This window comes from Amycolatopsis sp. Poz14, assembly GCF_006704225.1.
Classification (GTDB): Bacteria; Actinomycetota; Actinomycetes; order Mycobacteriales; family Pseudonocardiaceae; genus Amycolatopsis; species Amycolatopsis nivea.
On the sequence record NZ_JACLHD010000001.1, the window covers coordinates 4,580,366 to 4,637,895 of the forward strand.

Below are 57,530 nucleotides of genomic sequence, written 5' to 3' on the forward strand. Positions count from 1 at the left end.
GTTCGTCGCCGGCACCGACGCGGGCATCGCGCCGGTCAAGCCGCACGGTGTCCTCGCGACCGCGCCGGTGATGCTGCGCGGCATCGGCCTCAGCCCGGCCGAAACGCTGCGCGTGATGACGTCCGTGGCGGCCGGGGTGTGCGGGCTCGGGCATCGCAAGGGCCGCGTCGCGCCGGGATTCGACGCGGACCTCCTTGCCGTCGACGGCGACCCGCTGGCCGATCCGGCGGCGCTGCGGCGGGTCGTCGCCGTGTACGCCCGGGGCGGGAAAGTGCTTTCCCACGCCTAGGCGGACAAGCAGGGCGAACCTTATGGTTCTGGGCATGACAGGCGAGTTCGTCGGGAGGGCCCGCGAGGCCGAACTGCTCGCCGCCCGGTTCGACGAGGCGCGGTCCGGGCGCGGTCAGCTCGTCCTGATCACCGGCGAGCCCGGGATCGGCAAGACCCGCCTGGCCCAGGAGACCGCCGCGCGGGCCGCGGCGCTGGGCGTCCCGGTCGCCTGGGGCCGGGCCAGCGACGACGAAGGCAGCCCGCCGTACTGGATCTTCCGGCAGCTCGTGCGCGATTTGGGCGGCACACTGCCCGCCGCGCTCGCCGAAGGCGACCCGTCGGCCGACTCGGCGACTGCTCGCTTCGAGGCGTTCGAGGCTGTCGCCGGCCAGTTGCGCGACGCCGCCGAGCCGGACGGGCTGCTTGTGGTGCTCGACGACCTGCAGTGGGCCGACGCGGCGTCGCTGGCATTGCTGGTGCACGCCGCGCGCGGGATGTCGCGGTCGAGGCTGCTGCTCGTGGCCACCTACCGCGACACCGAGACCGGCGGCCGCGAGGCGTTGATCTCGGCGCTGGCGGCGCTGGCCCACGAAGCCGGACAGTCCCGCGTCCGCCTGGTCGGCCTCCCGCCTGCGGATGTCCAGCGCCAGCTCGAACTCGCGACCGGCGAGGCAGTGCGCCCGGACGTGGCCGCCGTCGTCAGCCGCCGCACCGGAGGCAATCCGTTCTTCGTCAACGAACTGGCCCCGCTGCTCGAAAGCGACACGCTGCCCGACGGCGTGCTCGACACCGTCCGCGCGCGGCTGGCCCGGCTCACCGGCTGCTGCCGAGAGCTGATCGCCATCGCCGCCGCGCTGGGCAGCGAGCCGGCGGCGCCGGAACTGGCCGCGGTGACCGACCATCCGGTCGAGGCCGTGCTCGGCGCGCTCGACGAGGCAGGTGCCGCGGGTCTGCTCGTCCGCGGCGACGGCTGGCGTTTTCGCCACGACCTCATCCGGGAAGCCGCGCGAGCCGACCTGCCGACGGCGACCAGCGCCGGCGCGCACGCTCGGATGGCGACTTGGCTGGCCGCTCGTCCCGACGCCGCCGAACGGGCCGCGGAAATCGCGCACCACTGGCTGGCGTCGTTGCCGGTGGGGGAGCCGGGCGAGGCCGTCGCGTGGGCGGAGCGCGCGGGCGACCTGGCGCTGGACCTCCTCGCCTGGGAGCAGGCCGCCGATCTTTACCAGCAGGCGCTGGACGCCGGCGCGCCGCTGTCGCCCGGCGACCGGGGACGGTTGTTGCTGCGGCAGGCCACCGCGTTGACCCGCAACGGCGACATCCAGCCCGCCGGAGCGCTCCTCGCGCGGGCGGCCGACGCCGCGCGCGAAGCGAGCGACCCGTACGCGCTCGGGTCGGTTTCCCTTGCCATGGAAGGGCTTTCCGATCCGTGGGGCGGCTTCCGCGGCGACCGGCTGGCCGCCGAGGCACTGGCCCAGCTGCCCGACGAGGACAGCCCGATGCGCGCCCGGCTTCTCGCGTTGCTGGCGGGCGAGGCCGGATTCGTCGGCGGCGTCGACCCGGAGCGCGTGTCCGGCGAGGCGCTCGCGATGGCGGAACGGCTCGGCGACACCCAGGTGCTCCGCTCGGCGCTGCGGTCCCGGCAGATGGCGCGCTCGGGCCCGGACGGCGTGCACGAACGGCTCGAGCTGGCCGAGCGGATGCACGCGCTCGGCCAGTCCGAACAGGACGACGAGACCACGCTGTGGGGCTGGCTCTGGCGGTTCGACGGGTACATGATGCTCGGCCGGGTCGACGACGCGGAGGCGGCGCTGGGGCCGATGCGGCTGCTGGCCGACCGGTTGCGGAGGCCGCTCGCCCAATGGCAGTACCTGCGCGCGGTGGCCGCCGTCGAGGTCGCCCGGGGCCGGTTCGACGACGCCGTCGCGACGGTCCGGCGGTGCGTGCGGCTGATCGAAGGCCGCACGCACGACTCGGTGCGCGGCGTTTCGCTGTTCGTGCTGCTCATGATCGACGGTCTCGTCGGCCGCGGCGACCTGCTCACCGCCGAGGAGTTCGAGCTGTTCGACCGCTACACGCCCGCGTTCGCCTCGCCGGTCTACGCGCTTTATCTGGCGCAGCTGGGCGATTTCGAGCGTGCCCGGCGCATCGTGCGCCGCTCCGCCGGCCCCGACGCTTTTCCGCAGCCCGCACTGCTCCCGTCGCTCGCGACGAGGGCCGAACTGGCGGCGATGTTCGGCGAGCCGGAGGTCGCGGCAGACCTGGCCGCCCGCCTGCGGCCCGCCGCCGACCTGTTCGTCACCGGAGGCGCCGGGACCGTGACGAACGTCGGCTCCGTACGGACTTACTTGGGGATCGCGGAGGCGACCTGCGGGCGACTGGACGAGGCCGTCCGCGAGATCCGGCTCGGGATCACCGCCAACGACACGGCCGGCATAGCGCCGCACGCCGCCCTCGCCCGGTTCGAGCTGGCCCAGGTGCTGGCGCGCCGCCGTCGTCCGGGCGATGCCGAGGAAGCCGCCGCGCTGTGCGCTACCGCGACGTCGTCGGCCGCGCGGCTCGGGATGGCACCGCTGCGACGCCGTGCCGACGAACTGGCGGCGACCCTCCGCGGCGACGCACCCGCCGGCCTGACGCCGCGCGAAGCCGAGGTCGCGGCGCAGGTCGCGCAAGGGCTGACGAACAAGCAGATCGCCGCGCTGATGCACATTTCCGAGCGCACGGCGGAAAGCCACGTCCAGCACATCCTGGGCAAACTGGGCCTGGCCAACCGCACCCAGATCGCCGCCTGGTCCGCCCAGCGCTCCTGACCCGGTTTTCCGTACCGGCTTTCCGTATCAGCACGGATTCGCACGGCGCGCGCCGCTGACACCTTGGTCGCAGGCCGCCGCGGACCGCGACGCCGACATCGACGAAGGGGAGCCACCATGACCACGCCCGCCGGACGGAACGCCCAGCAGAACTACCAGCGGCAGGTGCAGCAGAACAGCAGCACCTTCGCCCGCAACGCCGCCTACCACGCCCAGCTCAACCGCCGGCGCGGTTCGGGCGGACTGGCCCGCGGGCTGCTGGGATTCCTGTTCTCGCTGGTGTTCATCGCGATCGCCGTCGGGGTACTGCTGGTGGTCCTGGCGACCGCGCAGCCCGAGTGGTTCGAGCACGTCAAGAACTGGTTCTGAGCAGGGGGTCGCGACCTGCCGCAGCCTCCGCCCTGCAATGCAATTAAGTCAGCTGATTGACTTAACAACTCGGGTTCGCCATGATCGTGCCGGTTGCCGGTTGCGAGCAGGAGGTTGCGATGCCCGAAAGCGACGTGGAGCAGTTGCCGCGGTTTCCCTTCGAGCAGCCGGGGGCGTTGGAGCCTCCGGCTGAGTGGGCGGAGCTGCGCGCGGGATGCCCGGTCGCGCGGGTCGCGTTGGCGAGCGGGGACGAGGCGGCGCTGATCACCCGGTACGCCGATGTGAAAACCGTGCTCTCGGACCGGCGGTTCACCCGTCCGACCCCGGCCGACGACGCGGCGCGGGTCGCGGACACCGAAAGCGGCGGGGTGTTCAACAGCGAGATGGCGACGGTGATCCCGCAGCACGGTCCGGCGCATCTGAACTGGCGGCGGATGATCGGCAAGTGGTTCACGGCGAAGCGGATGAACGCGTTGCGGCCGGGGATCGCGGCGATGGCGGAGCAGTTGGTCGGCGAGATGGTCGCGAAGGGCGGTCCGGCGGATCTGAAGGCGGGGCTGGCGTTTCCGCTGCCGGTGTGGGTCATCTGCGACATGCTCGGCGTCCCGGACGCCGACCGCGACCGGTTCGCGCACTGGTCGGACGTCATGCTCAGCATGACCCGCTACACCCAGGAAGAATTCGACGCCGCGCAAGCGGACTTCGGCCGGTACATGGGCGCGCACATCGCGGCGAAACGCGCGGAGCCGGGGGAGGATCTGCTCAGCGCGCTGATCACCGACACCGACGCGGACGGGCAGCATTGGTCGGACGCGCTGCTCACCGCGACCGGCATCGGGTTGCTGATCGCGGGACACGAGACGACGGCGAACATGATCGCGAAGATGGTCGCGATGCTGCTGTCCGACCGCACGCGGTGGGAGGAACTGCTCGCCGACCCGTCGCTGGTGCGCACCGCCGTCGAGGAAACGCTGCGGCTGGACGCGAACGCAGGTGTGGGCATGTCGCGGTATCTCACCGAGGATTTCGAGGTCGCCGGAACCGTGCTTCCCAGCGGCACCACCGCGATGTGCAGCATGGCCGCGGCCAACCGCGACGAGTCCGCCTTCGCCGATGCCGCCGTCATGGACCTGCACCGCAGCCCGAACGCGCACCTGGCGTTCGGCGCCGGCGCGCACGCGTGTCTGGGACAGCCGCTGGCGCGCACCGAACTCCAGGTGGCTCTCGAAGTGCTGCTGCGAATGCTGCCGTCGCTCGAACTTGACGTCCCGGCAGCAGAACTGCGCCGGATCGAGGGCCTGGCTGTGGGCGGGTTGCGGGAACTGCCCGTGCGATGGTGACAGTCATGAGGAACAACGCCGCCGACCGGGACGCGCCGGTGCGGGCGCACGCGACCCGGGAGCTGATCCTGACCGCTGCCGAGCGACTGTTCGCCGAGCACGGGATTCTCGCCGTGTCCAACCGCCAGGTCAGCGAAGCAGCCGGACAGGGCAACAACACCGCAGTCGGCTACCACTTCGGCACCAAGGCTGATCTGGTCCGCGCGATCGCGCGCAAACACTCCGCCGCGATCGAGGAACGGCGGCAGCGTCGGCTGGCCGAGATCGGCGACAGCGCCGACCTGCGGGACTGGCTGGACTGCCTGGTGCGTCCACTGGCCGAGCACCTGGCCGCACTGGGCAGCCCGACCTGGTACGCCCGGTTCGCCGAACAGGCCATGGCAGATCCGACGCTGCGCCCGATCGTCGTGGAGGAGTCCCTGTCCTCCCCGTCGCTGTCGCGCATCGTCGAGGGCCTGCAACAACGACTGCCCGACCTCCCGCCCGCAGCGGCCGCCGAACGCAGCGACATGACCCGGACTCTCTTGGTCCACCTGACCGCCGAACGCGAACGCGCCCTCGCCGAGAAGACCGCCACCCCGCGATCCGACTGGAACGACGCCGCCACCGGCCTGATCGACGCGCTGATCGGCCTGTGGCAGGCACCGGTCACCGCGTCGCCGAACGAAAGGAAGAAACGCCGATGAAGGTCACCGTGGACGAAGCGAAGTGCTGCGGCGCGGGCACCTGCGTGCTGCTCGCGCCGGAAGTGTTCGACCAGCGCGAGGACGACGGCATCGTGCTCCTGCTCGACCAACACCCCGGCGAAGAACTGCACGCGACCGTCCGCGAAGCCGCCACAGTCTGCCCCGGAGCCGCGATCTCCGTGGACGCGTAACCACTGTCCATAGTGGACACTGAGTTCGCGCTGCGCGGGATCTCTGCCGCGCCGCCTGATCGAGACGGACGTGTCTCATTCGCCGAGGAGGTCTGAGAACTTCTCCAGAAGTGCGCGCGCAGCCTTGGCGACTCGGGGATTGCCGGTTGCAGCGGCCCGGCGCAGCCATACGACCGCCTCAGTGCGTTCGCCGCGCTTCAGCTGATCGGCGGCCAGCCAGAGCATGCTGTCCGGCGCCGCGAAATCGCCGTGCTCGACCACCTGGAGATGCCAGCGCGTGGCTTCCCCCTGATCGCCACGTTCGTCGGCGATGAGGCCGAGTTCGTGCATCGCTCGGCTCACCGCGGACGGGGCCGCGGAGTCCGCGGCCTGCCGCAGCCAGTGCTCGGCCGTGTCAAGGTCGTGGTTCTTGTGGGCCAGCGACCCCAGCCAGAACAACGCTTCGGGGACCGTCCCCGGCTGGCCGGACTCGATGGCCCGTCGAAGCCACTCCGCAGCTTCCTCGTCTTCGCCGAGACCCTCCAGAACAAGACCGAGCCGCAGCGCGGCGCCGGGCCCCGCCTCGGGTTCTCCGCTCTCGGCAGCTAACCGGAACCAGTGCGCAGCCTCGTCCTGGCGACCTTGCCGCTCACGGATCCCGCCGAGCCGCAGCATCGCCATCGGGGCATGGACCGAATCCTCGGTGGCCAGCGCCCGCCGGTACCACTGTTCGGCATCGGCCAACTCGCCCCTGCCCTCACAGCGGTAACCGAGGACGGTCATGGCATGGGCCGCGTCACGGGGATCCGGACCGTCGACGGCTTCCCGCAACTCCCCCTCGTTCAGGTCGGCCCAGGGCCGCGGTCCGCGCTTACGTTTCGGCCCCCAGCGTTTCATCTTGGAAGGCTATTCCCGGCTTTCCGGACATACAAGGCTGACCGAACGCCAGGCACCTCCGACATGGCGCTACCGGAAGCCTCAGACTCGTCTCGACCCGTCAACGGCCACAATGGACAGTGCGGAACCGCCCACGAATCCTGACTCCTCGCCAGCTGGGCCGCCGTCACCTTGGATGGCAACCGCTTGTCGAGGTGCCTGTTCAGCCGCCGATGGTGAGCGTGATCGGTGCGTGTGCCCGGTCGGCTGGCAAAAATTGGTCTCCGCGGTGGGAGATGGGGAGTACGTAGGAGGGGAGTCCGTCGGGGACGTCGTTGTGGCGCTGCTGGTCGCGGTTCGACGATTGTCGGTGTGCGGGGCTTTTCCTGCGACCAAGCGGTCTGCGCGGCAGTTGCTGGTCGGGGCGAGTGTCGTCCCGTTGGTATTGAACGTGGCCGAGCCGTTGTCCCGCTCGGCGCGCGGAGCCGCGCGATGGCTCGGATGCCGGGTCGTCACCAACTGAACAGGTGCTCGCCGGGATCGCGGCTCAGCACCGGTGGGGTCCCCATTGCCGGCCGCGCGGTGCCTCGCGACGATGATTTTCTGGGTGGGCATCCAGTGTCCGACGTTCAGAGCGGAGCCTCGAGCAATCGGTCGGCCAAAATCTCCAGCGCCGCGGGCAGGGCGGGATTGTCGTGCAGGCGGGGCATCCGAGCGGCGTCGTTGGCGATGCTGAGCACGGCGTGCACCCGGATGCGCGCGACAGCCGGGTCGAGGCCGGGGTCGACGAGCCGGCTCAGGTGCACCCATTCGGTGAGGTAGTCGTGCTGGACCTGGCGGGCCTGGTGGCGTTCCGCGGGCGGCAGGTTGCCGGTTTCGGTGATCAGCAGGTCGATCAGGTGCGGGTGGGCGCAGACGAACCTGAGGTAGGAGCGGACGAGGCGGCGCAGGGCGTCCGGTGCGCCGGCAGCGGCGAGGTAGGCGGCCGAGAGTTCGGTTTGCAGCGTGGCCGCTCCGCGGGCGATCAGGGTCGTGAGCATGTCCAGTTTGCTGGGGAAGTGGTTGTAGACGCTGGGTCCCGTGATGCCGACGGCGGAGCCGATGTCTTCGATGCCGACTCCGGTGTAGCCGTGTTCGGCGAACATGCGTGCGGCTTGGGCGAGGAGGGCTTCGCGCCGGGAGGCCGGCATCAGCGTCCCGGTCGTGCCGGGCGAGGGCGTGGCGGTGGTGAAGGACGTGGGCAGGTCTGTGTCCAGCACGACGTCGACGAGGCCGGTCGCGCCGAGCGGGTGTCCCTTGGACAGCAGGCCGCCGGACGGGTTGGTCACCACGCGGCCGCCGTAGGTGTTGTCGCCGTCGGCGACGAACTTTTCCGCGGTGCCTTCTGGAGTCAGCCCGAGCGCTTCGTAGGTCAGCAGTTCGTTGGTGGTGAAGCAGTCGTGCAGCTCCACCACCGGAATGTCCTCCGGGCCCGCGCCCGCGGCCTCGTACACCTGCCGCGCGGCTTCCTTCGACATGTCGTAGCCGACGAGCTTGCGCATGTCTGCTTCGTCGAAAGTAGACGGCGTGTCGGTGGTCATCGCCTGCGCCGCGATCGAGACGTCGGTGCGCAGCCCGTGCTTGCGCGCGAACTCCTCGGTCGTGATCACCGCGGCCGCCGCGCCGCAGGTCGGCGGGCAGCACTGCAAACGCGTCAGCGGGCCGAAAATGTGCGGCGAGTTCAGGACGTCCTCGGTCGTCACCGGGTCGCGGAACACCGCGTACGGGTTGTTCGCCGCGTGCCGGCGGGCCTTCACCGCGATCGCGGCGAACGTCTCGGGGCCGGTACCGTACTGCTGCGCGTAGGCCGCGCCGGCGCCGCCGAAGTACTGAGCGGCGAACGGAGCGTCGGAGATGCCTTGCACCGCGTGCGCGACCTTGTCGAACCGCTCGAACGGGCTGGGCCGGTCCGGCCACTGTATGGTCAGCGCGCCGCGCTGCATTTGCTCGAAACCCAGTGCCAGCACGCATTCGGCGGCACCGGACTCGACGGCCTGCCGAGCCAGGTACAGCGCCGTGGACCCGGTCGAGCAGTTGTTGTTCACGTTCACGATCGGGATCCCGGACTGCCCGAGCCCGTACAGCGCCGCCTGGCCGCACGTCGAGTCGCCGTAAACGTAGCCGACGTAGGCCTGCCGCACCTGCCGGTAGTCGACCCCGGCGTCGGCGTGAACGACTGCTACGCGGCGGCCTTCGCGTCCCATCCGGCGCCGATGGGCGGCTGGAAGGCATCCGGACTGGGACGGCGGCACGGTGAGCAAGGACTGTTGCGCTACACCGAATCGCAGACCGTCGCCACGCAGCGCGGCATCACGATGGACGACCGCTTCGGGCTGCCGCGCCACTGGCACGGCCGACTGCTCGCGGGCGGGAAGGCCCAGCTGGGAAAGCTCGCGGGCCTGCGTTGAGGCTATTGCCGCACCACCGCGACAAGAGGCGCGGCGCGCACTCGCATTCGTTACTTTCGGACGCATGGAAGCGGGCGCGTGGTGGGACTTCCGCCGGAGTGCGATCGCCGTGCGGGCCATGACCGAGGCGGCCGCCGAACACGGCGTGGACCATCGCGACGTGTCGGCGGGAAGCGGGGCCGCGGCGAGCGATCCCGCCGATCCCGCCGTCGAGATCGATGCGCATCAGGAGCTTGCCGTCGTCCGCCATGTCCTCGGCGCGCTCGGCGACCGGCCCAGCATCGCCGCGGACGTCGGCAGCCGTTTCACGCTGGGCGACTACCGGCAGCTGCGCTTCGCGCTCCTGTCCAGCCCGACGCTGCGAGCCGCGCTCGACGGTGAGCCTGCCTCGCGCTGAGCTACGCGTTCAGCCGGATGTCGCTCGAAGAGTCCGACGAGCACGCGGGAATCATCCTCGCCGACGGGGAAATCCCGCCGGACGTCCGCCGGTTCCTGCTCGAGCACGACCTCGGCGCGGTCGTCCCGACCCTGTTCGGGCCATTGCTGGCCCGCGATCTCGGCGATGTCCCGGTTGAACTCTCGTTCGGCGCGGCTGCGGATCCGATGCCGACGGCCTCGGTCCCGACGGTGACCTCCGGACCTCAGCGATCGGCAGTTGTGTTCCCGCGCGCCCTGCTCGACGAACGCCTTCCCCAGACAGACGAACACACCGCGTGGATGTGCGAGAGACAGTGCGCCGACCTTCGTCTCCGCCGGACCCTCCACCGCGGACTCGCCGGGCAAATCCCCTGCACGATCCCGGCGGCATCCCGTCGATGACACAGGGGAGCAGCCGAACTCCACGTCGATCCACGGACCCTGCGTCGGCGGCTGAGCACCGAACGAACCTCAATCCGCGCCCGGGCCGACGAGGTACGAGCGACGACGGCGGAAGCGGTGCTGGCGAGGCCGTCTCACAACGGAGGAAGTCGCCCAGCGCCTGGGCTACAGCGAGACGGCGAGTTTTGTGACGGGGTATTCCTCTGAGCCTCGATCGTCCGAACCCAAGGGGGATTCGAACTCACACCGATTGACCTGCGGAAATGCGCTTCGCGCGGATGCCGCTCCCGGAGCCGCAGGCCGCTGACCTGTGAAAACGGAAGATTTCCGGGTGCCCCCGGTGAGATTCGAACTCACACTGGACGGGTTTTGAATCCGTTGCCTCTGCCAGTTGGGCTACGGGGGCGCAGTGCCGGAAACTTTACGGGACCCGTCCTCCCCTCCGGCGACCGGGTCCGGTGATCGGGTCCGGTGATCGACGGGGCTCGACGGTGATCGACTTGGGGCCGGGGCTGGGTGTCGCCCGCCACTTCGTGGTGAACGCCATCGTGGGATCTGGATCGGTCCCGGTACGCTGGGCTCTCGCGGGTGACCGCGTGTCGAAGACGTCCCGCCGAGCCTTCAGGAGGACACCGGTGACCGAACAGGCTGCCGAGTCGAACGGCGCCGCCGCCGGCGTGCCGCAGCGACGGGTGCTCGTCGCGGAAGACGAGGCGCTCATCCGGCTCGACCTGGTGGAGATGCTGCGCGAAGAGGGCTACGAGGTGGTCGGCGAGGCCGGCGACGGCGAGGAGGCCATCGCGCTGACCACCGATCTCAAGCCGGACCTCGTGATCCTCGACGTCAAGATGCCGAAGCTCGACGGCATCGAGGCGGCCGCGCGGATCACCGGCGACCGGATCGCGCCGGTCGTCATTCTCACCGCGTTCAGCCAGCGCGACCTCGTCGAACGGGCCCGCGACGCGGGCACCATGGCGTACCTGGTGAAACCGTTCGCCAAACGCGACCTCGTGCCCGCCATCGAGCTGGCCGTCAGCCGGTTCTCCGAGCTGCAGGCCCTCGAGGCCGAGGTCGCCGGGCTCACCGACCGGCTCGAGACCCGCAAGGTCATCGACCGGGCGAAGGGCCTGCTGATGAGCCGCCAGGGGCTCACCGAACCCGACGCGTTCCGCTGGATCCAGCGCACCGCGATGGACCGGCGCACCACGATGAAGGCCGTCGCCGAGGCGGTCGTGGAAAGCATCGGCTGAGCAACCGGCAAGCACCCGGGGAAGCGGGCGTGACCAGGGGGTCGCGCCCGCTTTTTCGTGGCCCGGCACTCCGGAAACGCCGGAAACCGTTCCGGAGAGTCACCGCCCGGCCTCGGAGCGCGCTCCCGCCCAGCGGGACTGCCTTCCGGTTCGCCGCATCCGTCGCGGCCCGCCGTGTCGCGCCGAAACCTGGGCGCCGACCAGCGAAAACCCTTCTGCGGCACCGGTTCGCGACCCACCCGTGCGGGTTGATCTGCCCTGCGCGAAAGGGCAAGGTTGCTACCTTGGAGGCCGGGGGATCGTGGTGTCGGTCACGATGACAGAGGGGATGTTCTTACACTGCCTCCATCAATCGGACGTCAGGTCTAGGTCCGTTCGAGGGGTGCTCGGACACGAAGAGTCATTCACTCGGTCGTTGCAATCAGACGATCGAGTGTAAATCGTCCGTTAATTCTCGTGACGACCGTCACGATGTGGATACAAGACTCGCTGTGACTCTGTGCAACACCTCACCCGGCGGCTACGTTCAGCGCCCAGTCGAAGTCCCACGCAGGGACCCGCCGTTCCGCAGGAGCGTGGCGGGTGGCATTTGGAGGAACGAGTGCAGAGAGCACGACTCACTAAGGTCATCGTGCTGGCCGCGGCGGGAGTCATCTCCCTTGGCGCCTGCTCGGCGCGGACCGGCGGTGACTCGGGTGGCGACAGCGGCGCGCCGCAGGCCGCGGCCCCGTCGGCGGCGGCGAACGCGGCGGACCCGGCGGGAGACGGCAAGGCGCAGTGCGCGCCGACCTCGATCGCCTACGCCGGCACGATCAACGGCGCGAACGCGGCCCTGGGCCAGAACATCCTCAAGGGCGCGAAGCTGGCGGTCGACCAGCACAACAAGGCGAACCCGGGCTGTCAGGTCAAGCTCGCGGAGTTCGACACCGAGGGCACCCCGGACAAGGCGCCGGGCATCGTGACCCAGATCGTCAACACCCCGGGCATCATCGGCGTCATCGGCCTCCCGTTCTCGGGCGAGTCGAAGGCCGCGGGCAACATCTTCAACTCCGCGGGCCTCGTCGCCGTGACCCCGTCCGCGACCAACCCGTCGCTCGCCCAGAACGGCTGGAAGACCTTCTTCCGCGCGCTGGGCAACGACAACGCGCAGGGCCCGGCCGCCGCGAAGTTCATCACCGGCGAGCTCAAGGCCAACAAGGTCTGCGTGATCGAGGACGACTCCGAGTACGGCACCGGTCTCGCCGCCTCGACCGTCAAGGCGCTCGGCGACAAGGCGAGCTGCCAGGACAAGGTCAAGACGAAGCAGACCGACTTCTCCGCCGTGGTCAACAAGATCAAGAACGAGAAGCCGGACGCGATCTTCTACTCGGGCTACTACCAGGAAGCCGCTCCGTTCGCGCAGCAGCTGAACGACGCGGGCGTCAAGGCCAAGTTCGTCGGCCCGGACGGCGTGAAGGACGACCTGTTCGTGAAGGGCGCCGGCGACGCCGCGGCCAACGCGTACTTCACCTGCCCCTGCGTGCCCGCCGACCAGTTCACCAAGTTCACCGACGCCTACAAGGCGGCGACCGGCGTCGACCCGGGCACCTACTCGCCCGAGGCCTACGACGTCGCGACGATCCTGCTGAAGGGCATCGACGCGGGCAAGAAGGACCGCGCCGGCCTGCTGGACTTCGTGAAGACCTACGACGGCCAGGGCATCACGAAGCACTTCAAGTGGGACGACCACGGCGAGCTCGCCGCGACCACCGTGTGGACCTACAAGGTGGAGAACGGGAAGATCGTCCGCAACACCGAGATCAAGTAGCTCACCGCTTTCGGTTCCAGTACCGGGGTGCGGGCCAGGCGGCGAGATCCCGCCAGGCCCGCACCCCGGACCCACATGGAGAACTAGTGTGTCGATGACCCCTGACCTCAGTTCGCTCGTCCTCGCGCAGGGCGGCGGAAGCTGGATCACCTTCGACGTGAATTCGTTCCTGAACCAGTTCTGGGACAACACGATCGACGGTCTTTCCTACGGCAGCATCTACGCGCTCGTAGCGCTGGGCTACACCCTCGTCTACGGCGTGCTCAAACTCATCAACTTCGCCCACTCCGAGGTGTTCATCTACGGCGCCTTCGCGACGTGGTTCACCTTCTACGGCTTGGGTTTCCGCCCCGGTGCGACCCCGGATCTGCCGATCTTCGAACTGATCGGCTTCCTGCTGCTCGCGCTCATCGCGTCGATGGCGGTGTCCGGCGGCACCGCGGTCGTGCTGGAACGCGTGGCCTACCGGCCGCTGCGCAAACGCAAGGCCCCCCGGCTGGTCTTCCTGATCACCGCGATCGGCGCTTCCTTCGTGCTGCAGCAGATCCTGTTCATCTGGCGCGGCGGCAACCCGGAGAACAGCATCCGGCTGCTGCGCAACGACGAGGTGTTCACGATCTTCGGCGGCAGCGTCACGATCGTCACCATCATCACCGTGGTGGCGTCGATCCTGCTGATGGTCGGCACGGACATGTTCGTCAACCGCACCAAGTTCGGCCGCGGCATCCGCGCGGTCGCGCAGGACCCGGACACCGCGACGCTGATGGGCGTCAACAAGGAACGCGTCATCACCCTGACGTTCCTCATCGGCGGCCTGCTGGCCGGCGCGGCGGCGCTGTTCTACATGATGAAGATCCCGCAGGGCGCCTCGTACCAGGGCGGATTCATCCTCGGCATCAAGGCGTTCACCGCCGCGGTGCTCGGCGGCATCGGCAACCTGCGCGGCGCGCTGCTGGGCGGCCTGCTGCTCGGCGTCGTGGAGAACTACGGGCAGTCGCTGTTCGGCGGCGCCTGGCGCGACGTCGTCGCGTTCGCCCTGCTGGTGCTGATCCTCATGTTCCGCCCGACCGGCATTCTCGGCGAATCGCTCGGAAAGGCACGGGTATGACGACGACTACGACGCCGCCCGCCGCTCCGGCGAAGGCGCGCCGCCGTCCGCTCTCGGACTGGTGGAACAGGCTGTCCCGGGTCCAGCAGTGGGGGGTGCTCATCCCGCTGGTGGCGCTGGTCTACCTGCTGCCGGTGCTGAACCCGCCGCTGATCACCACCCAGCCCGGGTACGACTTCCCGATCGCGATGTTCGAGGTGGCCCGCTACGCGCTGGTCGCCATCGGGCTCAATATCGTGGTCGGCCAAGCGGGTCTGCTCGACCTCGGCTACGTCGGGTTCTTCGCGATCGGCGCCTACGTGATGGCGCTCTTCACGAGCCCGGACTCGTCGCTGGCGAAGCTGCCGTTCCTCGTCGTGCTGCCGATCGCGATGGTGGTCACGATGATCTTCGGGGTGATCCTGGGGACGCCGACGCTGCGGTTGCGCGGCGACTACCTGGCGATCGTCACGCTGGGCTTCGGCGAGATCGTGCGGCTGCTGGCCGACAACATCGACCCGCTGCGCGGCAACCGCGGCTTCCAGGGCGTCGGGCACCCGCCGGGAGTGAAGGCGGACGGCAACCCGCTCTTCAACAACACCGACGGCATCCCGTGGTACTGGCTCTGCGTCACGATCATCATCGTGATCCTGTTCGTGGTCGGGAACCTGGAGCGCAGCCGCGTCGGCCGCGCGTGGGTCGCGATCCGCGACGACGAGGACGCGGCCGAGATCATGGGCGTGCCGACGTTCAAGTTCAAGATCTGGGCGTTCGTCGGCGGTGCCGCGGTCGGCGGCCTCTCCGGCGCGCTGTACGCGGGGCAATTGGGCTTCGTGAACAACCAGAAGTTCGACGTGGTCACGTCGATGCTGTTCCTGGCGGCGGTCATTCTCGGCGGCGCGGGCAACAAGGTCGGCGTGCTGCTGGGCGCGATCGTGGTGGCGTACGTGCCGCTGCGGTTCCAGCAGATCGCGGAGTACAAGTACCTGATCTTCGGGCTGGCGCTGATCGTCCTGATGATCTTTCGCCCGCAGGGCCTGCTCGGCGCGCGGCAGCGGCTGCTCGCCTACGGCAGGCAGGCGTACCAGCGGCTGCTCGGCAAGGGCGAACAGGTCAGCAGCGACGGTTCGCTGGTCACCGACAACCCGGGGGAGAAGGCATGACGGTCCCTGGCAACGGAACCGGGCCCGAGGTCCCGGCCGAGGGCGGCCTCGTGGCCGAGGTCGCGAACATGACCGCCGACGAGCTCGCCGAGCACGAGGCCGAGGTCGCCGAGGTCGTCGCGCCGGACCGGGAGATCCAGGCCGGCTACGGGCAGACGCTGCTCAAGGTCGACGACGTCACCGTCCGCTTCGGCGGGCTGGTGGCGCTGGACTCGGTGTCCTTCGAGATCCGGCGCGGCGAGATCCTGGGCCTGATCGGGCCGAACGGCGCGGGCAAGACCACCTGCTTCAACGCGATGACCGGCGTCTACCGGCCGTCCTCGGGGCAGGTGCTGCTCGAGGACCAGCCGCTCGGCAAGACGTCGCGGCACGGGATCACCCAGCTCGGCATCGCGCGGACGTTCCAGAACATCCGGCTGTTTTCCGAGATGACCGCGCTGGAGAACGTGGTCGTCGGCACCGACGCCCGGCACAAGACGAGCCTGCTCGGCGCCCTCCTGCGAGTCCCGCGGCACCACCGCGAGGAGAAGCAGGCGATCGAGAAGGCCATGGCGCTGCTGGAATTCGTCGGCATCGCCGACCGCGCCGCGGACCGGGCGAAGAACCTGCCGTACGGCTATCAGCGCCGGCTGGAGATCGCGCGGGCGCTCGCCACCGAGCCGAAGCTGCTGTGCCTCGACGAGCCTGCCGCCGGGTTCAACCCGGCGGAGAAGGAAGAGCTCATGGGGCTGATCCGGACGATCCGCGACGACGGCTACACCGTCCTGCTGATCGAACACGACATGAAGCTCGTCATGGGCGTCACCGACCGGATCGTGGTGCTGGAGTTCGGCAAGAAGATCGCCGACGGGCTGCCTTCCGAAATCCGGGAGAACCCCGCCGTGATCGCCGCTTACCTGGGAGTTCCCGACGATGACGTTGCTTGAGCTAACCGAGGTTTCCGTCCACTACGGACGGATCCAGGCCGTGTCCGGGCTGTCCATCACGGTCAACGAGGGCGAGATCGTCACCCTCATCGGGGCGAACGGCGCCGGCAAGTCGACCACGATGCGGGCGATTTCCGGTATCCGGCCCATTTCCGGCGGTGCCATCCGGTTCGACGGCGAGGACATTTCGCGGCTGCGCGGGGATTTGCGTGTGGTTCGCGGGATTTCTCAGGCTCCGGAGGGGCGGGGGATTTTCCCTGGCATGACGGTGCTGGAGAATCTGGACATGGGCGCTTATGCGCGCAAGGACCGGAAGAATCTGCAGCCTGATTTCGACCGGGTTTTTGAGTTGTTTCCGCGGTTGGCTGAGCGGAAGACTCAGGTCGGCGGGACTATGTCCGGGGGTGAGCAGCAGATGCTTGCTATTGGGCGGGCGTTGATGGCTAAGCCTCGGTTGTTGTTGCTGGACGAGCCTTCTATGGGGTTGGCACCGCAGTTCATTCAGCAGATTTTCCGGATTATTACGGAGATCAATCGGCAGGGGACTACCGTGCTGCTGGTTGAGCAGAATGCGCAGCAGGCGTTGTCTCGGGCGCATCGGGCTTATGTGCTGGAGACTGGGCAGATTACCAAGACTGGTACTGGGCAGGAGTTGTTGGCTGATACCAGCATCAAGGAGGCTTATCTCGGGGTGGGGTGAGGTCGGCTCGTCGCCTGGCGGCGACATTGCGGCCGGGTGGTGAGACGGGCACCCCGATTTTTCATTGTGACTACGGCGCGGGGGTGCTTGTCAAGGCGGGAAAGATGCCTTGACAAGCACCCCCGCGCCGTGTTTTTGGCGTCGTATCGGGGGTGGGGGAGGTGTGGGTGCCTGGTTCGGTGGGTGCGCTGGCTGCGGTTGGGTGGGGCTAGCGCCCCAATGTGGCATTGGGTGCATGTGACGCACCGAATGCCGCATTGGGTGCGTGGGATGCACCCAATGTGGCATTGGGGTTTCTCAGCAGCGGGCGCGGGTGTGTCGATCCTGGGCGCGGGCGGTCGTGAGGGGAACCCTGGGGGAATCAGAGTTCCTCAGGGTTCCCCTCACGACCACTCTCCGTGGGACTAGGCGCCTGGTGGGCGGTCCCGGACCACGCAGGTGAGCCTGGCGGTGCAGGTGCGGCGGCCTTCGTCGTCGGTGAGCACGATTTCCGACGTGATGGTGCCCCGTCCGACGTGCAGGGGGGTCGCGACTCCGGTGACGGTGCCGGAGCGGACCGCGCGGTGGTGGGTGCAGGACAGCTCAAGACCCATCGCGGCGCGTTCCGGGCCCGCGTTCAGTGCGGCCAGCACCGAGCCCAGGGCTTCGGCGACGGTGGCGTTCGCGCCGCCGTGCAGGAGGCCGTAGGGCTGGAGGTTGCCTTCGACGGGGATCGTGCCGACGACCCGCTCGGGGGTCAGCTCCACGAGCTTCAGCCCGATCTTGTCGTTCAGCTGCTGGTCCGCGGCCGCGGGGTCCATGCCCGCGAACTGGCCCGGCGTGATTTCCGCCGTCTGCTCGGTCACTCTCTGCTCCTCAACCTATGCGACACGCAAGAGTGTCAGACCCTCACCCTAGACTCGCCCCCGTGAGCCCGAGTGAGAACCGAACCGTTGCCAAGACCACAGGCGCCGCCGGTGCGCAGGAACGACCCCGGCTGCTGCTGATCGACGGCCATTCGATGGCCTACCGCGCCTTCTTCGCCCTGCCCGCGGAGAATTTCCGCACGAAGACCGGGCAGGTCACCAACGCGGTCTTCGGCTTCACCTCGATGCTCATCAACCTGCTGCGCGACGAGAAGCCGACGCACCTCGCGGTCGCCTTCGATCTCTCGCGCAAGACCTTCCGGTCGGAGACGTACGCCGACTACAAGGCCAACCGCAGCGCCACGCCGGACGAGTTCCGCGGCCAGGTCGACCTGGTCAAAGAGGTGCTCGAGGTGCTCGGCATCCCTTCGCTCACGAAGGAGAACTACGAGGCCGACGACGTCATCGCCACGCTCACCACGCAGGCGGGCGAGGACTACGACGTCCTGATCTGTACCGGCGATCGCGACGCGTTGCAGCTCGTCACCGATCGGGTGACCGTTTTGTACCCGAAGCGGGGCGTCTCCGACCTCGTGCGGTTCACGCCGGACGCGGTGGAAGAGAAATACGGCCTCACGCCGACCCAGTACCCGGACTTCGCGGCCCTGCGCGGCGACCCGTCCGACAACCTGCCCGGCATCCCCGGCGTGGGGGAGAAGACCGCGGCCAAGTGGATCCGGCAGTTCGGCAGCCTGGCCGACCTGATCGACCGGGTCGACGAGGTCAAGGGCAAGGTCGGCAACGCGCTGCGCGAGCACCTGTCCTCGGTCCAGCTCAACCGGCAGCTCACCGAACTGGTCCGCGACGTGCCGCTGGAGTCCGTGCCGGACCAGCTGGAGCTGCGCCCGTGGGACCGCGAGGCAGTGCACCGGCTCTTCGACGAGCTGGAGTTCCGCGTCCTGCGCGACCGCCTGTTCGAGACGCTGAGCAGCGCCGAACCGGAGGCCGAGGAAGGCTTCGAGGTGTCCGGCTCCGCGCTCGCGCCGGGTGCGCTCGGCGCGTGGCTCGAAGCGCACGCCGGAGCGGCCGAGCCGGTCGCGCTGTCGTTCCGCACCACGGGTTCGTCGGTTCGTTCCGACCTCAAGGCGGTCGCCTTCGCCACGGCTGACGGCGAGGGTGCGTACGTCGACGTCACGGCGATGGACGAGGCGGACGACCGGGCGCTGTCGGCGTGGCTGGCGGACCCGAAGATCCGCAAGATCGGCCACGACCTGAAGGTGCCGCTGCACGCGGTGCGCTCCCGCGGCTGGACGTTCGGCGGGCTCAGCATGGACACCGCGCTCGCCGCGTACCTCGCGCGGCCGGGGCAGCGCACGTTCGGGCTCGACGACCTGGCCCTGCGCTACCTGCACCGCGAGCTGCGCTCGGAAGCGGGGGACGGCGACGGCCAGCTGTCGCTGCTCGACGGCGGCGCGGACGAGCTGGAGCAGAAGGAAATCTCCGCCGAACTGGTGAAGGCCCGCGCGGTCTTCGAGCTGGCCGGCGCGCTCACCACCGAACTGGAGGAGCTCGGCGGCGCGAAGCTGCTGGCCGAGCTGGAACTCCCGCTGCTCGAAGTGATCACCGAACTGGAAGCGGCGGGCATCGCGGTCGACGTCGACCAGCTCACCGAGCTGGAGGCGCACTACCTCAGCCGGGTCACGCAGGCCGCGGAATCCGCGTACGAGGTGATCGGCAAGCAGATCAACCTCGGTTCGCCGAAGCAGCTGCAGGTGGTGCTGTTCGACGAGCTGGGCATGCCGAAGACCAAGCGCACCAAGACCGGCTACACCACCGACGCGGACGCGTTGCAGTCGCTGTTCGAGAAGACCGAGCACCCGTTCCTGCAGCACATGCTGGAACACCGCGACGCGACGCGGCTGCGCACCACGGTCGAGGGCCTGATCAAATCGGTCGCCGACGACGGGCGCATCCATACCACGCTGCAGCAGACGATCGCGGCCACCGGACGGCTGTCGTCGATCGAGCCGAACCTGCAGAACATCCCGGTGCGCACCGAGGAAGGCAGGCGCATCCGCGACGCGTTCGTGGTCGGCGACGGCTACGTCGAGCTGATGACCGCGGACTACAGCCAGATCGAAATGCGGATCATGGCGCACCTGTCGAAGGACGAGGGGCTCATCGAAGCCTTCAACAGCGGCGAGGACCTGCACACGTTCGTCGCGTCGCGCGCGTTTTCCGTGCCCGCCGCGGAAATCACGGCGGAACAGCGCTACCGCGTCAAGGCGATGTCGTACGGATTGGCGTACGGCTTGTCGGCGTACGGGCTGTCGCAGCAGCTGAAGATTTCGACGGAAGACGCGAAAGAGCAGATGGAGGCGTACTTCTCGCGGTTCGGCGGGGTGCGCGACTACCTGCAGTCGGTCGTCGGGGAGGCCGCGAAGCGCGGGTACACCGAGACGATCTTCGGCCGCCGCCGCTACCTGCCGGACCTGAACAGCGACAACCGGCAGCGTCGCGAAATGGCCGAGCGGATGGCGCTCAACGCCCCGATCCAGGGCAGCGCGGCCGACATCATCAAGGTGGCGATGCTGAACGTGCACCGCTCCCTCTCCGAAGCGGGCTCGCGCAGCCGCGTGCTGCTCCAGGTCCACGACGAACTGGTCCTGGAAATCGCCGACGGCGAGCGTGCGGACGTCGAGAAACTGGTCCGCGAGGGCATGGGCTCGGCCGCGGAACTCACCGTGCCGCTGGAGGTTTCGGTCGGATACGGGCGGTCGTGGAACGAGGCCGCGCACTGAGTTGAGGCACGCCCGGGGCCGGTCGGCGACTGGCCCCGGGTACTCAGGCACAGCGGGGCTGGAACGGACTCGGCGAGTCCGAGCGGGCGGGCACGAGTCGGCCGTGCGGGCGAGGGAGTCCGGCCAGCGATCGCGGTTCGTCGGCGTGGACGAAAGAAATCGGCGGCTCGCCCGTTCGGACGAGCACGAGCGGGGATTCACGGATCTTCGCCGCGGGCAAGGCAATCGGCGGCACATCCGGGCAAGCGCGCGAATCGGCGGCACCGGCGACAGCTCTGCGCCGAAGGCGAACACCGGCACGGGCAACGGGATCGGTAGCGAATCCAGCTGAGCAAACCCGCGCGGGCAACGGGATCGGTAGCGAACCCAGCCGGGCAAGCCCGCACGGGCAACGGAATAGGTAGCGAACCCAGCCGGGCAAACCCGAATCAGCAGCCTCCGCAGATTCGCCGGTCGCCTCGGCCAACCCGCGTCGAACCGGGCGCGGAAGGCCCAGAACCCTTGCCCGCCAACCCAAGCAAGATCGCCACCACCGTCGCGGCGATCTGACTGCCCGCCAGCACGATGCGACTCCCCGAAACCGGTGTCACCCACGAGAAGTGTCTGCACGCCGCTGAACGGGTGAGCTTGCTGCTCCAGCGTGGGCCACTTTCCGCGAACGCCGCCCGGGCCGCCGATCGCGCGGCGTAGGGTCCCCTCGTGGGGTACCAGGCCGAGCGTCGACGCTGGCGGGTTCGCCTGCGCGACCGCACCGGCGGGATCCGCGGGGCAGGCACCATGCTCGACGAGGACCATGTGCTCACCTGCGCGCACGTCGTCGAGCGGGCGGGCGGGCCGGACGCGGACGTCCTGGTCGATTTCGTCGGGCTGCCCGGCACCCCGGTCGGTTCCGGCCGCGTCGTGCCGGGGGCGTGGGTGCCGCCGGGGCCGGACGAGCGCGGCGACATCGCCGTGCTGCGGCTGGCCGAGCGGGTGCCGGGAGCCAAGGGCGCGCCGTTGTACCGGATGCCGTTGTCCGACGGGCAGGCCGTGCGCGCCTACGGGTTTCCGGAAGGCGCGGACGAGGGGCTGTGGACGTTCGGCGAGCTCGCCGGCGAGGGCGGGCCCGGATGCGAATGGGTGCAGCTGGGCCGGAAGAACGACGACCAGCCGATCACCGGCGGGTTCAGCGGCACCGCCGTGCTCGACGAGGAGACCGGCCGCGTGGTCGGCATGGTCGTGTCCCGCTACCAGGCCGAGGGCGAGCGGGTCGCGTGGATGATCCCGGTCGAGACGATTCTCGGCTACCTCGGCGCGGACCGGTGGGGCCGGGGGAGCCCGGCCGTCGACCATACCTTCGGCCGCGAACTCGACCGGGTCGCCTACGACCCGCAGTTCGCGCGCGAGGTCGTGGGCTGGTTCGGCGAGGGGCGCGGCGTGTGGATCGTCGTGACCGGCGAGGCCGGGTCCGCGAAGGCCGCCGCGCTGGATCTCGCGGTGGTGCTCGCCGACCGGGAGCGTTCGGCGGCGGCGAACGCACTGCGCGACACCCTGGCCAAGGAAACCTTGCCGCCGGCGGGAAGCGTCGACCTCGCGGTGGACGCGGCGGGCAAAACCTCGGCTCAGGTGCGGCAGCGGCTCGCCGAGCGGCTTGACCTCACGCTGGACAACGGGGTGACGCATTCGGGCGTCGGCCGCACCGTGGTGGTGAACGCGATCGACGACGCGGCCGAGCCGGAACAGCTGATCGGCGAGGTGCTCGCGCCGCTCGCGGACCGCGCCGCGGGGCTGGGGATCCGGCTCGCGCTCGGGTTCCGCCGCGAGTCGTCGCCGGGGCTGACGGAGTTGCGGTCGCGCCGGAACGGAGCGCGCCCGGACGGGTTGGCGCGCCGGATTTCCGCGCTGGACAAGCAGATCGACGAACTCGCCGCGATCGAGGAACACCTCTCCGAACTGGCTCCGCGGTTCGCGGTGAGCGACATTCCGCCGCCGCGGGTGCGTCGCCGCCGTGGTGCGGTGAGCCGCTTGCAGGAAGCCGCCGATCTCGGGGAGGTCGCGTGGGCGGAACGACACGTCGAGGAAGTCGCCGGGGTCGTGGCCGCCGATCTGGCCGCGGCGAAAAGCGCGCGCGATCGCCTGGACGCGGCACATGACCGCCGTACCGAGTTGAGGTTTCGTCTCGACGGTTACGGAGAGCGCGCCCGCGCAGCCGGCCGGGTGGAGGATCCGCTGCTGGATTCGTTGTACGCCAACGCTTGGCATCTGCTATACGAGGGCGCGTGCGATCCGGAGGAGGCCGCGGCGGCCGTCGAGGCGTTCGGTGCCGCGGTGCGCAAGGGGAATCGATGACCGCCTGCGCCCGCCCGAACTGCTCCGGCACGATCAGCCGCGCAGGGTTCTGCGCGAAATGCGGCTGGGCACCGGGATCCGAGCCGAAGAAGCCGCCGCCGAAAGCCGACGCGACGCTCGTCATCCCCGCTCCTGGCGCGAGCCGGATCGCCGACACCGTCGTCACGCGGGAGCAGCAGACCGCCGGGCACGGCACCGGCGACGACTACATCCCGCTCCCGGTAGTCGTCCTGCCGGACATCGCCGGGCGCGTCCTCGCCGATCCGCACGTCGCCGAGGACGAACGGTACTGCGGCAAACGCGGTTGCGGCGCGCCGGTCGGCCGCTCGGCGGGTGGCCGTCCCGCGCGCACCGAAGGCTTCTGTTCACAGTGCGGCACGCCGTTTTCCTTCTCTCCCAAGCTGTTTCCGGACGACGTGGTCGACGGCCGCTACCAGGTGCACGGCTGTATCGCCCGCGGCGGCCTCGGGTACGTCTACCTCGGCACCGACCTGCGGCTCAAGCAGTACGTCGCGCTGAAAGGCCTGCTCAACACCGGCGACGAAGCCGCGGTGCGGATCGCCGAGACCGAGAGCCAGGTGCTGACCTCGCTCGACCACCCGAACATCGTCCGGATCCACGACGTCGCCACGCATCCCGATCCGCACGGCGGGCCGGACGCGCGCTACATCGTCATGGAGTTCGTCGACGGCCTCCCGCTCGCCGAGGTGATGCGGCGCGGCCGCGCGATGCTCGACGGGCCCGAGGGCAAGCTGCTGGTCGAGCACGTCGTGGCATACGGCCGGGAGATCCTCACCGCGCTCGGCTACCTGCACGAACAGGGGCTGCTGTACTGCGATCTGAGCCCGCAGAACGTGATCCACGGCGAGAAGCGGGTCAAGCTGATCGATTTCGGCGCGATCCGCAAGATCGGCGACCAGACCAGCCCGATCGTCGGCAATCCGCGGTTTCAGATCGGCGCGACCGAACTGGACGAGCACGGTCTCACCGTGCGCTCGGACATCCACACCGTCGGCGCGACGCTGCGCGACCTGTTCCGCTGCAGCGACGGCTGGCCGCGTCCGGCCGACAAACGGATCGCGCTCGGCGTCGAATCCTTCACCCAGGTGCTCGACCGCGCGACCGGGCCGTACGAGCACCGGTTCGCCACCACCGGCGAAATGCTCGTGCAGCTCGACGGCGTCCTGCACGAGATCCTTTCGCTGCGCGACCGCCAATCGCGCCCGTCGATCTCCACCCTGTTCACCGAAGCGGCGGTACTGCTGGACGCCGGGCTCGGCCAGCCGCGGCCGGTCGGGGAGTGGGTGCGTCGCGCCCGGCGTACCGCGGGCCCGCTCGGCGCGCTGCCCGCACCGCTCGACATCGCGCTCGGGTTGCCGGTGCCGCACGAGGATCCGCACGATCCGGCGGTCGCCTTCTTGCGCACCGTCCGCGCACCGGATCCCGCTCGGCTGCTGAAGAAACTCGAACGGGCAGACTCGACGGTCGAGGTCGAGCTGCGCCGCTGCCGGGCCTGGCTCGAACTGTCCGAAGCGGACTCAACCGGCGCGGAGCAAGCCGCGCGACGAGTGGACGCGGCCGAGAAACTGCTCGGCGCGCGGGCGAAGCACGACTGGCGGATCGCCTGGCATCGCGGGCTGGTCGCGCTCGCCGCCGGCGCTGTGGAGAGCGCGCAGACCTGGTTCGAGCGCGTCCACCGCGACATCCCGGGCGAGGAGACGCCGAAGCTCGCGCTCGGCCTGTGCGCGGAGCACTGCGGCGGCCCGAAGAAGGCGGCGCGCTACTACGACGCGCTGTGGGTGCGCGACCATCTGCAGGTCAACGCCGTTTTCGGGCTGGCTCGCGGGCATCTGCAGCTGGACGAGCGCACGGCCGCGGTGGAGCTGCTGGACCAGGTCCCGGAGTACTCGCGGCACGACGAGGCGGCCCGGATCGCCGGAATCCGCGTGCGCGCGGGCATCCTGCCGGTGGGCGACGCGCTGCCCGACATCGAGGACCTGGCCGAGGCGATCGACCGGCTGTCCGCGCTGGAAGTGGACCGCGACACCGCGGATCGGCTCACCGCAGAGGTCCGCGAGAGCGCGTTGCGGTGCTTCCTGGCCGGGATGCGCGGGATGCCGCCGGGCCCGGTGCTCGGCGAACGGCTCGACGAGCACGGGCTGCGGCTGCTGGTGGAGCAGTCGTACCGGCGGATCGCGCGCCGGGCGGGTTCGGCGGAGTACCACGACGCTTTGGTCGACCGCGCGAACGAGACGAGGCCGACGACCTGGGTGTAGGCGGCGAAGGGGCGAGGGATGAGCAGGGGTTGGGACGTCGAGGTCCATCAGAACCGCTACCTCGGCGAAGGCGACACCGCGATGCAGGCCGTGGTCACCGTTTCCGCGCGCGCCGACGGCGACGCCGCTTTTCGTCCGCCGGGCGCGGAAGTGCTTCTGGTCGACTGCTCGACCTCGATGCGCTACCCGCCCACGAAGATCGCCGCCGCGCGCCGGGCCGCAGCCGCGGCGATCTGGGCCCTCCCGGACGGCGTCGCTTTCGCCGTCGTCCGCGGCACCGAGCGCGCCGACCTGGCGTATCCGGCGGAGTTCGGTCTCGCGGTCGCGTCGAACGAAACGCGGGCAGCCGCAGTCGCCGCAGTGGAGCGGTTCGTCGCGGTCGGCGGCACCGCGATGGGCACCTGGCTGGAGTGCGCAAGGCACCTGTTCGCTTCGGTGCCGGATGCAGTGCGCCACGCGATCCTGTTGACCGATGGGAACAACCAGTCGCAATCTCCGGAGGCACTGCGTCGCGAGCTGGACGCCTGTGAAGGCCAATTCGTCTGTGACGCAAGGGGAATCGGCGACGGCTGGCAACGCGCCGAGCTGGTCGAGATCGGCCGGGTGCTGCGCGGTTCCGTCGACTCGGTGGTGCGCGACGAAGACCTGGTCGACGACTTCCGCGCACTGATGGCCGCGGCGCTCGCCAAGGTCATCCCGTCGGCGCGGCTGCGGATCGGCGTCACCGAGCAGACCACGCTCCGGTTCGTGAAACAGGTCTGGCCGAGCGAATACGACCTGACCTCGCGCTGCGTCCCCGACGGCGACCGGAAAACGGTCCTCTCCCTCGGCTCCTGGAGCGCCGGCGAGACCCGGGAATTCCAGCTCGCGGTCGAGGTTTCGGCAGACGCTCCACCGGAATACGGCTCCGACCGGATGCTCGCCTGGGTCGAGGTCGACGGCTCACCGGATTCGGCGGTGCCCGTTCTGGCGCACTGGACCCGCGACCCGGTCGCACCGACACTGGTCGACCCGAAGGTGCGCCGCTACACCATGCACGCCGAGTTGAGCGAGGCACTGGTCAACGCCGACGAGGCCTACGCCGCGGGCGACCACGCCAGAGCGGCGCGGGAATGGGGCCAGGCCGTCGAAATCGCCACGCGGACCGGCAACACGGAGGTGCTGCGCCGGCTCGCCCGGGTAGTCGAAACGGACGGCGACGACGTGCGCCTGCGCCCCGAGGTCACCCGCAGCGAACTGCTCAACCTGCTGGTCTCCACGGTCTCGAACGTCGGCGGCGAACCTCGCGACACCCGCGCCGTGCCCGTTCCGGACGCCGAACCGGCGATCTGCCTGCAGTGCGGAAACCCGAACCCGTGCGACGCGCGATTCTGCGAGGAGTGCGGCGAACGGTTCGACGGAGGTGCCGCGTGACGCTGCGGACACGACAAGCGCTCGTGCGGATCCGGGCAGTGCTGCTGGCCGGGACCGTGCTCGCGCTGGTCACGTCGTACCTCGCGGTGAGCGGCGTGGTCCGGACAGCCGACCAGATCTCGTCCGCGACCAGCCGGGCGATCCTCGAGGTCGCGGCCGCGCGGGACGCCCTCGTGTCCGCCGACGCCGCCGCCATCGCCAGTTTCGCTTCCGGCGAAGCGAAACTGGCCGGTCCAGGACAGGAGTACGAAAACCGGATGGCGTCGGCGAGCCAAAGCCTCGCGCGCGTCGCGGAGTTCAACCAGGCAGGCGAGCCTGGCACCGGAACCCTGCAAACCGTCGAAGGCCTGGTCGCGTCGTACTCCGGCGCCATGGGCCAAGCGGACGCGCACTTCCGGCAACCCGGCGGGGAACTGGTCGGGCTGGCCGACCTCTGGTATGCCTCGCTGCTGCTGCACGGCCCCGACAACGTCCTCGACCTGCTGGGCAAACTGCAAAAAGACGAACGCGCCGCCCTGGACACCCAGATCTCCGGCACGAGGATGAGCGCGGGCCCGCTGATCCTCTGGCTCCTGCCGCCGCTCGTCCTGCTCGCCCTGCTGGTGTCGACGCAGGTCTTCCTCCGCCAACGCTTCCGCCGCCGCTTGAACCTGCCCCTGCTGGGCGCGACCGCCCTAGGACTGGGCGTCGTCGCGGGTCTGCTGCTGGCCGCCGCCCTCGCCGGACGCCTCGATACCGTGCGCAGCAGCGTGGACGAAGCAGTCGCCGTCCGAGAGAAAAGCATCGAAGCCGCCGACGCCGACGGCCACGCCCGCTTAGCCGCCCTCCTGTACCGACGCTGCGGCCCACCCGGCTGTGGGTCCACTGTGGACGATTTCCGCCGCCGAACCCTGTCCGCCTCGACCACCGCTCCAGCGCAGAACGCCATCACGTCCGCCGCCCGCGCCGTGACGTCCGCCGGAACCGCAGCCACCGAATCCGGCGGCCTGCCAGTGCTGGTCCCGGCCGCCCTGATCCTCGCCGGAGCCCTGACCGTCGTCGGCTTGTACCGAAGGATCGACGAATACCGGTACCGGCCATGAACCGTCCACTGTGGAAGAACCTGCTCCTGCTGGCCTCCGCCGCGCTGCTAGCGGCTTCGTCGGCGTGCGGAGTCGCCGCAGGCAGCAACACGCTCCAGGTGATCGGCGTCTGGACCGAAGGCGAGGAAGCCGCCTTCAACCAGGTCAAGCAACGTTTCGAAGCGAAGACCGGCATCGAAGTCCACTATCAAGGCACGCGCGCGGTAGAGCAGGTCCTGGCCGCAGACGTCCAGCAAGGCGCCGCCCCCGACATCGCAGTCCTGTCCAGCCCTGGCCTCTTGGCCGACTACGCCCGCCGCCGGGAAATCAAACCCCTCGACTTCCTGGAACCCCAAGCCGAATCCTTCTACGGCAGGCAATGGGTCAACCTGCAACGCCTCGGCACCGGAAAGCTCTACTCCGTCGCGGTGAAGGCCGACCTCAAAAGCGCGATCTGGTACCGCCCAGCAACCCTGCCCGGCCCGAAACCCAGCACCTGGCCGCAGCTGGTAACCCTGGCGAACAGCCAGAACACCCCATGGTGCCTAGGCTTAGCCGCCCCTCCCGCCTCCGGCTGGCCCGGCACCGATTGGGTCGAAGACATCCTGCTGCACTCCGCAGGCCCGGAGATCTACCGCCAATGGTCCGCCGGAACTCTCCCGTGGACCTCAGACCCAGTGCGCAAAGCGTTCCAAGACTGGGGCACCCTGGCAGTACACCCGGGCGGCATCCAAGGCGGCGCCCCCTCCGCCCTGCTCACCGACTTCCGAGACGCAGCCCGCCCCCTCTTCGCCGACCCGCCAGGCTGCCGAATGGAACACCAGGGTTCGTTCGCGATGGGCAGCTACCAAACCATGCACCTGCACACCCCGGCCGGCCCCCGCCCGCAACCGGGAACCGACTACGACTTCTTCCCGTTCCCCGGCTCCGGCGCGTCGGAGGTTTCGGCAGATCTGGCCGCGATGTTCGCCGACACCCCGCAAGCCCGCCAGTTCCTGGAGTTCCTGGTCTCGCCGGAAGCCCAGCAAATCTGGGCAGGCAATCCCAACGCGACCGCCTTCTCCGCAGGAACCGCCGTCGCGAAGAACGTCTACCGCGACCCAGTGCGCCGCAAGGTCGCCGACACCCTCACCTCAGGAAAACCCGTCTGCTTCGACGCCTCCGACCTAATGCCCAAAACCATGACCGGCGCCTTCTACCGAGCAATCCTCGAATACACCGCAGACCCCACCCAACTGGAACCTTTGCTGACCCGCCTAGAAGACACGAGAAAAAGGATCCCGAACGCAGACTGGCTCAACGTCCCCTGTGGACAGTGAAGCCGTGAGGGGAACCCTCATTGACTCTGATTCCCCCAGGGTGGCCTCACGACCGTTCGCCGGTCCGTGAAGGGCTCCTTCACGGACGTGGATTCCCTCAAGGAGCCCTTCACGCCCCACCCGCCAGCGCCCCACCCGCCCGCGATGCGCCCCAATGCGGCATTGGGTGCGTCAGACGCAACGAACGCCACATTGGGTGCGTCGCATGCACCCAATGCCACATTGGGGCGCTAGCCCCGCCACGAACGAAACCGCCACCGATGCACCCAACAATCGGTGCACCCACAACCCCCGCACCCCGATACGAAGCTCTCCTGCGGTCTGAGGGTGCTTGTCAAGGCATCTTTCCCGCCTTGACAAGCACCCTCAGACCGTCAGCACAATCAAGCTTCGGGGTGCCCCACGCACGCCAGAGCGCAATGTCGCCGCCAGGCGACGAGCCGAGACACCCCGAGGGAGGATTCACCCGCCCCCAAGCCCAGTCAGCGGTACCCCAGTAACCACGACCCCACTTAGCGTGACCCACGCAGGAAGAACCAACCCGGAAGGACCGAGCAATGATCAAACGCCTGTTCCAGACCGTCCTGCGGCACGGATGCTGCTCCGCCTGCACCGGCAAGGGCTGCGGCTGCTGCGCCAACTGCCACTAACCCCCAGGGGCCCGGCACCGAACGCCGGGCCCCACCACGTCGCCCAGGGAAGGTCACCCCCGAGCTTCACCTCTTGACCCCGCGAATCAGCAACATCACCGACCCCAGCACATCCGCCCGATCGCGCGCCGGATGAAAAACCTGCCAATCCAACGCCACCACGAGCATCGTCCCGAACAACCCAGCCGCGGCCGTCGCGATGTCCAGCCCCTCCGGCAACCGCCCAGCCGCGTCCAAGCGCTCCAGCTGCGCCTTCACGACAGCGATCAGCTCTTCCCGCAGCAACGCCAACGTGTCGTGCCACCGCCCCGGCGTATGCCACAACTCGCTGACCACGATCTGCGAAAACCCCGGATACTCCGCGATGAACTCCAGCGTCGTATCCACCTGAGCCTCGATCACCGCCAACGGATCGTCGTCCGACCCGGCAGCCCGCAACCGCCCGGCGAGCAGATCCACGCCGAACCGCAGCAGCGAGTCGACGAGCCCGTCCTTGGACCCGAAGTTGTAGTAAACGGTCCCCTTGGCGACCCCGGCCTCCGCCGCGATGTCGTCCACAGTCAGCCCGACCAGCCCGCGACTGGCCGACAGCCGCAAGGTGGCCTCGAAGAGCTTCCGTTTGGTCGTTTCCCTCACAGGCTCAGCTCGGGCTTGAGCGCCGAGACCGACCACACCCGGTGTTTGCGCGCCGCGAGGGTGGACAGCAGGATCCCGCCGACGAGGTACGCGACCAGCACCCCTACGTCACCGAGGATCTGCAGCGACGCGCCGGAATACAGCAGGTGCCGGAATCCGTCGATGGCATAGCCCATGGGCAGCACGATGTGCAGCGGATAGAGCGCGTCCGGAATGGTCTGCCACGGGAACGTGCCGCCCGCGCTCACCAGCTGCAGCACCAGCAGCACGAGCCCGAGGAACTTGCCGACCGCTCCGAAGAGCGCGTTCAACGCGTGCACGATCGACGTGAAAGCCAGCGACACCAGACAGGCGAAGCCGATCGCGCCCAGCGGATGCGCCACGTGGATGCCGACCAGCCAGGTCACCGCGGCGAACAGCACGATCACCTGCCCCAGCCCCAGCACGGCCGAGGACAGCCAGCCGCCGAGCGCCACGCGCAGCGGCGACGCGCCGGCGGTGAGTGCGCGCGTCGACAGCGGGCGGATCAGCAGGAACAGCACGAACGCGCCGATCCAGGTGGCCAGCGAGATGAAGAACGGCGCGAGCCCGGCGCCGTAGGTGCCCGCGGACGCGACGCCGTTCGACGTGACCGCGACCGGGTCGGCGATCGTGTTCGCGGTGGCGGTCCGGGTCGGGTCGTCCGGGTTCGGGATCTGCTTCAGCCCGGCGGCGAGCCCGTCGCGCAGCTTCGCCGAACCGTCGGCGAGCTGGTCGGTGCCGGTGACGGCGGTCTTCTCGCCGTCGTTGAGCTTCGCCGCGCCGTCGCGCAGCTGGTTCGCGCCGTCGGACGCCTGCGCGATCCCGTTGGCCAGCTGCGGCGAGGCCGACGCGAGCTGGTGCGCCCCGTCGGACACCTGCCGGGCGCCGCTGGAGAGCTTCTGCAGGTCGCCGTTGGCGGACTGGATCTTCCCGTTCGCCTGGTTCGCGTCCGTGCGCAGCTTGTCGTAGTCGGCCAGGATCGAGTTCTTGAGATCCTCCGACATCCCGGATTCCTGCAGCTTCGCGGCCAGCTGGCTGCGGTAGCTGTCGATCCGGCCCATCACGTCGGACGAGGCGGACGCGGCCAGCGAGCCCGCGTTCGCCACCTTCTGGTTGCCGTCGGCCACCTGGCCCGCCCCGTCGGCGAGCTTCTGCGTCTGGCTCGGCAGCTGCGCGGTGCTCGACTTGAGCGTGCCCAGCCCGGTCGCGAGACTGCTCGACCCGGTGGCGAGCTGGCCCGCGCCGTCGGACAGTTGATGTTGCCCGGTCTGAAGTTTCGCCGCGCCGTCGGCCAGCTGCTTGGCCCCGTCGGTCGCTTCGGAGATCTTGCCGTAGATGGTGGAGAAGCCGACGAGGAACTTGTCCGCCGCCTCGCTGCCCACCTTCTCCGCGATCGTCTTGCGGACCTGGTCGGCCACCTGTTTCGCGATGGTGCCGGACAGGTAGTTGTTGGCGTCGTTGGTGGTGAGCGTGATGGTCGCCTGCTCCGGCTCGAAATTCCCGGACGACAGCAGCGCCTTCGAGAAGTCGTGCGGGATGCCGATGGCGAACGAGTACTTGTCGTCGCGCACGCCGTCCCGGGCGTCCTTTTCGGACACTTGGTGCCACTGGAAGGTGCCGGACTTCACCAGTTCGTCGGTCACCTCGCGGCCGACGTTGCGCTCGGCCCCGCCGGAGTCCTTCGCGCCGGCGTCCTCGGTGAACACCGCGGCGGGCAGCTTGTCGAGGCGGCCGTAGGGGTCGTAGTTCGCGTAGAGGTAGAACGACGCGTACAGCAGCGGCACCATCACGAGCGCGAACATGGCGAGCTTCGGCAGCGTCCCGGTGGACAGCCTGCGCAGCTCGTTGCGCGCGATCCGGAACGCGTTCAGTCCGCCGGCCCGCTTGTGGGGGGTGGTCATGCCCGGTCTCCCTCGGAGTTCTCGGTTTCGGCGGTCAGTTCGGCGGTGTCCGTGAGCTGCTGGGTCTGCTCGGCCTCGGCGGGTTCCGGCGGGGCGTACAGCCGCACCGGGTCCGGCTGCTCGACCTCGCCGACCTTGGCGGGCGGGAAGGGGAGCGCCGACTCGGGCGTCGTCGCGGCCAGCACGGCCACCGCGAACCCGCGGGCGGCGTGCTCCTTCGCGACCGCGGCCCAGGTCTCGACGTTGCTGGTGTGCCGGTCGGGCGCGTCGAGGACGAGCACGCGCACGCCGTCGCGTTCGGCGGCCAGCGCGGCGAGCAGCCGGATGCGCAGCACGGGCTCGAGATTCTCGAACCGGCTGTCGGCATACGGAGCCGCGTCGTGCTGGGAGAGCCAAGCTGTGACAGCATCCTTGCTGGAAGGACGGTGTGCGAGCGCCAGTTCTTCGCCGGCGACGATGCGCAGCGACAAGGCCTCGTCCGGCTCGCTGACTCCCGGCGAGTCCACGACGGCCACGAGCCGCCGCAGGTCGCCCTCGGGTTCGGCGGTCACGGTCCCGGTGGTCGGCTTCAACCGCCCGGCCAGCGCGAGCGCCAGCGCGGTGATGCCGACGCCCGGTTCGCCGTGCACGACGGTGAGGCAGCCCTCCTCGACGGTGAGCGAGGTAGGCGGCAACAAGGGGCCGTGGGGACCCTTCAGGGACACCCGGTCGGCACGGACCTGCACAGGACACACTCCACGGATTTTGAACTGACTAGTCAGTTCAAAAGTTAGACCTGACCTGGCGAGGTCGGCAAGGCGGCTCGCCGGACGTCACACCAAAGAGCGGCGGCCTCAGCGCAAGGCCCACGCTGGGTGTGCCTCCCAGGACGTCCACAGCGGCCGGTAGCCCTGCCGGTGCCAGAACACCGACGACAGGGGATTGGTCGGGTTGTAGTAGAGGTAGGTGCCGGTCGCGCCCTGGTTCAGCAGCTCGCGGTGCGCGCGGGCCATCAGCGCGCGGCCGATCCCGCGGCCGCGGCTGCCCGGGGCGGTGACGACGTTGTTCACGTACCCCCAGCGCCCGGTCGGCAGCAGTTCGGCGGCCTCGTTCCCGGGCGCGGATTCCACCCAGTCGCATTGCGCGAGCGCCGCCACTTCGCCGTCGATCTCGGCGAGCCAGGTCGCCTTCTCGCCGAGCGCGCGGCGCAGCGCCGGGCCGAGCAGCTCCGCGGTCTGCTCGCGTTTCCGGTGCGCGACAAGGCCGGTGTAGTCGAAGGTCGCCGTGCACAGCGCCAGCGCCGCCGGGTAGTCGTCGGGTCCGGCGAGGCGGATCGACGCGTCCGCGGCGGTTTCTTCCGGCGCGACGGCGGGGCGAACCGCCAGTGCGGCCAGCGGAACCAGTCCGTGGTCGAGAAAAGCCCGGATGGCTTCGGCGTCGCGGCTCGGCCAGTTGACCACGCACGCCGAATCGGCGCCCGGCGCTTCAGTGTCCACTTGGGACCGAAGCGCGCCGAGCAGCGCGTCGAACGCTTCGGTGCCCGCGGTTTCCGGATCCGGGAACAGCTGCCACACCTCGGCCGCCGACCAGAGCAGGGGAGCGTCGCCCGGACCGTGCCGGTAGCGCTGGAGCATCGCGGAAACCCGCGTGCCGGACGCCGTCACCGCGCGCAGCCGCTCGCCGCCCGCGAGCGGGACGGGCGGCGGGAGGAGCGGGTCGAGTTCGGCGAATCGGCCTGCGGAGTTCACTGCCGCAGCGTAGCCGGTCAGTCGCGGCGGGTGCGGAAGATCGCGGTGCCGGGGAAAAGCCTGCCGCGCAGCGGGCTCCACTGGCCCCAGGTGCGCGTGTGGCCCGCCGGCCATTCCGGCTCGACGAGGTCCTCCAGCGCGAAGCCCGACGCGGCGAGCGCGCGCACGTAGTCGCCGAGCGTGCGGTGGTATTCGACGTAGGTCGCCGTGCCGTCGTCGTCGACCTCGACATATGGCGTGCGGTCGAAGTACGGCTGGGTCGCGGTGAGCCCCTGCGGCCCGGGATCGTCCGGGAAGATCCACCGCATCGGGTGGGTCACCGAGAACACCCACGGCGCGCCGGGGCGCAGCACCCGGCGCACCTCGCCGAACACGGTCTCCAGCGACGGCACGAAGGGGAGCGCGCCGAACGCGGAGCACGCGATGTCGAAACTCGCCGCGGCGAACGGAAGCCGCTCGGCGTTCGCCTGCACGAGGGGGACCGCCGCGCCGGTGCGGGCGTTCCCTTCGCGGGCGTGCCGGAGCATGCCGCCGGACAGATCGGTGGCGACCGGTTCGGCCCCGGCGGCCGCGAGCCAGCGCGAGCACGCGGCCTGTCCGCAGCCGACTTCGAGCACCCGCTTGCCGCGCACGTCGCCGAGCAGCCGCGCCTCTTCCTCGCGCACGCCCTCCGGGCACCAGACGAAATCGGCGTCGCCGAGGAATCCGCCGTGGGTAGCCTGGTAGTCGTCGGCATCCGCGTCCCACCAGGCCAGATTCGCCGCTTCCGCCTCGTTCCCGGCGACTTCGCGATGGGCGACGCCGACCGTGCCGAGCCGTTCCTCGGCGCTCGCGTGGCGGTCCGCCGGGGCCGCGGCGGGCTCGGGCATGCCGGTCTCCTCTCCCGGGTGCGGCCGGCTGGGCGCGGGGAATGCCCGGACCGGCGGAAACGTTGCGAGGAAGGTACCGGGAGCCGAGGGCGACCCTGATTGTGTCCCCCGGACAGGCCCGCGTACGATACGTGTTAGCGCAGTGGGGTTCGCGCTGCCTGGGTGACTACCCACCGGGGCCGCGCATCGTCAGCGGGTCATGCCGCGGTCGTTCACTGGTGGAACGTTTGGTCGCCGGACGTTTGAGCAGGGTCGTCGCATGCCGGTTGCGAGCCCGCCGCGTGCACTGCCGGTAGCCAACTTCACATCCACCTACGACACCCATCCACCGGAGCAACCCGCCTAATGACCACCGACACCGCCACCGCCCCGACCGCCCCGACCGGGGCCCCGCAGGTCGCCATCAACGACATCGGGTCGGAGGAAGACTTCCTCGCGGCTATCGACAAGACGATCAAGTACTTCAACGATGGGGACATCGTCGAGGGCACCATCGTCAAGGTCGACCGCGACGAGGTCCTGCTCGACATCGGGTACAAGACCGAGGGCGTCATCCCCTCGCGCGAGCTGTCCATCAAGCACGATGTCGACCCGGCCGAGGTTGTCGCCGTCGGCGATGAGGTCGAAGCCCTCGTTCTCCAGAAGGAGGACAAGGAAGGCCGTCTGATCCTGTCCAAGAAGCGCGCGCAGTACGAGCGCGCCTGGGGCACGATCGAGGAGCTCAAGGAGAAGGACGAGCCCGTCAAGGGCACCGTCATCGAGGTCGTCAAGGGCGGCCTCATCCTGGACATCGGCCTGCGCGGCTTCCTGCCCGCGTCGCTGGTCGAGATGCGCCGGGTGCGCGACCTGCAGCCCTACGTGGGCCGCGAGCTCGAGGCGAAGATCATCGAGCTGGACAAGAACCGCAACAACGTGGTCCTGTCCCGCCGCGCCTACCTCGAGCAGACCCAGTCCGAGGTGCGCAGCGAGTTCCTCAACGCGCTCGCCAAGGGCCAGGTCCGCAAGGGCGTCGTGTCCTCCATCGTCAACTTCGGCGCCTTCGTGGACCTGGGCGGCGTCGACGGCCTGGTGCACGTCTCCGAGCTGTCCTGGAAGCACATCGACCACCCGTCCGAGGTCGTCGAGGTCGGCCAGGAGGTCACGGTCGAGGTCCTGGACGTCGACATGGACCGCGAGCGCGTCTCGCTGTCGCTGAAGGCGACCCAGGAAGACCCGTGGCGCCAGTTCGCCCGCACCCACGCGATCGGCCAGATCGTGCCGGGCAAGGTCACCAAGCTGGTTCCGTTCGGTGCGTTCGTGCGCGTCGAAGAGGGCATCGAGGGCCTGGTGCACATCTCCGAGCTGGCCGAGCGCCACGTGGAGATCCCGGAGCAGGTCGTCCAGGTCAACGGCGACGTCATGGTCAAGGTCATCGACATCGACCTCGAGCGCCGCCGCATCTCGCTGTCGCTGAAGCAGGCGAACGAGGGCGTCACGCCGGAGACCGAGTTCGACCCCACCCAGTACGGCATGGCCGCCGAGTACGACGCCGAGGGCAACTACATCTACCCCGAAGGCTTCGACCCGGACACGCAGGAGTGGCAGGAAGGCTTCGACAAGCAGCGCGAGGAGTGGGAGCGGCAGTACGCCGAGGCCCACACGCGCTACGAGGCGCACATGGCCCAGGTCAAGAAGGCCGCCGAGGCCGACGCCGAAGCCGCTGCCGACGCTGCCACCGGCATCGAGGGCGGCGACCAGAGCTACACCTCGTCCGCCCCGGTCGAGGCGAAGAGCGGCGGCACGCTCGCCAGCGACGAGCAGCTCGCGGCCCTGCGCGAGAAGCTGTCGGGCGGCGCGTGAGCGACTGACTCGCTGAGTCTCTGACAAGTTCGGCCCCGGTCCCTGGCGGACCGGGGCCGAATTGTTTTTCCGGGTCTTGGGGCTGGCCGCAATGCTGCGGGACGACGTTGGGCCTCGCGGCGAAATCGGCGAATCTCGTACGCGGCACATCCCGACCGCAGCGCGGGCCCGGAGGCGTAGTCGTGCATCGAAGGCTCGAACACCGGGCCGCGGGCGTCGGGCCGAGCCGTTTTCCGAGGGTTGACGCACCGGGTGCGGGTAGTCGTGCATCGAAGGCTCGAATGCCGGGCCGAGCTGTTCTCCGCGGCTCGACGTACCGGGCGCGGGTCAGTTGCGCAGCCCGAGCCCGTCGATCGTCGCGTGGACTCCCCGGCGGTAGATGGTTTCGTGCGCGGATTCGTCCGAGCTGAGGAACCAGTCGTCGAGCGGGCTTTGCGAGCGGATCGTCAGCTCGACGCTCACCAGCCCGTGCATCGAGGTCCAGAGCAGGTAACCGCATTCCTGCGCGACGACGTCCGGCGGGCAGACCCGGTCGATTTTCGCGACGAACTCGGCGAAACTCGTGCGCAGCACTCCCGACCGCAGCGCCGGGTCGGGGTCGTAGTCGTGCACCGAGCGCTCGAACATCAAGCCGTAGCGGGCCGGGCTCTCCAGTGCGAACCGGCGGTAGGCGAGGGCGACCTCGACCAGCTCGGCGATCCCGTCGTCCTGCGGAACGGTGCGCAGTTCCTCGCCCAGCAGGTCGAAAGCCCGTTCGTACAAGGCGTCCAGCAGGCCGGTGCGGCCGCCGAAGCGCGTGTACACCGTGATCGTGGACGCCCCAGCTTGTTCGGCCACCGCGCGCACGGTCAATCCGGCGACGCCTCGTTCGCTGAGGACGGTCAAAGCCGCGTCGAGGAACCGGCCGCGGTTGTGCTGCTCCGCCGGCCGTGTCGAGAGATGCCGGGTGGCCATCTCCCACCCCCTTTTGCCCGTGCTCCGCGGGAAGCGCGTCCGCTTCTCGCAAGCAGAAGATACGATATTCACGGCTTCTTGGGAACGTCGTTCCCGGACCGTCCACAAGCGACCGCCCGGACCGGGCGGGCGGTGCCGAGCAGAAGGAATCCCTCCCCATGACCCAGCCGGAACCCGGCATTGTCGTCGTCACCGATGCCGGGAGCGGCCGCTATGCACAGCGCGTCACGACCGCGGGCCACGAATTCCTCGCCGACGAACCGGAGAGCGTGGGCGGCACGGACGCCGGACCCACGCCGTATGACCTGCTGCTGTCCGCGCTCGGCACCTGCACCTCGATGACGCTGCGGATGTACGCCGACCGCAAGGGGATCCCGCTGACCCGCACGACCGTCCGGCTCCGGCACGACCGCGTGCACGCCCGCGACTGCGAACGCTGCGAGACCGAGGTCGGGCTGATCAGCCGGATCACCCGGGAAATCTCCCTGGAAGGCGACCTCGACGACGCCCAGCGCGCACGGCTGCTGGAGATCGCGGACAAATGCCCGGTGCACCGCACGCTGAGCCACGAGATCGCGATCGAAACCCACGCGGTCTGACCCCGACCGGTCCGTGAAGGGCTCCTTGAGGGATTCAGAGTCCCTCGGGGAGTCCTTCACGGACTTCAGCACCAACGCCGAGGACTCAAGCAGAGCCTTGCGGGCACAGCTGAAGCGTGTCCGCCCAGGCCGACGCGGGTGGCGTGAGCGAGGTTCGTCCGTGAGGGCCACCCTGAGGGAATCAGAGTCCCTCAGGGTTCCCCTCACGTACTCGCCGTATTGCGCCGAGGTTGACGTCCTTCGTGGGTACCTCGCGGACCCTGTCGTGAGAGCGGCGGGTCAGGCGCGTTCCAGCGAAACCGAGGGGACCCAAGCACGTTCGAGCGCGGCTTCGCGGGCGCGGCGGCGGAGGCCGGCCAGGCTGTGCTTCGCGGGCACGAGCAGCGCGCTGAACCACGTGCGCCGGTACTCCGCTAGTGCGTCCGAGACCTGGCGATAGGAGACGCAGTGCACCAGACCCGGGGTGCCGAGCCGGTGCTTCCCGACGTGCTTCTCCGCCATTGTTCCTCCGTGTGGGCGACCCTTCCGCCGCGTACGGTACGCACTCGACCCGCGAAAACAGCGCAAGCACGCGGCGTGTCACCCACATCAGTTCGGCTACGCCCGAAAAAGTGCTTGCGTTTGCGCGGAGGGTGTGCGGGTACGTGTGCGATTGCACGTGCAGGGGGTCCGGTGTCGCCTGAGCGGGTGACGGCGGGGCTCGTTGCTCGTCCGGCCGCGAGCGGAGCGACGCCTCGGTGCGGCGAAGTCGTTCGGCCGTGGCGGTGGTCGGATGGCCGACAATCGGCACAGTAGGGTGTGGCCATGCTGCGAGTGGGCCTGACGGGCGGGATCGGTGCTGGGAAGTCGACGGTGGCGAACCGGCTGGCCGAACACGGGGCCGTCGTCATCGACTCCGACCGCATCGCACGCGAGGTCGTCGAGCCGGGCACGCCCGGGCTGGCCGCGCTGGCCGAGGCGTTCGGCGGGGAAATCCTCGCCGAGGACGGTTCGCTGGACCGTCCCGCGCTCGCCGCGCGCGCGTTCGCGGACGACGAATCGCGCAGGCGGCTGAACTCGATCGTGCATCCGCTGGTCGGACAGCGCACCGGCGAGCTGATGGCCGCGGCCGCGGACGACGCGGTGGTGGTGCACGACGTGCCGCTGCTCGTGGAGAACGACCTCGCGCCCGCGTATCACCTGGTGCTGGTGGTCGACGCGCCGGTGGAGGTGCGGGTGCGCCGGCTGGTCGAGGTGCGCGGCATGCCCGAGGCCGACGCGCGGGCGCGGATCCGGGCGCAGGCCGCGGAGGAACAGCGGCGCGCCGTCGCGGACGTCTGGCTCGACAACGGCGGCACGCCGGACGTCGTGCTCGCCGAAGTGGACGCGTTGTGGGCGGACCGGCTGGTGCCGTTCGAGGCGAACCTCCGGCTGCGCAAACCGCGTCCGCCCGCCTCGCCGGTGATCTCGCCGTACGACTCGAGCTGGCCGCTGCAGGCCGAACGCCGGCTGGCGCGGCTGCGGCAGATCGCGGGTTCGCGGCTGGTGCGCGCGGACCACATCGGGTCCACCGCGGTGCCGGGCCTGCCCGCCAAGGACGTCCTCGACCTGCAGCTCACAGTGTCCTCTTTGGACGATGCGGACGCGCTCGCCGAGGCGCTCGCCGACGCCGGTTTCCCGCGCCGCGAAGGCGAATGGTGGGACGACCCGCAGGGCGGCGACGGGAAGTGGCTCAAGCGGTTCCACCAGAGCGCCGACCCGAAGCGGCCGGTCAACCTGCACGTCCGGTCCACCGAAACCCCGGCGTGGCGGCTCGCGCTGCTGTTCCGCGACTGGATCCGCGCGCACCCGGACGAGCGCGACAGCTACGCCCAGGTGAAGGAAGAACTGGCGCGCAAGCACTCCGCGGACGGCACGGTCGAGCAGTACGCGGAAGAGAAGCAGGGCTGGGTCAACGAGGCGTTCGTGCGCGCGGAGAAGTGGGCCGGGCAAAGCGGCTGGAAGCCCTGAGCCGGAAAACCGGATGCGGATCCGCCGGGTGCGGGTTACCGTTCGCGGCATGAAGCGCGCCCAGTCCACGACGACGCCGGATCCCGTCCCGGCGCGCTGAACACTGCCATTCGAGCCCGGGGCGAGCGCCCCGGGCTTCGTCGTGCGCTCGCCTCGCCTTCCGTGAGGAGACCGCCATGCCCGACCACCGCAAACTCGGCCGCGAACTCGGCCTGTTCGGCAGCGACCCGCTGATCGGGGCGGGACTGCCGTATCTGCTGCCCGACGGCGCCGCCGTGCGGCACGTGCTGGAGGAGTACGTCCGCGAGATCGAACGCCGGGCCGGCTACCGGCACGTGGCGTCGCCGGTGCTGGGGAAACGCGAGCTGTACGAGCTTTCCGGCCACTGGGCGCATTACCGCGACGACATGTTCCCGCCGATGGATGTCGGCGGCGAGCAGGTAGTGCTGCGGCCGAGCCTGTGCCCGCACCACGCGCTGATCTACCGTTCCCGCGCCCGCAGCCACCGCGAACTGCCGCTGCGGCTGGCCGAACTCGGCGGGATGTATCGCGCCGAACTGTCCGGCGTCCTCGGCGGGCTCAGCCGGGTGCGGGCGATCCAGTTGAACGACGCGCACATTTTCTGCCTTCCCGAGCAGGTCGGCGCGGAGGTGCGGGATGCGCTCGCGCTGATTCGCCGCGTGTACCGGGACCTTGGCTTGAAACCCGCGCGCTACCGCCTTTCCTTGCCGGACAACCGTGGCAAGTACGCCGGTGCAGCCGACGCGTGGGAGCAGGCGGCCGAAGTGCTCGTCGACGCGCTCGACGGCATCGAGTACGAACGCGGTCCGGGCGAAGCCGCGTTCTACGGCCCGAAGATCGACATCCAGATCGCCGACAGTTCCGGCCGCGAATCGACCCTGTCCACCGTGCAGGTCGACCTGCACCAGCCGGCGCAATTCGGCCTCGAGTACGTCGGCCCGGACGGCCGCGCGCACCGGCCGGTACTGGTGCACCGCGCGGTGCTCGGCAGCCTGGAACGCGTGCTGGCACAACTGATCGAGGAACACGGCGGCGCGTTCCCGCCGTGGCTGGCACCGGTGCAGGTGGCGGTGCTTCCGGTTGGCGATGCGGAACTTCCGGCGGCCGAAGCGGTCGCGGAGGAGGCGATGGACGCCGGGTTGCGCGCCGAGGTCGTCCCGGCGGACCGGGGGAGCCTGGGCGCGCGGATCCGTGACCGGCGGCTGGTGCCGTACCAGGCGGTGCTCGGCCCGCGGGAGGCTGCGGAGGGGCTGATCGCGCCTCGGCTCCGGGACGGCCGGAAGCTGGATCCGTTGCCGGGCAAGGAGTTCGTGGCCGCGGTGGTGGCCCAGGTGGCGTCCCGCAGCAGCGAATTGTGGGGCTAGGACCCGATCAACCCGCGCTCGAAAGCCACCGCCACCGCCGCCGCGCGGTCTTTCACGCCGAGCTTCGCGTACGCGTGCAGCAGGTGTGTTTTCACCGTTGCCTCGCTGATGAACAGCTTCTTCGCCGCTTCCTTGTTCGTCGACCCGCGCGCGACGAGGTTCAGCACCTCGATTTCCCGCTGCGACAACGGTTCCTGGGCCGGTGCGCGCATCTGGCCCATGATCCGGCTCGCGACCGCGGGGGAGAGGACTGCCTCGCCGCGGGCGGCGGCGCGGACGGCGCGGAACAGTTCCTCGCGCGGCGAATCCTTCAGCAGGTAGCCGGTCGCGCCCGCTTCGATCGCGGGCAGCACGTCGGAATCCGTGTCGTACGTGGTCAGCACGAGCACGCGCGCCGGGTTGCCGAGGCGGGCGAGTTCGGTGATCGCGGCGACGCCGTCGGTTCCGGGCATCCGCAGGTCCATCAGCACGACGTCCGGGCGAAGGGCCTCGGCGAGCGTGACCGCCTCGGCTCCGTGCGCGGCCTCGCCCAGCACCTCGAAGCCGCGCTCGCCGGTGAAGATGCCGCGCAGCCCGTCCCGGACGATCGGGTGGTCGTCGGCGATGAGCAGGGTGATGGTCATGGGGCCCCCTCGGTCGGATCCAGTGTCGCAGCCGGGATCGCGGGCAGGCGCGCCGAGATCGCGGTGCCGCCGCCCGGTTCGGACTCGACGTGCAGGGTGCCGGCGAGGCGTTCGGCGCGCCGCCGCATGCCGGGCAGGCCGTGCCCGCCTTCCGCCGACGGCGGCGCGGGCGGGTGCGCGGGATCGAAGCCGACGCCGTCGTCGCGCGCGTCGAGAGTCACCTCGTCGCCCATGTACGACAGGGTGATCCCGGCTCGGCTGGCCCGCGCGTGTTTGGCCACATTGGACAGTGCTTCCTGGGTGATCCGCAGCAGGCTGGCTTCCAGCTCCGGATGCAGCGGGACGGCGGTCCCGGTGGTCGAGAATTCCGCGGGCACGCCGGTACGTTCGCTCCACAGCCGCGCGACCTCGCCCAGCGCTTCGGGCAGCGTCGCGGTTTCGAGCGGTTCCGGGCGCAGCGCGGCGACCGAACGCCGGGCCGCAGTGAGGTTTTCCCGCGCGAGCTGGGTGGCCGCGACGAGGTGGCGTTCCCATTCGGCCGTGTCGCCGCGGGCCTGGGCGGCGGCTTCGAGCTGGGTGATGATCCCGGTGAATCCCTGCGCGAGCGTGTCGTGGATTTCCTGGCTCAGCCGCTGCCGCTCGTCGAGCACGCCCGCTTCGCGCGCCTGCGTGAGCAGTTGCCGCTGCAGCCCGCGGTTCTCCGCCTCGGCCGCAGCCAGCTGGTCGAGCATCCGCTTGCGTTCGGCGTTCTGCCTGCCCACGGCGGCGAAGACCGCGCCGCCGCCGCTGATCGCCGCGGTCTGCACAGTCACCAGCGCGATCCAGATCCCCGGCGAGACCGACAGGGCGTGGATCGGCCCGCCGAGCGTCATGGTGTTGATCAGCAGCGACGTGACGCCGATGCCGAGCACGGCCAGCACCATCGGCTTCATCCGCATGGCGGCGAAGAACGCGTAGATCATGAAGATGACGAAGTACGTTTCGCGCGCTTCGAGGATCGCGCCGAACGTGACGACCCCGGCGAACGCCGCCGCGGCGGTCACCGGGTGATCGCGGAGCTTCGGGCTGAGCACGACGGTCGTCAACAGCAGCCAGACCGCGGCGCCGGCGGCGATCAGCAGGGTGGTCGTCCGGTAGTCGCTCGTCCGGCCGCTGCCCAGCACGGTGAGCAGGACGGAGACCGCCAGCAGGAGCCACGCGAGCACGGTCTCGGCCTGGCTGAACCACCGGTGCCACCGCACCGGCGTCCTTTCTTTCCACCCCACCGCCGGAGGCGTCAGCGAGCCCCGCCAGTCGAGTTTGACCCCCCGGAGGTCTTCGAGCCTCACGCCTTGAGGTCCTTCAGCTGCGGCCAGATCCCGGCCCAGGAGCCGATCCGGCCCTCGAGCAGCCAGATCGGCATGTGCCGGCTGGAATTCGGGACGCCGAGCCGGTTGTCGACCTCGCCGACGACGCGCGCGGACCGGAAGTGCGCGGCCAGCTTCGCCGGTTCGCGGCCGACGAACAGCACGGTGTCGGCGTTGTCGTTCGGGCGGCCGAAGTACCAGAAGCCGCGGCTCGCGCTGTACGCCTCGGGCAAGCCCTGCTCCGGCCCGTAGCGGCCGAGCGCGCCGGCTTGCCAGTACCCGCCGGTGACGAGCGCGGTGCGGGTCCGTTCCTCCGACGGCAGCGCGCGGTACTGCTTGGCGACGGACGCGGCCAGGTCCGGCCAGCCGTATTCCTCCATCGCGTACGCCGGGCGCGGCGCGGTCGGATGCTCGACCAGCCACTGCTCGGGCCACACCGGGAGCGCGTAGGGCAGGCTGTAGAGCGCGGAGAGGACGAACAGCGGCCACGTCGGAACCCAGCGCCACCACAACGCGGGCCGCCGGTCCTGCAGGTGCACCGCGGCGGCTGCCCACAGGATGCCGAAAGTGCCCGCGGCGTAATAGAACCGGCCGTTGCCGATCAGGAAGATCGCGAAGACGCCGAGCGCGGTCCAGCCGAGGAACCGGTACGCGCGCAGCCGGGCGCTGCCGATCAGCACAGCCAGCCCGTACAGCACGCCCAGCGCGCCGATGACCAGACCGGCTCCGGCGAGCAGCGCGGGCACGAACATCGCCCGGCCGCCCGCTTCCTCGACCTCGCGCGACACCGCGTCGCCCATGCCCAGCTGCGGCCAGCCGTTCGCGGCTTGCCACAGCAAGGTCGGCACGCACGCGACCGCGGCGATCGCCGCGCCTGCCCACAGTTTGGGGCGGCGCAACAGGTCCCGCGGCCCGAAGACGAGCGCGGTGATCGCGGTGACCGCCCAGAACCCGCCGATCAGGAACTTCACGTTGAGCCCGACCGCCGTCGCGACGCCGAGCCACAGCAGCAGGTTGTCGTCGCGGGTGCGGATCCAGCGCACCAGCAGCCACAGCACGATCGTCCACAGCAGCGGGTCCACAGTGGACGTCGCGAGGTAGTGGCCGCTGCCGACGAACTGCCCGCAGATCGCGTACGCCGCGGCGGCGCGGGTCTGCGCCTTGCGTTCGCCGCCCATTTCGCGGGCGATGAGCGCGGTGAACACCACGCCCGCGGCGGTCGCCAGGATCGCCGGGATCCGGAACACGACGAGCGAGCCCGGCGCGACCGAGTTCGCCAGCCAGGCGAGGAACGGCAGCACGGGCGGCTGGTCCGCGTAGCCCCACGCGAGGTGCTTGCCCGCGGCGAGGAAGTACAGCTCGTCGCCGAAGTAGCCGTAGCGGCCGGCGGTGGCGAGGAGTACGGCGGCGGTCCCCGCGGCGAGCAGGAAGACCGGCCGCCGGGCGAACCCGGCGAGCGCGCGGCCGGGCGTGCTCGGTGCGGTGGCCGTGGTCACGGCATCCATCCTGCTCCCTGTCGGCGAATCGGGGGCTGGCCTCGCCCGCACCCTACGGGCGAGGCCGTCCGCCGTCCCACTGCGGGTGCCGCCGGTCAAGTCCCGGTGTTCGCCAGCTCGGGCCAGATTTCCGCCCACGGCCGCAGCCGCGCCGTGGCCAGCCACATCGGGGTGCCGTCGAGCACACTCGGCTTCGCGTTCCCGGTCGTGACCGTGCCGACCGGCTCGAGGTGGGCGAAGCGCCCGAGCAACGGCCGGGGATCGGCCCCGACGAACAGGACGTCGCGCGCCGAATCGGGCGGGACGGCCAGCGTCGCGTACCCGCGGTTCGGGCTGGTCGGCGCGGGCAGGCCCAGGTCGGGGCCGTAGCGGTCGAGCGCGCTCGCCGTCCAGTAGGTCTCGCCGACGATCGCGGTGTGTGCCGGGTCGGGCACGCCGCGGAACGCCTTGGCGACCGACTGCGCCGCTTCCGGCCAGCCAACCTCACCGAAGGAGAAGGCGGGCGTCGGCAGCGACGGGTTCTTCTCGACCCAGGAGTGCGGCCACACCGGCAGCGCGGCGGGCAGCATCAGCAGCGCGGAAAGCACGAAGACCGGCCACGTCGGGATCCAGCGCCACCACCGCGCCGCCTGCCCGTTCTCGAGCTCCACCGCCGCGACCGCCCAGCACGGCACGAACATGCCCGCGATGTAGTACGAACGGCCGTTCACCGCGATGAACACCACGGCCAGCGCGAGCGTCGTCCAGGCGAGGAAGCGGTAGGAACGGAACCGCGGCGAACGCAGCAGCCGCCACAGGCCGTAGCCGAGCAGCACGAGCCCGATCGGGACGCCGGCGAGCAGCAGCACCTGCGGGATCCAGGTGAGCCGCCCGCCCCAGGACTGGCCGACCTCGTGCGAGATCGCCGCGCCCATGCCCAGCTGCGGCCAGCCGTGCTGGGCCTGCCACACGAGCGTCGGCACCAGCGCCAGCGCGGCGATCGCGGCCCCGGCCCACAGCAGCGGGCGGCGCAGCAGGTCGCGCGGGCCGCAGATCAGCAACGCGATCCCGGCGACGATCCAGAAGCCGCCGATCAGGAACTTCACGTACAACGCGAACGCGGTGACGATCCCGGCCCACAGCAGCAGGCCGTCGTGCCGGGTCCGGATCCAGCGGACGAGCAGCCAGAGCAGGACGGTCCAGAGGAACGGGTCGAGCGTCGAGGTCGCCAGGTAGTGGCCGCTGGCGACGAACTGGGTGCAGGCGGCGAAGGTCGCGGCGGTGATCGCCTGCGCGCGGGTGCGCCCGCCGAGTTCGCGGGCGATGAGCGCGGAGAACACGACGCCGGCGAGCATCGCCAGCATCGCCGGGAGCCGCAGGACGAACAGCGAATCCGGCGCGATCGCGTCCATCGCGCGGGCGAGCAGCGGCAGCAGCGGCGGCTGGTCCACGTAGCCCCAGGCCAGATGCCGTCCAGCGGCGAGGAAGTACAGCTCGTCCCCGAAGTAGCCGTAGTTGTTCGCGGTGAGCGCCATCGGCACCGCCATCAGGGCGGCGATGCCGAACACCGGCGTCCGGGCGAACGGCGCGACCGAGCGGGCTGTCGTGGCTTCTTCCTGTGTCGTGGTCATCGCGCTCACTCCCAGCGGAAGAATCGGGCGGCGAGCGTCGAGCACACGATGGCGAACACCGCGAGGGCCACCATCGGCAGCAAGTGCGGCGCGTGTCCGGCGGCGGTGTCGCGCAGGCTGCCGAGCGTCGCCCCGAGCGGCAGGACGTCAGCGATGTGCTGCAGCACCGGGGACAGTTGCTCCTTCGGCACCCAGACGCCGCCGAGCGCGAGCATCGGGAAGAACACCGCCGCGCCGATCCCGTTCGCCGCGCGGGCGCTCGGGACGAACGCGGCGAGCAGCGTGCCCATCGAGAACAGCGACACCGCGCCGAGCAGGGTGACCGCGAGGAAACCGCCCGGATTCTTCGGCAGGGCCATGCCGAGCGCGATCGTGCCCACCCCCACGACGAGCACGATCGCGACCACGGCGCTGGCGAGGTTCACCAGCAGTTGCGCGGCGAGCAGCCGCGACGGCGGCATCGGGCTGGCGGCCAGCCGCTTCAGCACCCCCTTCTCCCGGTGCGAGGCCATCGCGGCCGGCAGCAGGTACACCGCGAGCATGCCGAGCAGGAGCGCCACCGCCATCGGCGCGATCACCGTGGCCAGCGGCGACTCGCCGCCGTACTGGGCGCTCGGCTCGCGAGACCCCGGCATCAGCCCGAACACCAGCAGCAGCGCCAGCGGGATCCCGAGCACCGCGGCGGGCGCGCCCGGGTCGCGGAGGAAGATCTTCGCCTCGGCGACAGTCAGCTTCGAGAGCATTTCCAGGTCCCCCTCAGTCCAGTTTCCGGCCGGTCAGCGCGACGAACGCGTCGTCGAGGCTGGCCTGCTCCACCCGCAGATCCCCCGCGACGACGCCGGTGCGGGCGAGGAACGACGTCACCGCCTGCAGTGCGCCGTCGCCTCCGGTCACCACGAGGTGCGCGCCGTTCCGCTCGACCTTCCGCACGCTCGGCAGCCCGGCCAGCGCCTGCGGGTCCACCGGCGCGGAGGGGCGGAACCGGATGCGCTGCTCCCCGCCGACCCGGCCGACCAGCCCCGCCGGGGTGTCGGTCGCGACGACGCGCCCGGCGTCGATCACCGCGATCCGGTCGCACAGCCGTTCCGCCTCCTCCATGAAGTGCGTGACGAGCACGACCGTCACGCCTTCCGCGCGGACGGCTTCGACGAGGTCCCAGGTGTCGCGGCGGGCCTGCGGGTCGAGACCGGTGGTCAGTTCGTCGAGCACCACCACCTCGGGGCTGCCGATCAGCGCGAGCGCGATCGACACGCGCTGCTGCTGGCCGCCGGAAAGCTTGCGGTAGAAGGTGTTCCGCTGTTCGGTGAGCCCGAGCAGGCCCATCAGCCGCGCCGGATCGGCCGGCGTGCGGTACATCGCGGCGAACAGGTCGAGCACCTCGCGGACGCGCAACCGGTCGGGCAGCCGGCTTTCCTGCAACTGGACGCCGAGGCGCTGGCGCAGTTCGCGGACGTCGCGCCGCGGGTCGAGCCCGAGCACCGAAACGGTGCCGCCGTCGGGGGAGCGCAGGCCCTCGACGCATTCCACCGTGGTGGTCTTGCCCGCGCCGTTGGGGCCGAGGATCCCGAAGATCTCGCCCTGCTCGACGGTGAACGAAACGTCTTCCACGGCGGTCTTCTCGCGATAGCGTTTATGGAGGTTCCGCACCTCGATGACCGGCATTGCCTGGGAGTCCCCTCTCGAATCGCAGCGGTTGCTGCCTTCGAGAATCCCGGCCGGAGCGGCCGATCGGATCAGCGGAACGGCGCGACTTCCGGTCCACCGGCTGTCCGCCGCGCATCCACCGATCGGTGGATGCGGAAGTAGATCATCGGGTTGTCGCGCCCGGTGTGCACGGCGCTGTCGACGCCGAGTTCGCGCCTGAGTTCGGTGAGGCAAGCGTACGCGTGTTTCGCGCGGGCACGTGCCGCGGTGAAGTACGGGGTCTGCGTTTTTTCCAGCCAGCGCACCACTTCGGTGCCTTCGGTGAACGGCAGCGGGGTGGCGCGGTGGAACACGTCGTGCACGCTCACCGCGGCGTCGATTTTCGGGAAGACGTCGGAGAGGTACCACCTGGCGAAGCGCGCGCCGTGGTCGGCGTCGATGAAGAGATAGTCCACATCGGACAGCACCGTGCCGGCGAGGGTGCGCGCGTCGCCCTGGCGGAACTCCCAGCGGCCCTTCGCCAGCGCGTGCGGGACCGTCTTGGTGGCGTTGCCGATGAGGTCGATCGTGGTCAGCTTGCCGGTGCCGTTGTCCGCGAGCGCGCGGAGGATCCAGCTCGTCGACCACCCGTGCAGCGAACCGATCTCCACGACTTTCTCCGGGCGCAGGTGCCGCAGGAGCAGGTAGGTGATCTCCGCCTCGACGTCGTCCAGTTGCGTCTTCATCGCCGGATGCGCGTTTCGGTGCGCCCGCTGAGCGTCCTTCGCGGCACGCAACGCTTCGGTGTGTTCGCGGTACAGCGAGCGGACGAGGTCGAGCGTCACCTGGTGTGCGGTTCGTTCCATGCCGCTGATCGTGGCCGGGCGAGCCGCCCCGGGTAATCCGGCTGACCGCCGGGCGGGGGAGGGGAATCCCCCGTTCCCGGTTAGGGATGCCTGCGCCAGCCGAGCGTCATGTCCTTTGTGGACAGCCAGGCGGCGAGGTCGTATCCGTGCGCGGCGAGGCCCTCGACGGCGGCGTAGGCGACTTCGAGCGCGTACTCGCCGTCTTGCTGCGAGAGCAGGTTCCCGGCGACGGCGGCGAGCAGTTCGTCGGTGTCGATCACCCGGACCGAGATCTTGTCCTTGAGCACGAGGTCGAGGTAGAGGTCGGTGGCGACCCAGCGCGGGCCGTCGCGGTGCACGCGCACGACGTCGAGGTAGAAGTCCTGGTCGCGTTCGTGGCCGGGGCTGAACCAGAAGTCGGTGATCCGCAGCCCGAGTCCCGGCAGCAGCCAGGACTCGAGGTAGTGGAACTGCGCCCGCCCCGGCGCCGGGCGCGCCAGGTACAGGCCGAACGGCTCCTCGCGGAACTCCTCCACGTCGCGGCGGATGCCCTTGTTGTCGATGTTCACGCGGGCGGCCGGGTCGAACGTCTCGACCTTGGGCGGGTGCAGATCGGTCATCCGCCCATCCTGCCTTGCCCGCGCCCTTCGCGAGAATCGCCGGAAACTTCCGCCGGAAGCCCGGCCGGCGGGCTAAAGTTCGCGGGTCATTCGGTTCTCCTGGGGGGACGCGCACTTGTTCGGGATCATCAGACCCTGCCGGCACCGGCTGGCCGGCCGGCTGCACGCGGACTGGATGGCACACCTGTGCGGCCTCTGCCTCGCGCTGCGCGACCAGCACGGGCAGTTCGCCCGCGTCGTGACGAACTACGACGCGCTGATCGTGTCGGCGCTGGTCGAGGCGCAGACGCCGAGCGGACCCCGGCGGGCCGCGGGACCGTGCCCGCTGCGGTCGATGCGCCCGGCGTCGGTCGCGGTCGGCGACGGAGCCCGGCTCGCCGCGGCGGTGTCGCTGGTGCTGGCCTCGGCGAAGGTGGACGACCACGTCGCCGACCGGGACGGCGCTTTCGCCCGGCGCCCGGTCGCCGGTGCGGCACGGCTCGTCGCCCGACGCTGGGCCGCGCAGGGCGGCCGGACCGGTGCGGACATCGGCTTCGACACCGCGGTCCTGACCGAAGCGGTCGGCCGCCAGGGCGAGCTGGAACGCGCGATTCGCGCCGGGGATTCGCCGTTGCTGGCGACCGAACCGGCTGAGCTGGCTTCGTCCGCGGCGTTCGCGCAGACCGCGGTGATCGCCGGACGCCCGGGCAACCGCGCACCGCTCGCGGAGGCCGGACGGCTCTTCGGCCGGGTGGCCCACCTGCTCGACGCGGTGGAGGACCTGGCCGCGGATGCCGCGTCCGGGTCCTGGAATCCGTTGCTGGCCACGGGAACCGCGCTGGACGAGGCTCACCGGCTGTGCTCGGACGCGGTGCTCGGGGTCGAGCTGGCGTTGCGCGAGGCCGAGTTCACCGATGCGGCGCTGGTGCACGCGTTGCTGGTGCACGAGCTGCGGCAGGCGGTGCGGCGGGCGTTCGGGCATCACCACCTGCACGGCCAGCAGCCGCCGCCCGGGTGGATCGGGCCGGGGCCGACGCCGCAGCAGTCGCCTTACGGACCGGGGCCTGCGGCGCCTGGGCAGCCGGGGATGCCCGCGTCGTGGCCGCCGCCGGGGACGCCCGCGTACGGGCCGCCGCCGGGCTACGGCACTCCGGTGCCGGGGTACGGACCTGCGGGCATGCCCGGATCCGGCGGTCCTCCCGGACCTGGCGGGCCGGGTGGCCCTGGTGGTCCCGGTGGCCCGGACGGTCCCGAGCCGCCGGAGGGCGGGGATTCGCTGGACGGCAAGGGCGGCGGCTGCTGGGTGCCGAAGTTCGCGGTCCCGCCGAAACGCCGGAACTTCTTCGCGGGCTGCGCGATCGCGACGTACATGTGCTGCTCCTGCCAGTTCTGCTGCCGCGACCCGTACCCGGGCCCGTGGAGCGGTGAACCGAACAGCGGCGGCTGCGACTGCTGCGATTGCGGCGGATGCGACTGCGATTGCTGCGGCGGGTGCGACTGCTGCAGCTGCTGAGCCGTCCGCGGGGTCCCCGCACCGCCGTCCGGGGAGCCCGCGAGGACGGCAGATCCCCAGCTCAGCGGGGCCGTCGCGGAAATTGTCGGTGCCCCGGCCTACCCTGGTTCCCGTGGCTTTCGCAACCGAACACCCCGTCCTCGCCCAGTCCGACTTCCGCCCCGTCTCCGAGGTGCCCCGTGCCGGCGGCCGGTTCGAGGTCGTCAGCGAGTACCAGCCCGCGGGCGACCAGCCCGCGGCCATCGACGATCTCGAACGCCGGATCAAGGCGGGCGAGAAAGACGTCGTGCTGCTGGGCGCCACCGGCACCGGCAAATCGGCCACCACCGCGTGGCTGATCGAACGCGTCCAGCGGCCCACCCTGGTGATGGCGCCGAACAAGACGCTGGCCGCGCAGCTGGCCAACGAGCTGCGCGAGCTGTTCCCGCACAACGCGGTCGAATACTTCGTCAGCTACTACGACTACTACCAGCCCGAGGCGTACATCGCGCAGACGGACACCTACATCGAGAAGGACTCGTCGATCAACGACGACGTCGAGCGGCTGCGCCACTCCGCCACGATGAACCTGCTCTCGCGCCGCGACGTCATCGTGGTCGCGTCGGTGTCCTGCATCTACGGCCTCGGCACGCCGCAGTCGTACCTCGACCGGTCCACGAAGCTGGAGGTCGGCGGCACGGTGGAGCGCGACGTGCTGCTGCGCGCGCTGGTCGACGTGCAGTACTCGCGCAACGACATCGCCTTCGCGCGCGGCACGTTCCGCGTCCGCGGCGACACGGTGGAGATCATCCCGGCGTACGAGGAGCTGGCGATCCGCGTCGAGTTCTTCGGCGACGAGATCGACAAGCTGTACTACCTGCACCCGCTCACCGGCGACATCGTGCGCGAGGTCGACGAGGTCCGGATCTTCCCGGCCACGCACTACGTCGCCGGGCCGGAGCGGATGGAGAAGGCGATCCGCGGCATCGAGGCCGAACTCGAGGAGCGGCTGGCCGAGCTGGAGAAGCAGGGCAAGCTGCTGGAGGCCCAGCGGCTGCGCATGCGCACCGCCTACGACATCGAGATGATGCGCCAGGTCGGCTTCTGCTCCGGCATCGAGAACTACTCGCGGCACATCGACGGCCGCGGCGCGGGCACCGCGCCCGCCACGCTGATCGACTACTTCCCGGAAGACTTCCTGCTGGTCATCGACGAATCGCACCAGACGGTGCCGCAGATCGGCGGCATGTACGAGGGCGACATGAGCCGCAAGCGCAACCTCGTCGACTACGGGTTCCGGCTGCCCAGCGCGGTCGACAACCGGCCGCTCACCTGGGAGGAGTTCTCCGACCGGATCGGGCAGACGGTGTACCTGTCGGCGACGCCGGGCCCGTACGAGATGGGCCAGACCGGCGGCGAGTTCGTCGAGCAGGTCATCCGGCCCACCGGCCTGGTCGACCCGAAGGTGGTCGTGAAGCCCACCGAGGGGCAGATCGACGACCTGGTGCACGAGATCCGCGAGCGCGCGGACAAGGACGAGCGCGTCCTGGTCACCACGCTCACCAAGAAGATGGCCGAGGACCTCACGGACTACCTGCTGGAGCTGGGCATCCGCGTCCGGTACCTGCACTCGGAGGTCGACACGCTGCGCCGGGTCGAGCTGCTGCGCCAGCTGCGCGCGGGCGACTACGACGTCCTGGTCGGCATCAACCTGCTGCGCGAGGGCCTCGACCTCCCCGAGGTGTCGCTGGTCGCGATCCTCGACGCGGACAAGGAAGGCTTCCTGCGCAGCGGAACCTCGCTGATCCAGACCATCGGCCGCGCGGCGCGGAACGTGTCCGGCGAGGTCCACATGTACGCGGACAAGATCACCGACTCGATGAAGTACGCGATCGACGAGACCGACCGCCGCCGCGCCAAGCAGGTCGCCTACAACGAGGAACGCGGCCTCGACCCGCAGCCGCTGCGCAAGAAGATCGCGGACATCCTCGACCGCGTCTACACCGAAGCGGAAGACTCCGACGAGGCGGTCGCGGTAGGCGGTTCGGGCCGCAACGCCTCGCGCGGCAAGAAGCCGGAACAGGGCGACCGCGTCCGCAGCTCGGGCATGCTCACCGACAAGAACGTGGGGTCGATGCCGCGCGCCGAACTGGCCGACCTGATCCAGCAGATGACCGACCAGATGATGCAGGCCGCCCGCGACCTGCAGTTCGAACTGGCCGCCCGGCTGCGCGACGAGGTCGCCGACCTGAAGAAGGAACTGCGGGGGATGGACGCGGCCGGAATCAAGTAATTACACCGTTTCCGGTACCATTACACCATGGCGATGAACATCAAGGATCCGGAAACGGAGCGCCTGGCCGCGGAGGTGGCCGAGCTGACCGGCACCACCAAGACCGGCGCGGTCCGCGAGTCTCTTCAGCTGCGCCGGGACCAGCTGCGCAAACACGAGGACGCCGAACAGCGGCTGAAGCGGCTGCGCCGGATGCTCGAAGAGGAGATCTGGCCGCTCATCCCGCCCGAGGAGCTGGGAAAGCCGCTCTCCAAGGAGGAGGAAGAAGACATTCTCGGATTCGGGCCGGAGGGCGTGTGATCGTCGACAGCTCCGCGATCGTGGCGATTCTCCTGCGCGAGCCGGGCCACGAGCGCCTCGAAGAACGCCTCGCCGAGGCGACCGCGCCGAGAATCGGCGCGCCGACCCTGGTGGAGGTGGGCGTCGTCTTGACGGTGCGGCTCGGTTCCCGGGGAAGGCTGGCCCTGGCCAGGTTCATGCAGGAGAACCACATCGCGGTGGTCCCTTTCACCGAGGAACACAGCGAGATCGCCACCGACGCCTTCGGCCAGTTCGGGAAGGGACGTCATCCGGCAAAGCTGAATCTCGGCGACTGCTACAGCTACGCCACCGCCAAGCTTGCCGGGGAACCGCTGCTCTGCATCGGCGACGATTTCCCGCAGACCGACCTGGAGCTGGTCAAGCTAGCGGAGAACTGACGGCGATCAGCCGGGCGGGCCCCCCAGCCGGGGGTGCGCTCCAAGCTGAGGCACCCCCGGTTCCCGGACCCTCGTATCGACTTTCACAGAAACATGCGCCCGAAGCAATGGGTTCGAGGGCACAGCCGAGGCAAGAAAGTCTCCTGTCCGCGGTCGCCACCGGCGAACCACGGCCGCAAGGGTCAGTGCTTCAGCACCTTCTCCACGTACGCCTTCACCGCCGCGAGTGCCGGTTCGGACCGCCACAAACGCTCTACCTGCGCGTCGTCGGACACGCGGTTCTCCGCGATCCGCTGGTGGTACGGCTGCCGCAGCTGCTGCTTCGTGTGCGCGAAGGACTCCGCGGGCAGTTCGCCGAGCCGGGAAGCCAGTTCGCGGGCGCGGGTGAGCATCTCGTCGGCGGGCACGATCTCGTCGACCAGGCCGCGGGGGAGCGCGTCGGCCATGGTGACCGTCGCGCCGCTGTAGATCAGCGACGGCAGTGGGGTCGTGCCGTACGTGCAGCGCAGGATTTCCAGCGCCGACAACGGGAACGGCACGCCCACCAGCAGCTCCGTCACGCCGATGCGGCCGGGGCCGTCCGCGGCGATCCGGTGGTCGCACGCCGCCGCCAGGACCATGCCGCCCGCGATCGCGTGGCCGTTCACCGCCGCCACCACCGGGCGCGGGAAGCCGAAAACGGCCAGGAACGCGTCCGACAGCGCGGGCAGGAAATCGCCGACGTAGCGCGTGCCGCCCTCGTCGATCGCGAGCAGGTCCACTCCGGCGGAGAACATGTCGCCCGCACCGGTGAGCACGACCGCGCGCGCCCCGGCAGCTTCGGCCTCTTCGAGTCTGATCACCAGTTCTTTGCAGGTGGCGGTGTCGAGGGTGTTGCCGCGCCCGTGTTCGAGGGTCACGAGTGCGACGCCGGCGTCGAGTTCCAGGTGGATCGTCACGCGCCGAACCGTACCGGACATCCGGCTAGCTGGTGACGTCCTTCCGCGCGAACCGGCGGCCCGCCAGCAGCAGGAACACCGTCGTGTAGATGACCGACGACAGCACCCCGCTGGCCAGGTTCGTCCAGTCGATGTCGGTGGAGATCAGGTCGATCCAGGCGAACGAATAGTGCGTCGGCAGATAGTTCCGCAGACCCTCCAACGCGGTGATCTGGTCGAGGATCTGGGACAGGATCGCCACCAGCACCGTCCCGCCGACCGCGCCGAGCGGGGCCTCCGTCGACACGCTCAGCAGCAGCGCGAGCCCGGCGACCCAGGCCAGCTGCACCACGATGTACACAGTGGACATCAGCAGCGCCAGCAGGCTGTCGCCGAAACTGACCGCGTCGCCGGTGGGGCTGATCGCGTCGCCCGCGCCGTACCAGATGATGCCGACCAGCAGCGAAACCACCGGCAGCAGCACCAGCGCGGCGATGGACAGCAGCCCGGACACCGCGGCCTTCTGCCGCAGCAGCCGCTGCCGCGGCACCGGGATCGCCAGCAGGTACTTCAGGCTCGACCACGACGATTCGCTCGCGATCGTGTCGCCGAAGAACAACGCGACGATCATCGGCAGCAGGAACGTCCCGGACACGAAGAACGCGAGCACCACGAAGTTCGGCGCGCTCGCCGTCGCGAGGTCCACGAACCCGCCGGTGCGGCGGTTCGGATTCGCCTGCCCGATCTGGAACGCCACCACGAGGATGAACGGCAGCACCGCGACGAACGCCAGCACCAGCTGGGTTCGCCTGCGGCGCAGCTGCCGTTTCAGCTCCACGCCGAGCCGCAGCGTCCGGTCGGCCCGGTAGCCCGCGACCGCGCCGTCCGGGCCGACCTCGGCCGGTTCCGCGGTGGCCAGGTCGCTCAGTTCCTGCAGTGCGGCCGGGTCGGTGTGCACCCCGCCGGAACCGTTGCCCTCGCTCATGAATCCTCTCCCACCAGCTGCAGGAACGCGTCTTCGAGCCGGCGGCGCGGCCCGGCCTGCTCGACCGCGACCCCGGCGCGCACGAGCGCCGCGACCGCGTCGGCGCGCGGCATCCCGTCGAGGTTCGCGTGCACCAGATCGCCCTCGGTCTCGATGTCCGACACCCCGCCGACGCTCTTGAGCGTCGCCGCGGCCGCCGCCGAGTCGTCGACCCGGAACGTGGCCTCGCCGCTCGAGGCCGCCAGCTCGCCGACCTCGCCCGAGGCCACGAGCCTCCCGCGGTGCATGACCACCACGTGCGAACACGTCTGCTCGACCTCGGCCAGGAGGTGGCTCGAGACGACGACGGTGCGCCCGGTGGCGGCATAGCGCTGCAGGACTTCGCGCATCTGGTGGATCTGCGGCGGGTCGAGCCCGTTGGTCGGTTCGTCGAGCACCATCAGCTCCGGCAGCCCGAGCATCGCTTGTGCGATCGCGAGCCGCTGCCGCATGCCCTGGCTGTAGGTCTTCACCCGCCGGTGCACCGCGTCGCCGAGCCCGGCGATCTCCAGCGCCTCGGTGAAATGCGCCTTCTCGGCAGGCCGCCCGGTCGCCGCCCAGTACAGCTCCAGGTTCGCCTTGCCGGACAGATGCGGCAGGAATCCCGAGCCCTCGACGAACGACCCGATCCGCGACAGCACCGGCGCGCCCGGCGCGATCCGGTGGCCGAACACGCGGATCTCGCCCGCGGTCGGCGTGATCAGGCCCATCAGCATCCGCAGCGTGGTCGTCTTGCCCGCGCCGTTCGGCCCGAGCAGCCCGAGCACCTGGCCCGGTTCGACGCGGAACGACAGGTCCGCCACCGCGGTGAACCCGCCCGCGTACTGCTTGCGCAGCCCCTTGATCACCAGCGGCGTGTCCGCGAGCTCCGGGTCGACGTCGTGCGCCCGCCGGCGGCGGATCGCCGCGACCGCGACGAACGCGATCGCGACCAGCAGCGTCGTGCCGATGCCGATCAGCTGCCCGACCGGCAGGGGAGCGCCGACCGAAGCGCCGGGCACCACCGGGACGGCGAGCGCCGCGCCCGGCGCGAGCCCGACCCGGAACATGCCCGGCTGCGCCGGCACCGAGTACGCCTGGTCCGTCGTGCCCACCACGAGCCGCAGCGAATGCCCGGAGTCGATCGGCCGCACGACGCCCGGCAGCGTCACCGTGACGTCGACCGGCGTGCCGTCTGCGGGCAGTCCGGTGACCCGGAACGGCGCGACCGCGTTCGCGGGCAGCACGCGGGTGCCGTCCTGGCCGACGTCGTACAGCTTCGCGAACAGCACCGCCTCCGGCTGCGGATGCGCCGGGTCGGTCGCGACCTGCAGCCGGACGGTGCTCGAACCGGACAGCAGCACCTGGCTGTCGAACGGCGCGGTGCCGAACTGCGCGGCCTGCCCCGGCGGGTCGCTGCTGAACAGCGGAGCCAGCCGGGAGGTGCCCGCCGCGAGTCCGTTGAGCCCAGGAATTCCGCTCACCGCAGCGGGATTCGCGCCTGCGGGCCGGACGATCGGCTGCGCCGGTCCGGTGAGCGCCACCTGCTTCCGCTCGGTTCCCGCGCCGCTGAGGCCCGGGTACGCGGCGGCGTTGACCGTTCGCACCGACGGGGTTCCGTTGGCGCGCAACGTGCCCTGGACGTCGTAGCT

The 57,530-nt window shown here is 70.2% G+C and carries 50 protein-coding genes and 1 tRNA gene (2 of these 51 running past the window's edge); 29 read left to right on the top strand and 22 right to left on the bottom strand.

Going from position 1 to position 57,530, the window contains the following annotated elements:
- From FKO37_RS21865 to FKO37_RS21890, 6 genes are all read left to right on the top strand, one after another.
- Nucleotides 1-289, top strand: partial view of an amidohydrolase family protein gene (locus FKO37_RS21865; protein ID WP_037810801.1) — the end only. 914 nt of this gene lie to the left of the window's left edge; the window shows 289 of its 1,203 coding nt (coding positions 915-1,203); its start codon lies beyond the left edge, outside the window; the stop codon is at nt 287-289.
- A gap of 34 nt (nt 290-323) precedes the next feature.
- Nucleotides 324-3,080: an AAA family ATPase gene (locus FKO37_RS21870; RefSeq protein WP_238605617.1), complete on the top strand. Its 2,757-nt coding sequence runs from the start codon at nt 324-326 to the stop codon at nt 3,078-3,080.
- A gap of 117 nt (nt 3,081-3,197) precedes the next feature.
- Entirely contained in the window at nt 3,198-3,449 is a 252-nt protein-coding gene (locus FKO37_RS21875) for a hypothetical protein (RefSeq protein WP_037810803.1), read from the top strand.
- Nucleotides 3,450-3,568: 119 nt separating this feature from the next.
- The gene (locus FKO37_RS21880) at nt 3,569-4,789 is read left to right on the top strand and encodes a cytochrome P450 (RefSeq protein WP_238605618.1); all 1,221 of its coding nucleotides are present in this window, start codon (nt 3,569-3,571) and stop codon (nt 4,787-4,789) included.
- Nucleotides 4,790-4,794: 5 nt separating this feature from the next.
- Entirely contained in the window at nt 4,795-5,475 is a 681-nt protein-coding gene (locus FKO37_RS21885; protein ID WP_238605619.1) for a TetR/AcrR family transcriptional regulator, read from the top strand.
- Nucleotides 5,472-5,666 (top strand): ferredoxin, encoded by a 195-nt coding sequence (locus FKO37_RS21890; protein ID WP_238605620.1) that lies wholly within the window; start codon nt 5,472-5,474, stop codon nt 5,664-5,666. The genes FKO37_RS21885 and FKO37_RS21890 overlap by 4 nt, the downstream gene beginning before the upstream one ends.
- A gap of 75 nt (nt 5,667-5,741) precedes the next feature.
- Here the strand turns inward: FKO37_RS21890 and FKO37_RS21895 are convergent, their stop codons facing one another.
- Nucleotides 5,742-6,542 (bottom strand): lipopolysaccharide assembly protein LapB, encoded by an 801-nt coding sequence (locus FKO37_RS21895; protein WP_238605621.1) that lies wholly within the window; start codon nt 6,540-6,542, stop codon nt 5,742-5,744.
- A gap of 608 nt (nt 6,543-7,150) precedes the next feature.
- Nucleotides 7,151-8,764 carry a TetR family transcriptional regulator gene (locus FKO37_RS21900; RefSeq protein WP_238605622.1) on the bottom strand — a complete coding sequence of 538 codons (1,614 nt, stop codon included), beginning with the start codon at nt 8,762-8,764 and terminating at the stop codon, nt 7,151-7,153.
- A gap of 9 nt (nt 8,765-8,773) precedes the next feature.
- Between FKO37_RS21900 and FKO37_RS21905 the strand changes: the two genes are divergently transcribed.
- The 3 genes from FKO37_RS21905 to FKO37_RS21915 all read left to right on the top strand — a co-directional run bounded on the left by FKO37_RS21905 (nt 8,774) and on the right by FKO37_RS21915 (nt 9,787).
- Nucleotides 8,774-8,968 carry a hypothetical protein gene (locus FKO37_RS21905; protein ID WP_158714446.1) on the top strand — a complete coding sequence of 65 codons (195 nt, stop codon included), beginning with the start codon at nt 8,774-8,776 and terminating at the stop codon, nt 8,966-8,968.
- A 64-nt stretch (nt 8,969-9,032) separates the two neighbouring features.
- Nucleotides 9,033-9,365, top strand: a complete 333-nt coding sequence (locus FKO37_RS21910) for an AraC family transcriptional regulator ligand-binding domain-containing protein (RefSeq protein ID WP_238605623.1) — start codon at nt 9,033-9,035, stop codon at nt 9,363-9,365.
- 17 nt (nt 9,366-9,382) lie between these two features.
- On the top strand, nt 9,383-9,787 hold the full coding sequence (locus FKO37_RS21915; protein WP_051728789.1) for a hypothetical protein: 405 nt from the start codon (nt 9,383-9,385) through the stop codon (nt 9,785-9,787).
- Between the two features lie 332 nt (nt 9,788-10,119).
- Here FKO37_RS21915 and FKO37_RS21920 read toward each other — a convergent pair.
- A tRNA-Leu gene (locus FKO37_RS21920) sits at nt 10,120-10,193 on the bottom strand.
- Nucleotides 10,194-10,422: 229 nt separating this feature from the next.
- Between FKO37_RS21920 and FKO37_RS21925 the strand changes: the two genes are divergently transcribed.
- The 6 genes from FKO37_RS21925 to FKO37_RS21950 all read left to right on the top strand — a co-directional run bounded on the left by FKO37_RS21925 (nt 10,423) and on the right by FKO37_RS21950 (nt 16,720).
- Nucleotides 10,423-11,037: an ANTAR domain-containing response regulator gene (locus FKO37_RS21925; protein WP_238605624.1), complete on the top strand. Its 615-nt coding sequence runs from the start codon at nt 10,423-10,425 to the stop codon at nt 11,035-11,037.
- A gap of 631 nt (nt 11,038-11,668) precedes the next feature.
- Nucleotides 11,669-12,844 (top strand): branched-chain amino acid ABC transporter substrate-binding protein, encoded by a 1,176-nt coding sequence (locus tag FKO37_RS21930; protein WP_037818084.1) that lies wholly within the window; start codon nt 11,669-11,671, stop codon nt 12,842-12,844.
- A gap of 94 nt (nt 12,845-12,938) precedes the next feature.
- Nucleotides 12,939-13,952 (top strand): branched-chain amino acid ABC transporter permease, encoded by a 1,014-nt coding sequence (locus tag FKO37_RS21935; protein ID WP_037818218.1) that lies wholly within the window; start codon nt 12,939-12,941, stop codon nt 13,950-13,952.
- Complete coding sequence (locus tag FKO37_RS21940; protein ID WP_037818085.1) at nt 13,949-15,094, top strand: branched-chain amino acid ABC transporter permease; 1,146 nt, start codon at nt 13,949-13,951, stop codon at nt 15,092-15,094. Before FKO37_RS21935 ends, FKO37_RS21940 begins: the two co-directional genes overlap by 4 nt.
- Complete coding sequence (locus tag FKO37_RS21945) at nt 15,091-16,020, top strand: ABC transporter ATP-binding protein (RefSeq protein WP_037818086.1); 930 nt, start codon at nt 15,091-15,093, stop codon at nt 16,018-16,020. Before FKO37_RS21940 ends, FKO37_RS21945 begins: the two co-directional genes overlap by 4 nt.
- Nucleotides 16,007-16,720, top strand: coding sequence for an ABC transporter ATP-binding protein (locus tag FKO37_RS21950; protein WP_037818087.1), 714 nt, complete (start codon nt 16,007-16,009; stop codon nt 16,718-16,720). Before FKO37_RS21945 ends, FKO37_RS21950 begins: the two co-directional genes overlap by 14 nt.
- 404 nt (nt 16,721-17,124) lie before the next feature.
- Here the strand turns inward: FKO37_RS21950 and FKO37_RS21955 are convergent, their stop codons facing one another.
- Complete coding sequence (locus FKO37_RS21955) at nt 17,125-17,520, bottom strand: hotdog fold thioesterase (RefSeq protein ID WP_162836026.1); 396 nt, start codon at nt 17,518-17,520, stop codon at nt 17,125-17,127.
- A gap of 107 nt (nt 17,521-17,627) precedes the next feature.
- On the opposite strand from FKO37_RS21955, the gene polA reads away from it, so the two are divergent.
- From polA to FKO37_RS21985, 6 genes are all read left to right on the top strand, one after another.
- Entirely contained in the window at nt 17,628-20,366 is a 2,739-nt protein-coding gene (polA, locus tag FKO37_RS21960) for a DNA polymerase I (protein WP_134729098.1), read from the top strand.
- Nucleotides 20,367-21,065: 699 nt separating this feature from the next.
- Nucleotides 21,066-22,694: a trypsin-like peptidase domain-containing protein gene (locus FKO37_RS21965; RefSeq protein WP_238605626.1), complete on the top strand. Its 1,629-nt coding sequence runs from the start codon at nt 21,066-21,068 to the stop codon at nt 22,692-22,694.
- Nucleotides 22,691-24,970: a serine/threonine-protein kinase gene (locus FKO37_RS21970; protein ID WP_238605627.1), complete on the top strand. Its 2,280-nt coding sequence runs from the start codon at nt 22,691-22,693 to the stop codon at nt 24,968-24,970. Before FKO37_RS21965 ends, FKO37_RS21970 begins: the two co-directional genes overlap by 4 nt.
- Nucleotides 24,971-24,988: 18 nt before the next feature.
- Nucleotides 24,989-26,383 carry a VWA domain-containing protein gene (locus FKO37_RS21975; RefSeq protein WP_238605628.1) on the top strand — a complete coding sequence of 465 codons (1,395 nt, stop codon included), beginning with the start codon at nt 24,989-24,991 and terminating at the stop codon, nt 26,381-26,383.
- On the top strand, nt 26,380-27,465 hold the full coding sequence (locus tag FKO37_RS21980) for a hypothetical protein (protein WP_238605629.1): 1,086 nt from the start codon (nt 26,380-26,382) through the stop codon (nt 27,463-27,465). Before FKO37_RS21975 ends, FKO37_RS21980 begins: the two co-directional genes overlap by 4 nt.
- On the top strand, nt 27,462-28,763 hold the full coding sequence (locus FKO37_RS21985; protein ID WP_238605630.1) for an ABC transporter substrate-binding protein: 1,302 nt from the start codon (nt 27,462-27,464) through the stop codon (nt 28,761-28,763). The genes FKO37_RS21980 and FKO37_RS21985 overlap by 4 nt, the downstream gene beginning before the upstream one ends.
- Nucleotides 28,764-29,479: 716 nt before the next feature.
- On the opposite strand, the gene FKO37_RS21990 is transcribed toward FKO37_RS21985, so the two are convergent.
- The 5 genes from FKO37_RS21990 to FKO37_RS22010 form a co-directional block, all read right to left on the bottom strand.
- The gene (locus FKO37_RS21990; protein WP_037818094.1) at nt 29,480-30,049 is read right to left on the bottom strand and encodes a TetR/AcrR family transcriptional regulator; all 570 of its coding nucleotides are present in this window, start codon (nt 30,047-30,049) and stop codon (nt 29,480-29,482) included.
- Nucleotides 30,046-31,941 (bottom strand): YhgE/Pip domain-containing protein, encoded by a 1,896-nt coding sequence (locus FKO37_RS21995; protein ID WP_134668029.1) that lies wholly within the window; start codon nt 31,939-31,941, stop codon nt 30,046-30,048. Before FKO37_RS21995 ends, FKO37_RS21990 begins: the two co-directional genes overlap by 4 nt.
- 26 nt (nt 31,942-31,967) lie before the next feature.
- Complete coding sequence (locus FKO37_RS22000) at nt 31,968-32,696, bottom strand: ABC transporter ATP-binding protein (RefSeq protein ID WP_238608313.1); 729 nt, start codon at nt 32,694-32,696, stop codon at nt 31,968-31,970.
- 108 nt (nt 32,697-32,804) lie between these two features.
- Nucleotides 32,805-33,698 carry a GNAT family N-acetyltransferase gene (locus FKO37_RS22005; RefSeq protein ID WP_238605631.1) on the bottom strand — a complete coding sequence of 298 codons (894 nt, stop codon included), beginning with the start codon at nt 33,696-33,698 and terminating at the stop codon, nt 32,805-32,807.
- A 17-nt stretch (nt 33,699-33,715) separates the two neighbouring features.
- Nucleotides 33,716-34,567, bottom strand: coding sequence for a class I SAM-dependent methyltransferase (locus tag FKO37_RS22010; protein WP_238605632.1), 852 nt, complete (start codon nt 34,565-34,567; stop codon nt 33,716-33,718).
- Between the two features lie 345 nt (nt 34,568-34,912).
- Here FKO37_RS22010 and rpsA point away from each other — a divergent pair, with 345 nt between their 5' ends.
- A complete protein-coding gene (rpsA, locus tag FKO37_RS22015) occupies nt 34,913-36,406 on the top strand; it encodes a 30S ribosomal protein S1 (protein WP_037818097.1) in 1,494 nt (497 codons plus the stop codon).
- 327 nt (nt 36,407-36,733) lie between these two features.
- Here rpsA and FKO37_RS22020 read toward each other — a convergent pair whose 3' ends face one another.
- Nucleotides 36,734-37,360: a TetR/AcrR family transcriptional regulator gene (locus FKO37_RS22020; protein WP_037818099.1), complete on the bottom strand. Its 627-nt coding sequence runs from the start codon at nt 37,358-37,360 to the stop codon at nt 36,734-36,736.
- A gap of 158 nt (nt 37,361-37,518) precedes the next feature.
- On the opposite strand from FKO37_RS22020, the gene FKO37_RS22025 reads away from it, so the two are divergent.
- Entirely contained in the window at nt 37,519-37,959 is a 441-nt protein-coding gene (locus tag FKO37_RS22025; protein WP_238605633.1) for an OsmC family protein, read from the top strand.
- Nucleotides 37,960-38,238: 279 nt separating this feature from the next.
- On the opposite strand, the gene FKO37_RS22030 is transcribed toward FKO37_RS22025, so the two are convergent.
- Nucleotides 38,239-38,460, bottom strand: coding sequence for a hypothetical protein (locus tag FKO37_RS22030; RefSeq protein ID WP_037818102.1), 222 nt, complete (start codon nt 38,458-38,460; stop codon nt 38,239-38,241).
- A gap of 303 nt (nt 38,461-38,763) precedes the next feature.
- Between FKO37_RS22030 and coaE the strand changes: the two genes are divergently transcribed.
- Entirely contained in the window at nt 38,764-39,948 is a 1,185-nt protein-coding gene (gene coaE, locus FKO37_RS22035) for a dephospho-CoA kinase (protein ID WP_037818103.1), read from the top strand.
- A gap of 176 nt (nt 39,949-40,124) precedes the next feature.
- Complete coding sequence (gene thrS, locus FKO37_RS22040) at nt 40,125-41,333, top strand: threonine--tRNA ligase (RefSeq protein WP_037818104.1); 1,209 nt, start codon at nt 40,125-40,127, stop codon at nt 41,331-41,333.
- On the opposite strand, the gene FKO37_RS22045 is transcribed toward thrS, so the two are convergent.
- From FKO37_RS22045 to FKO37_RS22080, 8 genes are all read right to left on the bottom strand, one after another.
- On the bottom strand, nt 41,330-41,956 hold the full coding sequence (locus FKO37_RS22045) for a response regulator transcription factor (RefSeq protein ID WP_037818105.1): 627 nt from the start codon (nt 41,954-41,956) through the stop codon (nt 41,330-41,332). The genes thrS and FKO37_RS22045 overlap by 4 nt on opposite strands.
- Nucleotides 41,953-43,197 (bottom strand): sensor histidine kinase, encoded by a 1,245-nt coding sequence (locus FKO37_RS22050; protein ID WP_238605634.1) that lies wholly within the window; start codon nt 43,195-43,197, stop codon nt 41,953-41,955. The genes FKO37_RS22045 and FKO37_RS22050 overlap by 4 nt, the downstream gene beginning before the upstream one ends.
- 83 nt (nt 43,198-43,280) lie before the next feature.
- The gene (locus FKO37_RS22055) at nt 43,281-44,798 is read right to left on the bottom strand and encodes an ArnT family glycosyltransferase (RefSeq protein WP_374204370.1); all 1,518 of its coding nucleotides are present in this window, start codon (nt 44,796-44,798) and stop codon (nt 43,281-43,283) included.
- Between the two features lie 95 nt (nt 44,799-44,893).
- Nucleotides 44,894-46,408, bottom strand: coding sequence for a glycosyltransferase family 39 protein (locus FKO37_RS22060; RefSeq protein WP_238605636.1), 1,515 nt, complete (start codon nt 46,406-46,408; stop codon nt 44,894-44,896).
- 5 nt (nt 46,409-46,413) lie between these two features.
- Complete coding sequence (locus tag FKO37_RS22065; protein ID WP_238605637.1) at nt 46,414-47,151, bottom strand: ABC transporter permease; 738 nt, start codon at nt 47,149-47,151, stop codon at nt 46,414-46,416.
- A gap of 13 nt (nt 47,152-47,164) precedes the next feature.
- The gene (locus FKO37_RS22070) at nt 47,165-48,070 is read right to left on the bottom strand and encodes an ABC transporter ATP-binding protein (protein ID WP_134729118.1); all 906 of its coding nucleotides are present in this window, start codon (nt 48,068-48,070) and stop codon (nt 47,165-47,167) included.
- A 71-nt stretch (nt 48,071-48,141) separates the two neighbouring features.
- Nucleotides 48,142-48,897 carry a class I SAM-dependent methyltransferase gene (locus tag FKO37_RS22075; protein ID WP_238605638.1) on the bottom strand — a complete coding sequence of 252 codons (756 nt, stop codon included), beginning with the start codon at nt 48,895-48,897 and terminating at the stop codon, nt 48,142-48,144.
- 80 nt (nt 48,898-48,977) lie between these two features.
- Nucleotides 48,978-49,496, bottom strand: coding sequence for a DUF402 domain-containing protein (locus tag FKO37_RS22080; RefSeq protein ID WP_043828546.1), 519 nt, complete (start codon nt 49,494-49,496; stop codon nt 48,978-48,980).
- 115 nt (nt 49,497-49,611) lie between these two features.
- Between FKO37_RS22080 and FKO37_RS22085 the strand changes: the two genes are divergently transcribed.
- From FKO37_RS22085 to FKO37_RS22100, 4 genes are all read left to right on the top strand, one after another.
- Entirely contained in the window at nt 49,612-50,988 is a 1,377-nt protein-coding gene (locus tag FKO37_RS22085; protein ID WP_238605639.1) for a DUF5685 family protein, read from the top strand.
- Between the two features lie 112 nt (nt 50,989-51,100).
- Nucleotides 51,101-53,260 carry an excinuclease ABC subunit UvrB gene (uvrB, locus tag FKO37_RS22090; protein ID WP_308196541.1) on the top strand — a complete coding sequence of 720 codons (2,160 nt, stop codon included), beginning with the start codon at nt 51,101-51,103 and terminating at the stop codon, nt 53,258-53,260.
- A 27-nt stretch (nt 53,261-53,287) separates the two neighbouring features.
- On the top strand, nt 53,288-53,560 hold the full coding sequence (locus FKO37_RS22095) for a type II toxin-antitoxin system VapB family antitoxin (RefSeq protein WP_037818117.1): 273 nt from the start codon (nt 53,288-53,290) through the stop codon (nt 53,558-53,560).
- Nucleotides 53,557-53,958 carry a type II toxin-antitoxin system VapC family toxin gene (locus FKO37_RS22100; protein ID WP_037818118.1) on the top strand — a complete coding sequence of 134 codons (402 nt, stop codon included), beginning with the start codon at nt 53,557-53,559 and terminating at the stop codon, nt 53,956-53,958. The genes FKO37_RS22095 and FKO37_RS22100 overlap by 4 nt, the downstream gene beginning before the upstream one ends.
- A gap of 182 nt (nt 53,959-54,140) precedes the next feature.
- Here the strand turns inward: FKO37_RS22100 and FKO37_RS22105 are convergent, their stop codons facing one another.
- The 3 genes in view from FKO37_RS22105 to FKO37_RS22115 are tightly spaced (at most 25 nt apart) and all read right to left on the bottom strand, a layout consistent with a single transcriptional unit that may run on beyond the window.
- A complete protein-coding gene (locus FKO37_RS22105) occupies nt 54,141-54,896 on the bottom strand; it encodes an enoyl-CoA hydratase/isomerase family protein (RefSeq protein WP_374204371.1) in 756 nt (251 codons plus the stop codon).
- Between the two features lie 25 nt (nt 54,897-54,921).
- On the bottom strand, nt 54,922-55,860 hold the full coding sequence (locus tag FKO37_RS22110; protein ID WP_134729128.1) for an ABC transporter permease: 939 nt from the start codon (nt 55,858-55,860) through the stop codon (nt 54,922-54,924).
- Nucleotides 55,857-57,530 carry the 3' portion of an alpha/beta fold hydrolase gene (locus tag FKO37_RS22115; RefSeq protein WP_238605641.1) on the bottom strand. The gene runs 1,194 nt beyond the window's last position, so the window shows 1,674 of its 2,868 coding nt (coding positions 1,195-2,868); its start codon lies beyond the right edge, outside the window; it ends in the stop codon at nt 55,857-55,859. Before FKO37_RS22115 ends, FKO37_RS22110 begins: the two co-directional genes overlap by 4 nt.

Bases quoted from the DNA above. Each gene is read 5' to 3' on its own strand.
- FKO37_RS21870 (WP_238605617.1), top strand. From the start codon at position 324: ATGACAGGCGAGTTCGTCGGGAGGGCCCGCGAGGCCGAACTGCTCGCC.
- FKO37_RS21875 (WP_037810803.1), top strand. From the start codon at position 3,198: ATGACCACGCCCGCCGGACGGAACGCCCAGCAGAACTACCAGCGGCAG.
- FKO37_RS21880 (WP_238605618.1), top strand. From the start codon at position 3,569: ATGCCCGAAAGCGACGTGGAGCAGTTGCCGCGGTTTCCCTTCGAGCAG.
- FKO37_RS21885 (WP_238605619.1), top strand. From the start codon at position 4,795: ATGAGGAACAACGCCGCCGACCGGGACGCGCCGGTGCGGGCGCACGCG.
- FKO37_RS21890 (WP_238605620.1), top strand. From the start codon at position 5,472: ATGAAGGTCACCGTGGACGAAGCGAAGTGCTGCGGCGCGGGCACCTGC.
- FKO37_RS21895 (WP_238605621.1), bottom strand. From the start codon at position 6,542: ATGAAACGCTGGGGGCCGAAACGTAAGCGCGGACCGCGGCCCTGGGCC.
- FKO37_RS21900 (WP_238605622.1), bottom strand. From the start codon at position 8,764: ATGGGACGCGAAGGCCGCCGCGTAGCAGTCGTTCACGCCGACGCCGGG.
- FKO37_RS21905 (WP_158714446.1), top strand. From the start codon at position 8,774: ATGGGCGGCTGGAAGGCATCCGGACTGGGACGGCGGCACGGTGAGCAA.
- FKO37_RS21910 (WP_238605623.1), top strand. From the start codon at position 9,033: ATGGAAGCGGGCGCGTGGTGGGACTTCCGCCGGAGTGCGATCGCCGTG.
- FKO37_RS21915 (WP_051728789.1), top strand. From the start codon at position 9,383: ATGTCGCTCGAAGAGTCCGACGAGCACGCGGGAATCATCCTCGCCGAC.
- FKO37_RS21935 (WP_037818218.1), top strand. From the start codon at position 12,939: ATGACCCCTGACCTCAGTTCGCTCGTCCTCGCGCAGGGCGGCGGAAGC.
- FKO37_RS21940 (WP_037818085.1), top strand. From the start codon at position 13,949: ATGACGACGACTACGACGCCGCCCGCCGCTCCGGCGAAGGCGCGCCGC.
- FKO37_RS21945 (WP_037818086.1), top strand. From the start codon at position 15,091: ATGACGGTCCCTGGCAACGGAACCGGGCCCGAGGTCCCGGCCGAGGGC.
- FKO37_RS21950 (WP_037818087.1), top strand. From the start codon at position 16,007: ATGACGTTGCTTGAGCTAACCGAGGTTTCCGTCCACTACGGACGGATC.
- FKO37_RS21955 (WP_162836026.1), bottom strand. From the start codon at position 17,520: ATGGACCCCGCGGCCGCGGACCAGCAGCTGAACGACAAGATCGGGCTG.
- FKO37_RS21970 (WP_238605627.1), top strand. From the start codon at position 22,691: ATGACCGCCTGCGCCCGCCCGAACTGCTCCGGCACGATCAGCCGCGCA.
- FKO37_RS21975 (WP_238605628.1), top strand. From the start codon at position 24,989: ATGAGCAGGGGTTGGGACGTCGAGGTCCATCAGAACCGCTACCTCGGC.
- FKO37_RS21985 (WP_238605630.1), top strand. From the start codon at position 27,462: ATGAACCGTCCACTGTGGAAGAACCTGCTCCTGCTGGCCTCCGCCGCG.
- FKO37_RS22010 (WP_238605632.1), bottom strand. From the start codon at position 34,567: ATGCCCGAGCCCGCCGCGGCCCCGGCGGACCGCCACGCGAGCGCCGAG.
- rpsA (WP_037818097.1), top strand. From the start codon at position 34,913: ATGACCACCGACACCGCCACCGCCCCGACCGCCCCGACCGGGGCCCCG.
- FKO37_RS22020 (WP_037818099.1), bottom strand. From the start codon at position 37,360: ATGGCCACCCGGCATCTCTCGACACGGCCGGCGGAGCAGCACAACCGC.
- FKO37_RS22025 (WP_238605633.1), top strand. From the start codon at position 37,519: ATGACCCAGCCGGAACCCGGCATTGTCGTCGTCACCGATGCCGGGAGC.
- FKO37_RS22030 (WP_037818102.1), bottom strand. From the start codon at position 38,460: ATGGCGGAGAAGCACGTCGGGAAGCACCGGCTCGGCACCCCGGGTCTG.
- coaE (WP_037818103.1), top strand. From the start codon at position 38,764: ATGCTGCGAGTGGGCCTGACGGGCGGGATCGGTGCTGGGAAGTCGACG.
- thrS (WP_037818104.1), top strand. From the start codon at position 40,125: ATGCCCGACCACCGCAAACTCGGCCGCGAACTCGGCCTGTTCGGCAGC.
- FKO37_RS22045 (WP_037818105.1), bottom strand. From the start codon at position 41,956: ATGACCATCACCCTGCTCATCGCCGACGACCACCCGATCGTCCGGGAC.
- FKO37_RS22060 (WP_238605636.1), bottom strand. From the start codon at position 46,408: ATGACCACGACACAGGAAGAAGCCACGACAGCCCGCTCGGTCGCGCCG.
- FKO37_RS22065 (WP_238605637.1), bottom strand. From the start codon at position 47,151: ATGCTCTCGAAGCTGACTGTCGCCGAGGCGAAGATCTTCCTCCGCGAC.
- FKO37_RS22070 (WP_134729118.1), bottom strand. From the start codon at position 48,070: ATGCCGGTCATCGAGGTGCGGAACCTCCATAAACGCTATCGCGAGAAG.
- FKO37_RS22075 (WP_238605638.1), bottom strand. From the start codon at position 48,897: ATGGAACGAACCGCACACCAGGTGACGCTCGACCTCGTCCGCTCGCTG.
- FKO37_RS22080 (WP_043828546.1), bottom strand. From the start codon at position 49,496: ATGACCGATCTGCACCCGCCCAAGGTCGAGACGTTCGACCCGGCCGCC.
- FKO37_RS22095 (WP_037818117.1), top strand. From the start codon at position 53,288: ATGGCGATGAACATCAAGGATCCGGAAACGGAGCGCCTGGCCGCGGAG.
- FKO37_RS22110 (WP_134729128.1), bottom strand. From the start codon at position 55,860: ATGAGCGAGGGCAACGGTTCCGGCGGGGTGCACACCGACCCGGCCGCA.